The organism is Ruminococcus albus 7 = DSM 20455 (genome assembly GCF_000179635.2).
Classification (GTDB): domain Bacteria; phylum Bacillota; class Clostridia; order Oscillospirales; family Ruminococcaceae; genus Hominimerdicola; species Hominimerdicola alba.
Genome location: NC_014833.1, coordinates 477,672 through 535,342 on the forward strand (window position 1 = coordinate 477,672; position 57,671 = coordinate 535,342).

The 57,671-nt window shown below is 44.8% G+C and carries 46 protein-coding genes (1 of these 46 only partly in view); 37 read left to right on the top strand and 9 right to left on the bottom strand.

All coding sequences use genetic code 11. The features are described 5' to 3' along the window. The 4 genes from RUMAL_RS02235 to RUMAL_RS02250 form a co-directional block, all read left to right on the top strand. On the top strand, nucleotides 1-28 hold the final stretch of the coding sequence (locus RUMAL_RS02235; protein ID WP_013497181.1) for an EamA family transporter. The gene continues 317 nt to the left of window position 1, outside the view; the window shows 28 of its 345 coding nt (coding positions 318-345); its start codon lies beyond the left edge, outside the window; it ends in the stop codon at nucleotides 26-28. Nucleotides 29-60: 32 nt separating this feature from the next. Then, a complete protein-coding gene (locus RUMAL_RS02240) occupies nucleotides 61-1,023 on the top strand; it encodes a glycosyltransferase family 2 protein (RefSeq protein WP_013497182.1) in 963 nt (320 codons plus the stop codon). Further along, nucleotides 1,008-2,270, top strand: coding sequence for an ATP-grasp domain-containing protein (locus RUMAL_RS02245; RefSeq protein WP_013497183.1), 1,263 nt, complete (start codon nucleotides 1,008-1,010; stop codon nucleotides 2,268-2,270). The genes RUMAL_RS02240 and RUMAL_RS02245 overlap by 16 nt, the downstream gene beginning before the upstream one ends. A 133-nt stretch (nucleotides 2,271-2,403) precedes the next feature. Next, complete coding sequence (locus RUMAL_RS02250; RefSeq protein WP_013497184.1) at nucleotides 2,404-3,630, top strand: NAD/NADP octopine/nopaline dehydrogenase family protein; 1,227 nt, start codon at nucleotides 2,404-2,406, stop codon at nucleotides 3,628-3,630. Between the two features lie 145 nt (nucleotides 3,631-3,775). Here the strand turns inward: RUMAL_RS02250 and RUMAL_RS02255 are convergent, their stop codons facing one another. From RUMAL_RS02255 to RUMAL_RS02280, 6 genes are all read right to left on the bottom strand, one after another. Beyond that, nucleotides 3,776-4,846, bottom strand: coding sequence for an aminopeptidase P family protein (locus tag RUMAL_RS02255; protein ID WP_013497185.1), 1,071 nt, complete (start codon nucleotides 4,844-4,846; stop codon nucleotides 3,776-3,778). Between the two features lie 20 nt (nucleotides 4,847-4,866). Continuing rightward, nucleotides 4,867-5,418 (bottom strand): PoNe immunity protein domain-containing protein, encoded by a 552-nt coding sequence (locus RUMAL_RS02260; protein ID WP_336470108.1) that lies wholly within the window; start codon nucleotides 5,416-5,418, stop codon nucleotides 4,867-4,869. Then, nucleotides 5,366-5,782: a YrhA family protein gene (locus RUMAL_RS02265; protein ID WP_013497186.1), complete on the bottom strand. Its 417-nt coding sequence runs from the start codon at nucleotides 5,780-5,782 to the stop codon at nucleotides 5,366-5,368. Before RUMAL_RS02265 ends, RUMAL_RS02260 begins: the two co-directional genes overlap by 53 nt. Then, nucleotides 5,745-6,191, bottom strand: a complete 447-nt coding sequence (aroQ, locus tag RUMAL_RS02270) for a type II 3-dehydroquinate dehydratase (RefSeq protein WP_013497187.1) — start codon at nucleotides 6,189-6,191, stop codon at nucleotides 5,745-5,747. The genes RUMAL_RS02265 and aroQ overlap by 38 nt, the downstream gene beginning before the upstream one ends. A 24-nt stretch (nucleotides 6,192-6,215) precedes the next feature. Beyond that, nucleotides 6,216-6,839: a hypothetical protein gene (locus tag RUMAL_RS02275; protein ID WP_013497188.1), complete on the bottom strand. Its 624-nt coding sequence runs from the start codon at nucleotides 6,837-6,839 to the stop codon at nucleotides 6,216-6,218. 71 nt (nucleotides 6,840-6,910) lie between these two features. Next, entirely contained in the window at nucleotides 6,911-8,692 is a 1,782-nt protein-coding gene (locus RUMAL_RS02280; RefSeq protein ID WP_013497189.1) for a L,D-transpeptidase family protein, read from the bottom strand. Nucleotides 8,693-9,079: 387 nt separating this feature from the next. Between RUMAL_RS02280 and RUMAL_RS02285 the strand changes: the two genes are divergently transcribed. From RUMAL_RS02285 to RUMAL_RS02320, 9 genes are all read left to right on the top strand, one after another. Further along, the gene (locus RUMAL_RS02285; protein ID WP_013497190.1) at nucleotides 9,080-10,873 is read left to right on the top strand and encodes a Na/Pi cotransporter family protein; all 1,794 of its coding nucleotides are present in this window, start codon (nucleotides 9,080-9,082) and stop codon (nucleotides 10,871-10,873) included. Nucleotides 10,874-11,156: 283 nt separating this feature from the next. Next, nucleotides 11,157-13,127 carry an excinuclease ABC subunit UvrB gene (gene uvrB, locus RUMAL_RS02290; RefSeq protein WP_013497191.1) on the top strand — a complete coding sequence of 657 codons (1,971 nt, stop codon included), beginning with the start codon at nucleotides 11,157-11,159 and terminating at the stop codon, nucleotides 13,125-13,127. Nucleotides 13,128-13,154: 27 nt separating this feature from the next. After that, the gene (locus tag RUMAL_RS21630) at nucleotides 13,155-13,304 is read left to right on the top strand and encodes a hypothetical protein (protein WP_013497192.1); all 150 of its coding nucleotides are present in this window, start codon (nucleotides 13,155-13,157) and stop codon (nucleotides 13,302-13,304) included. A gap of 20 nt (nucleotides 13,305-13,324) precedes the next feature. Then, nucleotides 13,325-16,159: an excinuclease ABC subunit UvrA gene (gene uvrA, locus RUMAL_RS02295; protein WP_013497193.1), complete on the top strand. Its 2,835-nt coding sequence runs from the start codon at nucleotides 13,325-13,327 to the stop codon at nucleotides 16,157-16,159. 571 nt (nucleotides 16,160-16,730) lie between these two features. Then, nucleotides 16,731-17,603, top strand: a complete 873-nt coding sequence (locus tag RUMAL_RS02300; RefSeq protein ID WP_013497194.1) for a hypothetical protein — start codon at nucleotides 16,731-16,733, stop codon at nucleotides 17,601-17,603. Nucleotides 17,604-17,619: 16 nt separating this feature from the next. Continuing rightward, the gene (locus RUMAL_RS02305; RefSeq protein ID WP_013497195.1) at nucleotides 17,620-18,075 is read left to right on the top strand and encodes a helix-turn-helix transcriptional regulator; all 456 of its coding nucleotides are present in this window, start codon (nucleotides 17,620-17,622) and stop codon (nucleotides 18,073-18,075) included. A 9-nt stretch (nucleotides 18,076-18,084) separates the two neighbouring features. Then, nucleotides 18,085-18,384: a hypothetical protein gene (locus tag RUMAL_RS02310; RefSeq protein ID WP_013497196.1), complete on the top strand. Its 300-nt coding sequence runs from the start codon at nucleotides 18,085-18,087 to the stop codon at nucleotides 18,382-18,384. A 210-nt stretch (nucleotides 18,385-18,594) separates the two neighbouring features. Beyond that, nucleotides 18,595-23,121 (top strand): hypothetical protein, encoded by a 4,527-nt coding sequence (locus RUMAL_RS02315; protein WP_013497197.1) that lies wholly within the window; start codon nucleotides 18,595-18,597, stop codon nucleotides 23,119-23,121. Between the two features lie 236 nt (nucleotides 23,122-23,357). After that, entirely contained in the window at nucleotides 23,358-24,281 is a 924-nt protein-coding gene (locus tag RUMAL_RS02320) for a PHP domain-containing protein (protein ID WP_013497198.1), read from the top strand. Between the two features lie 40 nt (nucleotides 24,282-24,321). Here the strand turns inward: RUMAL_RS02320 and RUMAL_RS02325 are convergent, their stop codons facing one another. Beyond that, on the bottom strand, nucleotides 24,322-25,011 hold the full coding sequence (locus tag RUMAL_RS02325) for a DUF4352 domain-containing protein (protein WP_013497199.1): 690 nt from the start codon (nucleotides 25,009-25,011) through the stop codon (nucleotides 24,322-24,324). A gap of 164 nt (nucleotides 25,012-25,175) precedes the next feature. Here RUMAL_RS02325 and RUMAL_RS02330 point away from each other — a divergent pair, with 164 nt between their 5' ends. From RUMAL_RS02330 to RUMAL_RS02385, 12 genes are all read left to right on the top strand, one after another. Then, complete coding sequence (locus RUMAL_RS02330) at nucleotides 25,176-25,508, top strand: helix-turn-helix domain-containing protein (RefSeq protein WP_013497200.1); 333 nt, start codon at nucleotides 25,176-25,178, stop codon at nucleotides 25,506-25,508. A 193-nt stretch (nucleotides 25,509-25,701) separates the two neighbouring features. After that, nucleotides 25,702-26,874, top strand: coding sequence for an NAD(P)-dependent malic enzyme (locus RUMAL_RS02335; RefSeq protein WP_013497201.1), 1,173 nt, complete (start codon nucleotides 25,702-25,704; stop codon nucleotides 26,872-26,874). Nucleotides 26,875-26,877: 3 nt separating this feature from the next. Further along, a complete protein-coding gene (locus RUMAL_RS02340; RefSeq protein WP_013497202.1) occupies nucleotides 26,878-27,669 on the top strand; it encodes an endonuclease/exonuclease/phosphatase family protein in 792 nt (263 codons plus the stop codon). Further along, entirely contained in the window at nucleotides 27,666-28,598 is a 933-nt protein-coding gene (gene nadA, locus RUMAL_RS02345; protein WP_013497203.1) for a quinolinate synthase NadA, read from the top strand. Before RUMAL_RS02340 ends, nadA begins: the two co-directional genes overlap by 4 nt. A gap of 199 nt (nucleotides 28,599-28,797) precedes the next feature. Then, nucleotides 28,798-32,538 (top strand): EAL domain-containing protein, encoded by a 3,741-nt coding sequence (locus RUMAL_RS02350; protein ID WP_013497204.1) that lies wholly within the window; start codon nucleotides 28,798-28,800, stop codon nucleotides 32,536-32,538. Nucleotides 32,539-33,239: 701 nt separating this feature from the next. Beyond that, a complete protein-coding gene (locus RUMAL_RS02355; RefSeq protein WP_043550597.1) occupies nucleotides 33,240-34,250 on the top strand; it encodes a LacI family DNA-binding transcriptional regulator in 1,011 nt (336 codons plus the stop codon). 67 nt (nucleotides 34,251-34,317) lie between these two features. Next, entirely contained in the window at nucleotides 34,318-35,700 is a 1,383-nt protein-coding gene (locus tag RUMAL_RS02360) for an ABC transporter substrate-binding protein (protein WP_013497206.1), read from the top strand. Between the two features lie 130 nt (nucleotides 35,701-35,830). Then, nucleotides 35,831-36,754 (top strand): carbohydrate ABC transporter permease, encoded by a 924-nt coding sequence (locus tag RUMAL_RS02365; RefSeq protein WP_013497207.1) that lies wholly within the window; start codon nucleotides 35,831-35,833, stop codon nucleotides 36,752-36,754. A 2-nt stretch (nucleotides 36,755-36,756) separates the two neighbouring features. Beyond that, the gene (locus RUMAL_RS02370; RefSeq protein ID WP_013497208.1) at nucleotides 36,757-37,632 is read left to right on the top strand and encodes a carbohydrate ABC transporter permease; all 876 of its coding nucleotides are present in this window, start codon (nucleotides 36,757-36,759) and stop codon (nucleotides 37,630-37,632) included. 322 nt (nucleotides 37,633-37,954) lie between these two features. Next, entirely contained in the window at nucleotides 37,955-39,535 is a 1,581-nt protein-coding gene (locus RUMAL_RS02375; protein WP_013497209.1) for an MBL fold metallo-hydrolase RNA specificity domain-containing protein, read from the top strand. Nucleotides 39,536-39,559: 24 nt separating this feature from the next. Continuing rightward, on the top strand, nucleotides 39,560-39,847 hold the full coding sequence (locus tag RUMAL_RS02380) for a hypothetical protein (protein ID WP_013497210.1): 288 nt from the start codon (nucleotides 39,560-39,562) through the stop codon (nucleotides 39,845-39,847). Nucleotides 39,848-40,055: 208 nt separating this feature from the next. Then, a complete protein-coding gene (locus RUMAL_RS02385; protein ID WP_013497211.1) occupies nucleotides 40,056-42,461 on the top strand; it encodes a glycogen/starch/alpha-glucan phosphorylase in 2,406 nt (801 codons plus the stop codon). Nucleotides 42,462-42,707: 246 nt separating this feature from the next. On the opposite strand, the gene RUMAL_RS02390 is transcribed toward RUMAL_RS02385, so the two are convergent. Then, a complete protein-coding gene (locus RUMAL_RS02390; protein WP_013497212.1) occupies nucleotides 42,708-43,169 on the bottom strand; it encodes a DUF4830 domain-containing protein in 462 nt (153 codons plus the stop codon). A gap of 501 nt (nucleotides 43,170-43,670) precedes the next feature. Here RUMAL_RS02390 and RUMAL_RS02395 point away from each other — a divergent pair. From RUMAL_RS02395 to RUMAL_RS02450, 12 genes are all read left to right on the top strand, one after another. Beyond that, on the top strand, nucleotides 43,671-44,408 hold the full coding sequence (locus RUMAL_RS02395; RefSeq protein WP_013497213.1) for a P-loop NTPase: 738 nt from the start codon (nucleotides 43,671-43,673) through the stop codon (nucleotides 44,406-44,408). A 39-nt stretch (nucleotides 44,409-44,447) separates the two neighbouring features. Continuing rightward, nucleotides 44,448-44,858, top strand: coding sequence for a methylglyoxal synthase (gene mgsA, locus RUMAL_RS02400; RefSeq protein ID WP_013497214.1), 411 nt, complete (start codon nucleotides 44,448-44,450; stop codon nucleotides 44,856-44,858). 65 nt (nucleotides 44,859-44,923) lie between these two features. Further along, entirely contained in the window at nucleotides 44,924-45,520 is a 597-nt protein-coding gene (locus RUMAL_RS02405) for a YdcF family protein (RefSeq protein WP_013497215.1), read from the top strand. Nucleotides 45,521-45,642: 122 nt separating this feature from the next. Continuing rightward, nucleotides 45,643-46,965, top strand: a complete 1,323-nt coding sequence (gene hisS / locus RUMAL_RS02410; RefSeq protein WP_013497216.1) for a histidine--tRNA ligase — start codon at nucleotides 45,643-45,645, stop codon at nucleotides 46,963-46,965. A 3-nt stretch (nucleotides 46,966-46,968) separates the two neighbouring features. Continuing rightward, the gene (locus RUMAL_RS02415) at nucleotides 46,969-47,289 is read left to right on the top strand and encodes a hypothetical protein (RefSeq protein WP_013497217.1); all 321 of its coding nucleotides are present in this window, start codon (nucleotides 46,969-46,971) and stop codon (nucleotides 47,287-47,289) included. A 4-nt stretch (nucleotides 47,290-47,293) separates the two neighbouring features. Next, nucleotides 47,294-47,776 (top strand): hypothetical protein, encoded by a 483-nt coding sequence (locus RUMAL_RS02420; RefSeq protein WP_013497218.1) that lies wholly within the window; start codon nucleotides 47,294-47,296, stop codon nucleotides 47,774-47,776. Between the two features lie 149 nt (nucleotides 47,777-47,925). Beyond that, nucleotides 47,926-48,666, top strand: a complete 741-nt coding sequence (locus RUMAL_RS02425) for a pseudouridine synthase (protein ID WP_013497219.1) — start codon at nucleotides 47,926-47,928, stop codon at nucleotides 48,664-48,666. A gap of 188 nt (nucleotides 48,667-48,854) precedes the next feature. Next, complete coding sequence (locus RUMAL_RS02430; protein ID WP_013497220.1) at nucleotides 48,855-49,997, top strand: ABC transporter ATP-binding protein; 1,143 nt, start codon at nucleotides 48,855-48,857, stop codon at nucleotides 49,995-49,997. 163 nt (nucleotides 49,998-50,160) lie between these two features. Then, nucleotides 50,161-51,024: a hypothetical protein gene (locus RUMAL_RS02435; protein WP_013497221.1), complete on the top strand. Its 864-nt coding sequence runs from the start codon at nucleotides 50,161-50,163 to the stop codon at nucleotides 51,022-51,024. Between the two features lie 331 nt (nucleotides 51,025-51,355). Further along, nucleotides 51,356-53,482, top strand: coding sequence for a dynamin family protein (locus RUMAL_RS02440; RefSeq protein ID WP_013497222.1), 2,127 nt, complete (start codon nucleotides 51,356-51,358; stop codon nucleotides 53,480-53,482). A 45-nt stretch (nucleotides 53,483-53,527) separates the two neighbouring features. Beyond that, a complete protein-coding gene (locus RUMAL_RS02445) occupies nucleotides 53,528-54,508 on the top strand; it encodes a M48 family metalloprotease (protein ID WP_013497223.1) in 981 nt (326 codons plus the stop codon). After that, a complete protein-coding gene (locus RUMAL_RS02450; protein WP_013497224.1) occupies nucleotides 54,505-56,277 on the top strand; it encodes a dynamin family protein in 1,773 nt (590 codons plus the stop codon). Before RUMAL_RS02445 ends, RUMAL_RS02450 begins: the two co-directional genes overlap by 4 nt. A gap of 50 nt (nucleotides 56,278-56,327) precedes the next feature. On the opposite strand, the gene RUMAL_RS02455 is transcribed toward RUMAL_RS02450, so the two are convergent. Continuing rightward, a complete protein-coding gene (locus tag RUMAL_RS02455; RefSeq protein ID WP_013497225.1) occupies nucleotides 56,328-57,353 on the bottom strand; it encodes a CPBP family intramembrane glutamic endopeptidase in 1,026 nt (341 codons plus the stop codon). Nucleotides 57,354-57,671: the final 318 nt, after the last annotated feature.

Genomic DNA, 57,671 nt, shown 5'->3' on the forward strand with positions numbered 1-57,671 from the left:
GATCGGGATCATTGTATATGCGATATAGAGTTTATGAGTATGTAAAGGAATGATTATAGAATGGATATATCGGTAGTGGTACCTGTATACGGCTGCCGCTCCGCACTGCCTGTGTTGTGTGAACGGCTGAACAACACGCTTTCTTCGATAGTGAATGAGTATGAGATCATACTTGTTGAGGATCACTGTCCGCAGGGTTCCTGGGAAAGCATAAAGGAACTGTGTGAAAATGACAAGCGTATAAAGGGTATACATCTTTCACGTAATTTCGGACAGGCTAATGCGATCACAGCGGGTATTGATATATGTACGGGTGATTGGGTAGTCGTTATGGATTGTGATCTTCAAGATCCGCCGGAAGCGATCGTTGATCTTTATAAGAAAGCGCAGGAAGGGTATGATGTTGTATTTGCAAGGCGTATCCAAAGAAAGGATACTGCTGTCACACTTTTTCTATCAAGATCGTTCTATCGCGTGCTGAGCTATTTTACTGAGGAGGATATAGATCCTTCGATAGGTAATTTCAGTGTATCTCGCAGATCTGTTATTGAAAATTATTGCAGGATGAGAGAACAGAACCGTGCGTATCAGATGTTCATAAAGTGGCTCGGATTCAGACAGACTTCGATAGATATCGAATGTGAAGAACGCTATGAGGGCAGATCGTCTTATAATATGCGGAAAAAGATACGGTTCGCAGTTTCTCTTATAACCACTCATTCCAATAAACCTCTGAAGCTGTCTATTAAGCTGGGTTTCATTCTGTCATCTCTTGCTATGATATACATACTGGTGCTTATAATCCAGAAGATCATGGGACGTGACATACTTGCCGGCTGGACGAGTATTATTGCAGCGGTAGTCATCATGGGTGGACTGATACTGATGATGCTGGGTATAGTAGGCATATATATCGGCAATATTTTCAATGAGGTCAAGAACAGACCTATATATGTGATAAGTGAGGCTATCAATTGTGAAAACAGATATGGTGGGGATAGTAAGAAATGCAGCACAGATTAGTAATTATCGGTTCTTTATACGAAAATGTTCAATTGGTCATAGAGGCAAAAAAGCGCGGTTATTATACGATAGTATGTGACGGTTATAAGAACGGACACGCGAAGAATATAGCAGATAAGTATTATGATATTGATATACGTGATACGGAAAAAGTTGCTGAGATGTGTATCAGAGAAAAGGCTGATGGCATATTGGGATCATTTTCTGATCTTGTGTTTGAAAAAATAACTGAGATAGCACATAAAGCAGGTATTGAATGGTATGCTTCGGCAGATATGCTCAAATACTATAGGGATAAGAAACAGGCAAAGGATCTGCTGCGCTCTCTGGGTGTGAGCGTTCCGGAAAACAGGATCATAAACAAGGATTTTTCCGATGAGGATATCAAAGGACTGAGTTTTCCTCTTGTGGTAAAGCCCTCGAATGCATGGGGCTCAAAGGGGATATATGTGGTAAACAACAGCGAAGAACTTCGGCTGTATGCAGAAAAGTCGGCAGAGATCTCACATTCAGAAAAGGTGTTGGTCGAGGAATACAGCAAGGGAGGAGAATACAATATCACCTCGTTTGTAGCGGAAGGAAAGGTCTATGTTATCAGCTGCGGAGACCGTGAGAAGACCAGATGTGAAGATAAGTCCATACCAAGACTGAGCCGTATTTTTTACAATACCTCACGGCATGATGACATAATTGAAGCAGCAAGGGTGACGCTCCAGAAATTTGCAGATGCTGTCGGTCAGAAGTACGGCGTGCTGTCAATGCAGTGCTTTTTCTACAAAGGTACTCTTACAGTATGTGAGATAGCAGGAAGGATACTTGCATTTGAAAATGATATCATAGGCGCTCATTCTGGGCTGAGTATAAATCAGCTGCTGCTGGATTGTGTTTATGATAAAGCTGCTTTGAAAGAGAAACTGATACAAAGCAGGGGATACGTTCCTTCAAAATTATATGCAAGACTATATTTTTTTGCGTATGACGGACATATCATAGAAAATATGGATAATGTGTACGAGCTATGTAAATATGATAAGCTCACTGATGATATCGTTTTTTATAATGAGGGAGAAAAAATAGATAACAGAAGTACCAGATCATATTTTGCGACTTTCTCATTCACAGCAGATTCCATCGCAGATATGGATCGTACTACGGATCATTTTGCAGAAAAAATGAAAGTGTTTTCAACGGACGGCAAGAACATTATCTGTCCGATCAATCTGGATAATGACCGTGATTATAAATAAAAATTGGTTATCTCTTTGGCACACCGATCTGAAAGCAGATGTGATATTGAGTATTTATTGAGATCACTGTAAAAGGGCTGTATTGCTTGGTGCGTCAGGGTGATAAAATATAATATTGAAAAGAGGAAAGATAATGAGCAGAGATATGTCATATTTAAAAGGGATGCCTGTAGCGGTCCTTGGAAGTGGTGCAGTAGGTAAAACGATAGCTGCAGATTGTAAGCTGGCAGGTTCGGAAGTCAGACTATGGGGCAGTGAGGAGTATTACGAGAGTTCAATGAAGATACTTCATAAATCGGGGATACTTCTTGACGGCATTCAACGCAACAGGGACGGGTTTGAGCGCTCCGGCAAAGCTTATCTTGATGTAATCTCTACTGATATGGCAGAGGTTGTAAAGGGTGCTGGAATAATATGCGTTGCTACTACTTCCTGGAGACATGAAGCTATGTTCAGGCAGCTGATACCTTGTCTTGAAGACGGACAGGTCGTAATGGTATTTACAGATAACTGGGCAAGTCTTCTGCTAAGAAAGATGATGAGAGAAGCAGGCTGCACTAAAGACGTTATAGTTGGCGGATGGTCTTCTGCTCCTTATGGTACAAGAATTGAAAAGATCAATGATTACTGGCTGCCTCATGTTGGCGTAAAGTACAGAGCTATCAGCCTCAGAGGTGCTGCTATGCCTGCAAAGGACAGCGATGATTTTATTGAAGCATCCAGATATCTTCCGGCTATGGACAGTGTTACACAAGGTGATGGTCCTGTTAAGGGTGATACGATCCTGGATATTGATTTTGCTAATGTAAATCCGGTTATCCATGTCCCGGCATCTGTTCTTGGTGTATCAAGTATGGAGAACTGGGTACTTGTCTACGGAAATGCACCGGAGACATATTCAATGTATTCTCACGGACTATGCCCTTCTATTTGTGAGGTACAGTATCAATTCTTCAATGAAGAGATAGCACTTGCAAAGAAACTTGGTGTCGGATGTCCGAGGTACAAGAAGCAGATGTTCTTCTCCAGAAGAAGTGTTCTGACGCAGGAGTATATGGGTCTTGATAAAGACGGAAACGATAATGTCGTTTTTCCGCTTGATCAGCCTTCCGATGAGGGAAATGTCGGTCCGAACAACATAAATCACAGATACCTGACAGAGGATATCCCGGTAAGCTGTAAGCTGTATCATGACCTTGGCGTTGCATACGGAGTTCCGACACCTGTCATTGACGCTATGATCATTCTGGGCGGTGCATTCCATCAGACTAACTATTTTGTTGATGACAGATATACGCTCGATTATATCGGTATAGGCGGAATGAGCATTGAGGAGCTTAATGATTATCTGAGAAACTGATGATCCTGCGTTCGATTTGAACGACAGTGTGCTGATAGTATAAAGTACGACAAAAACTGAAAGGCTGCGTGCTCGTAAGGAACACGCAGCCTTATAATTATGTTTGATTCTGTTTGGATCCGTTTAAATATGTCAGACCCGATCGTTATAAGCAGATAAGCTCTTTTCTTGCGAGAGTCATATTCTCGCAGCCGTTATTTTTTACAACCGCGAAGTCCTCTATCCTCACACCGAACTCACCTTCAAGGTATATGCCCGGTTCAATGGTGATAACGGAATTTTCGGGTATAAGTGCCTGAGAAACAGGTGACCCGTAGGGTTCTTCGTGTATCTCAATACCTACACCGTGACCCAGTGAATGTCCGAAATTATCGCCGTAGCCTGCAGCGGATATGATATCTCTTGCGGCAGCATCAAAGTCCTTGCCGGAGATATCCGCTTTAAGTGAGTCTATGCCTGCCTGCTGGGCTTTCAGGACTATGTCGTAAACCTTGCGCATCTTGTCGGCAGGTTCGCCCACGCATACTGTCCTTGTCATATCGCTGTGATAGCCGTCAACAACTGCGCCGAAGTCCATAAGTACGAACTCGCCCTTCTGCACTTTTCTGTCCGAGGGCACACCATGAGGAAGAGATGTATTTGGACCGCTCAGCACTATCGTATCAAAGCTGAGAGCTTCCGCACCGTGGGAAAGCATGAAATAGTCCAGCTTCAGCTGCATTTCGCGCTCTGTCAGACCTTCTTTTATATAGCCCAGCATGAACTCGAAGCCCTGTTCGGCTATGCGCTGTGCGGCTATCATTTTTTCTATTTCGTCAGCAGACTTGACCATGCGCAGTTTGCGTATGGTACGTCCGAAACGTCCGTCGCCCGGTATCTCAGCATTCAGCTGTTTGCGGTAAGATGCCAGTTCGCTGACGGTACAGGTTTGGCTGTCTATGGCAACTGTCTTGGTACCATGCTTTTCAAGAAGCTCGTTTATCTGGACATATTTTTCACTGCCTCTGGCTTCAAGCAGTACTTCACAGTCCTTTACTGTCGCGCTGGCTTTTTCGATGTACCTGAAATCTATTATCAGATAGCTTTTTTCAGGGAATACCAGCAGTGTTCCTGCACTGGATCTCATTCCCGTAAAGTAACGTCTGTTTATATCGTCAGTGATGATGCCGCAGGTACCTTCGTCGAGTTTTTCCTGCAGGCGTTCAAGCCTTGTCATAATTTACACCCTCGTTCTATTTAATAAGAATACAGCTCATAAGGAAAGTACTCAATACCATTCAGGCTGTCCGCATTTATGTTGAGTGCTTTCATCAATGCAGCGATCTCAAATGTCCAATATCCGAAATAGAGCTTTTCCTTGGCTTTATGTGCATCATACCAGTAAGCGTGGGAATGGCTTTTATACCATTTTTTCTGCAGGTATCCTATGATGCCGCCGGTATCATTTTTGCAGATCATTTCCCACATATCACCGTAAATATCGGGATATTTCAGAGTATTACAGTCAGGCAGCGCATTTGCTTCCAGGCACTCGATGATACTGTCATACCCGACATTTTCCTTTATCAGCTTTGTGACTTGATATATGGTATCATTGTCCGCTTTAAAAAGCACACACAGGGACAAAAAGCGCAGACCGTCATCATACGAATCAGTATCCAAACTGTCACTGACAGATCGGATCAGATCCGTGAATTCGCTTTTCAGCTTATCGATCGCATACCCTCTCGAATATTTAGCGATCAGCAGACCTGTCCTGATAGAAAACAGCTTTCTTTTCGCTGGTATTGTAAACGATGTGGTCTATACTTGATTTTCCCAGCAGGATATAGTCGGTTATATCCGTCATATCCCTGAAAGATGAGTTGAACCGTATTATATCCATGCTCTTTTTTCTCGGATATTCGGTTAGGAACTCTTCATCATACACCCCGCAGATACTGCGTCCATCATATGACAAACCATTTGTGTGGTGCAGAAATTCTATATAATCATTGGGTAAACCAACTTCAAATAAAGAATAGAATTCTTTATCTGCGTCGTTTATCTTTTCCTGTGTCGGCTTTTTGTATGCAGCCGTATCGGGCAGTTTTGAAAGAAATTCTGTATACGTATTATTCAGCCTGTTCGCTCCACTTATAATTGAGTGCATCAACTGCCATGAGATAAGAATACTTGCCGAAACCGCTTATCTGTCCCACGCATACGGGGGCTATCACGGACTTTTCACGGAATTCGTCCCTAGCGTGGATATTGCTGAGGTGTACTTCTACCACGGGTATCTTTATAGCGGCTATGGCATCGCGGATAGCGTAGCTGTAATGGGTATACGCGCCTGCGTTCAGCACCACACCGTCGAATTTCTTTCTTGCAAGATGCAGTTCGTCTATTATCTCACCCTCATGGTTGGACTGGAATACCTCACAGTGGATGCTGTATCCGAGCGCGTGCGCAACTATCTCATCGTTTATGCTCTCGAATGTATCAGTGCCGTATACTCCGGGCTCTCTTTCGCCCAGAAGATTGAGGTTCGGTCCGTGTATCACAAGTATCTTTTTCATTATGTTCCTCTTTTCTGCCGTCCGTTATTCTGCGTTGGACGGCTTTGTTATTTCAAGCTCGATATAGCTGTCTATCTCACCGCCGCGGACGAAGAACATATCGTATATGCCCTCGGTGGCTTCATCGGAAGCCACGCACATTCCGCCAAGATCTCCGTGTTTTTCTTTGTCGGGCTTGTTGCCGTAGTCGTTGGCGAATCCGCCTTTTTCACTGAGTTCTTTCAGCTTTTCCTCGGTGAGTGATGACATATCGCCTACACTGTCCTGACGGCATATATAGATGTTCCAGCCGTCATCGAGATCGGTGTCGATGTACATCTCAAATACTTCGTCAAGTTCAAAATCGGATATAGCGACTTCCTTTGTGTAGCCTTCCTCTGCCATCTCCTCTATATCGGGTGAATTGCGCCAGGTGGATTTTGATTCGAGTATCAGCCCTTTTATCGCCGAGGGCTTATCCTCATACATATCCTTCAATACACCCAAGGTATCCTCTTCGCCTTCTGCAGCAGATTCATCATCCTTAGCTGCGGAAGTTTCCTTGTCAGCTTTGCTGGCTGTCTGCTTTGGTTTTTCCTTATTGCTGCAGGCAGCAAGACAAAGTGCAGCTGCAAGCAGCGATATCACTAATACTATTTTTCTGTTCATATCCTGTCACCATCCATATATTGTTTCAAGAAAAAAGCCGACGGATATTGACTCCGTCGGCTGTCTGCTTTTTACCAGTACATAAATACAGGCGTGTCTAACGGAACGTTGTTGTATATGTACTCTGCTGCATCGTATGGCAGATTTATACAGCCGTGGCTGCCCCATGTTGGAGATTTATACTTATCTCCTCCGAAGACTCCTCCCTGCCAGGAAGCATCGTGGAAACCTATGCCTATGGTGCTGAAATAGTTCCAGAACTCAACATAAGAAGCGTAGGACTGTCCGTCCGAACTGCCGACCAGTGTCTTGCCGCGCTCCTTCAGCCAAAGCTTATATACTCCCGCAGGAGAATTTCTGGATTCGCTTGGATAGCCTGATACGAAATCGCTTTCCATTTTCATCTCGCCGTTTTCATAGTACCATAGATGCTGCTTCGCGAGATCCACATCGAAATAGGTATCGCTGAAATCCGATTCGGCAGTGAGCCAGTCGGGGTTGCAGGTATAGCTGTAAGTCGAGTCGGGGTTGACATAATATATAGCTTCTGTCCTGCTTGATTCGCAGTTCTTTATGCTTTCTATGATATAGTCCGTCATAGCGTCTTTGTTAAGCCACCATCCATAGCAGCCTGCGCCCTGGGGTACTGTTATCGCGCCCCTGCTGGTAGATACGAATTCTCTGTCTTTGCCGAAGGTATCATATTTGCTTGCTAAACGATTTACATACTGCTCGACCTGATCGCGGTCTACCTCCAGGGAATTTACAGGATCGTCTTCATCAAAGCCTATCCATTTCGTAATGGTAAGACCGTCAATCTTCTCAGTGCCCTGGTGAAAATCGAATACAATTTCGATACTATCCAGATTGTTGAGCTTCTGGCATTGTTCATAAAGGTCATCTGCATGGATCTTTGCTTTTTTGTAGCAGTCAACCGAGCCGATAGCAATATCAAAATTCATATTATCAAGTTCGCTTTCGACGTAATCGAAAAGCAGCTGTATCTTGTTTGTATCTATGGTATCGCCGTCTTCTTCGTTTACAACAACGAAACTGCCGCTGTCGCTGCGGGTTATATAAGCGTCCTTTGGCGGCTTGGCTTTCTGATTCTTTATAAGCTTGTGCGCCAGCAGATTTTCCAGTTTTTTCTTGTCGTAGTGGAATGAATTCTTTATGGAGTATTCATCCTTTTCAAACTTGGCATTGAGCCACTTGCCGTGATCCTGACCGTTATAGTACTTGTTTATAAGTTCCTCTGTATTATCGACGTAGCCTATATCTTTCAGCGCGATATTCATCCCTGAGCCGTCCCTTTTGGTAATATAAACAGTTTCCGGGATGACGGACTTCTTTTTTAACTCTGCCAGAGCCTGTTTCTTGTCCATTCCGCCCACATCAACACCGCTTATGTAAGTGTTGTCGAGAAAGGTGTCCTCATAAGCTTTTCTGCCTATGATAAATACGCCGCCTGCCGTTACAAGACCTGTCAGCAGTATGCACGTGCAGATCAGGGCTGCCTTGGTCGCGGTCATCTTTTTCTTTTTCTTCTTTTTGACCTTTGCGGCCTGCTTTCTGACAGCGGATGTATTTGTGCTGCTTTTGCTGCCTGCGGACTTTGCAGTGCGACTGCCGCTGCGCTGTCTTTGTGCGGTACTGTTTCTGCTGCCTGATGAACTGCCTGTGCGCTTTTTACGCGGATATCTTTCTCTCGCGGCAGAGGCATAAACAGTATCGAAAGCATCCTCGCCGAAATCCGTCACGCCCCTTACAGGCTCGGGATCATCACCGAAATTTTCTGTCATGGACATATTCCTGGCGATCATTCTGGCAAGATCTTCTTTTCTCGTCTCCATAAAAAAGAAACTAACCTCCTAAATCTTAGAAACTCATTTACACTCTCCTCTGTACTTACGCGTACAGAAATCCATTTTTATTATACAACATTTTTTTATCTTTTTCAAGAACTTTTTGAAAGTTTTTTCAATAGTGATCCGGGTGATGCTGAGAAAACCAATGATTGTTGTATCGGGGAATTTAGTAACAAAACGCTATGTCGGATGATATCGTTACCAATTGTGCAAAATCTCTAATAATCGACATTGTTAGCCGATAGGCATTCTAATCGGCAAGTGATTGACAAGAGCAGTTTTTTAAGTTATAATTTATGATGCAGGAGTATGATAGAGTTAACGAAACGAGGGCGGCCGGGGGGCTGTCGAGGAAAGTAAAGGAGTAAAAATATGTCTATCTTCTTCAACATACTGGTCGCGATAGGCGGACTGGCGATGTTCATGTACGGTATGAAGACCCTTAGTTCGGGTCTTGAAAAATCTGCCGGCGGACTTATGGAAAAGATACTTGCAAAAGTATCGGGCAATATCTTCACAAGTATATTCTTCGGCGCTGTTGTGACTGCGGCGGTGCAGTCCTCGACTGCGACTACGGTAATAGTTATCGGTCTTGTTAATGCGGGACTTCTGAAACTCCGCGGCGCGGTGGGAATAATCATGGGTGCGAATATCGGCACGACCATGACAGCTCATATACTCAGACTTGCAAGTGTTGGTGAATCTGACAGTTTTCTGATAAACCTTGTAAACCCTGTAAATCTTTCAGCAATTCTGGCGATAGCGGGCATGGGTATAATAATGTTCTCGAAGAAGAACAAGAAAAAGACGGTCGGCGAGATACTGCTGGGTGTTGCGATACTGTTCACAGGTATAACCACCATGAAGAACTCTATCGGACCTCTTTTCAAGGATCCCGATACGGTTCAGAAGATATTCAGTCTGCTGAAGAACCCTGCGCTTGGTATACTGGTCGGTATAGTCGTAACTATCTGCACACAGTCCAGTGCGGCTGCGGTAGGTATACTACAGATAATCGCAAGCGGATCGGGCGGCGCAGTACTGTTTGCATCGGCATTTCCGATAATCATGGGTACAAACATAGGTACCTGCGCGACACCTCTGCTGTCGTCACTGAAATCTTCCAAAAACGCAAAAAGAGCGGCACTGCTGCACTTTTACTTCAATTCCATCGGTACTATACTGTTCCTGATAGTGATATACGCAGTTCAGTTCACTGTGGGCTGGTCATTCTGGAATGAAGGATTCGATGACGGTGACATAGCAAACTTCCATACACTGTTCAACGTTATCGTGACTGCGATATTCATACCCTTTGCAGGTGTACTTGAAAAGCTTGCCTGTATCACAGTTCGCGATAAGCCAGGCGAGGAAGAAGACGTATTCTCCAAGGAAGATCTGCTGGACGAAAGATTCCTTGTTACCCCGAATGTTGCTATCGCACAGACAAGGGAAGCGGTCGTTCAGATGGGTATATATGCCCGCAAGAACTTTGAATCTGCCTGCATGATGTTCGATAAGTATGACATGAGGGAGATAGAGAAGATCAACGAGCGTGAGGAACTGCTGGACAGGCTTGAAGACCGTGTGGGTCAGTACCTTATCAAGCTGAATGACTGTAAGCTCAACGAGGACGAGGGACGAATGGTAACTACCCTATTCCACCTGATAAGCGAGTTTGAACGTATCGGTGACTACTCGGTGAACCTCTGTGAAACAGCAAATGTGCTTTATGAGGAAGAAGCACACTTCTCTGAAAGGGCTAACTGGGAGCTCAGTGTAGTTCACGGCGCTATTTCCGAGATAATCGGTCTTGCAATCGAAGCAACAAAGACTATGGATATGAATGTACTGACTGAGATAGAACCTCTTGAAGAGGTGGTAGACCGCCTGGTGGAAGAACTCAAGGCGGTACATATCGACCGCTCAAAGAACGGTCAGTGTCCTATCGAAGTCGGAATACATTTCCTGGATATACTTACCAATGTGGAGAGGATATCCGATCACTGCTCAAATATAGCAATATATCTTATCTCGACAAAACAGCAGTATGAGACCCTTAAAAAGCACGAATATCTGGACGAACTGCACAAGCACGGTCCCGAGACCTACGAGAAAAAGCTCAAAGAGTACAGTGCAAAGTACTCACTTGAAACACTGGCTTAGGCTGAATAATAAAAACCGAATAAGTATCAAAGCAGGTATGCGGAATTCTGTGGCTGTACAGAGTGAGTGTGCCTGCTTTTTTGCGGATGAATGGCAGTCAGTATCAGAGAATAAATGCTCTGCTCAGACGTTTGTTTGTGATCAGCAGAGTAGTTGACGGCAAAGGTCGGAATGCCTGTAATTAACGAAAAATCTCTTGACATAACGCTCCTTACGATGTATAATAGTAAACGATTGTTCGCATATTATTTCTGTGTTTTTTCAGCAGGGAGGTTTGGTGTTCGTGGATAGATTCCAACTGGTTTCGGATTATAAGCTTTCCGGCGATCAGCCTGAAGCAGTGGATGCTCTGGTAAAGGGCGTAGAATCGGGTATGAAGGAGCAGACGCTTCTGGGCGTTACGGGCTCGGGCAAGACTTTTACTATGGCTAATGTTATCGAGCGGTTAAACCGTCCGACCCTTGTACTTGCTCATAACAAGATACTTGCGGCACAGCTTTGTTCGGAGTTCAAGGAGTTTTTCCCGAACAATGCGGTGGAGTATTTTGTAAGCTACTACGATTACTACCAGCCCGAAGCCTATGTTCCCAGTACAGATGTGTACATAGAAAAGGACAGTTCTATTAACGATGAGATAGATAAGCTGCGTCATTCTGCTACTACGGCTATAACCGAAAGGCGGGATGTTATAATAGTAGCCAGTGTTTCATGCATATACTCCCTTGGTGATCCGTCAGAGTATAAGTCCATGGTGGTAAGTATACGCAAGGGAGCTGAAAAATCACGTGATGAGCTTATTGCGGAGCTTGTGAAGATACAGTACGAGCGAAACGACATCAATTTTGTAAGAAATAAGTTCCGTGTAAGGGGCGACGTGGTTGAGATATTCCCTGCGGATTCCACGGATAAGGCGCTGAGAGTCGAGTTCTTCGGAGATGAGATCGACCGTATATGCGAGGTGAACGTGCTGACTGGGGAAGTGCTCTCAACGCTGAATCACGCTGCTGTTTTTCCTGCATCTCATTATATCGTCGGCCGCGAGAAAATGCTGGATGCTATCGACGAGATAAAGGAAGAACTTGCTGAACGTGTGAAATGCTTCGAGGACAGAGGTATGCTGATAGAAGCACAGCGTATACAGCAGAGGACGAATTACGATATGGAGATGCTGGAGGAGATAGGCTTCTGCAGCGGAATAGAAAACTATTCCCGCGTACTGGCAAGACGTTCAAAGGGTGCTGTACCTTTCACGCTGTTTGACTTCATGCCGGATGATTTTCTGCTTATGGTGGACGAATCTCACGTTTCACTGCCGCAGGTAAGGGGAATGTTCGCAGGGGACAGGGCGCGTAAGCAGACTCTGGTGGATTACGGTTTTCGTCTGCCCTCGGCACTGGATAACCGCCCTTTGCAGTTCGATGAATTTTACGAGCGCATAAATCAGGCTATATTTGTATCAGCTACCCCGGGACCCATAGAAAAAGAAAAGTCGCAGCAGATAGTGGAACAGGTGATAAGACCTACAGGACTTCTCGATCCGCTGATATCCGTAAGACCTACCGATGGTCAGATAGAGGATCTGCTTGGCGAGATAAACAAAAGGGTAGAGAAAGGTCAGCGTGTGCTTGTGACTACGCTCACAAAAAAGATGGCTGAAGATCTTACTGCCTATCTGAAGGGCTTTGATGTTAAGGTGCGGTATATGCACCATGATATTGATACCATTGAGCGTATGGAGATAATACGCGATCTTCGTCTGGGCGAGTTTGATGTGCTTGTTGGTATCAACCTTCTGAGAGAGGGTCTTGATCTGCCCGAGGTTTCACTTGTTGCGATACTCGATGCTGACAAGGAGGGCTTCCTGCGTTCGGAAAGTTCGCTTATCCAGACCATAGGCAGAGCGGCAAGAAACTCGGAAGGTATGGTAATAATGTATGCCGACAGCGTGACACGCTCGATGGAGAGTGCCATACGTGAGACTGAAAGACGACGTGCTATACAGGAAAAATATAATGAGGAACACGGCATAGTTCCCAAGACCATAGTCAAGGATATAAGAGATGTCATTGAGATATCCACAAAGGAAGAAGCGGAGTATTCCGCAAGACAGGCTGTGAAGCTTTCGAAGGCAGAACAGCAGAAGCTTATAGATAAGCTGACCCGCGAGATGAAAGAAGCTGCGAAGCTTCTTGAATTTGAGCACGCAGCATTCCTGCGTGACAGGATAGCTGAACTCAAAGGGGAGAAAAAGTGACCTGTGGATGGTTAGGAATGGATAAATATGAAAAGGGTTTTCTTTAAAGCACAAGGCGTATATAGTGACTATATTGATAGTTTCATTGATGACCTGAATGATAACGGCAACGCAGAAGTCTCATTCTGTGCTAGTATACAAGGTCTTTATTATGCTTTTATTGAGATGGATAACTGATATTAAACGGAGTTGATAAAATGCCCATTAACGAAATAATCATAAAGGGTGCGAGGGAGCATAACCTTAAAAATGTGGATCTTACGATCCCACGTGACAAGCTGATAGTTATGACGGGGCTTTCGGGATCGGGTAAGAGTTCGCTGGCTTTTGATACTATATATGCGGACGGTCAGAGAAGATATGTGGAATCACTGTCCTCTTATGCAAGAATGTTCCTGGGGCAGATGGACAAGCCCGATGTTGACAGTATTGAAGGGCTTTCCCCTGCGATATCCATAGATCAGAAGACTACATCGAAGAATCCGCGTTCAACTGTGGGCACTGTTACGGAGATATATGACTACCTGCGTCTTTTGTATGCGAGGATAGGTGTGCCACACTGCCCTGTTTGCGGACGAGAGATAAAACAGCAGACAGTCGATCAGATAGTCGATCAGCTGATGGCGCTGGAAGAGGGTACCAAGATACAGCTTCTCGCTCCCATAGTGCGTGGAAGAAAGGGTACTCACCAGAAGGAGTTCGAGCAGGCTAAGAAGTCCGGCTATGTACGCGTGAGGGTGGACGGCATAACCTATGATCTTTCGGAGAATATAGAGCTTGAAAAGAACAAGAAGCATACTATCGAGATAGTGGTTGACAGGCTTGTTATCAAGGAGAGCGTAAAATCGAGACTGACGGATAGTATCGAAACTGTGTCCGCGCTGACGGGCGGACTTGTGACGGCTGATGTTATCGGCGGCGAGGAAATGACGTTCTCGCAGAGCTATGCCTGCCCTGAACACGGAGTGTCCATAGGGGAGCTTGCACCCAGAATGTTCTCGTTCAACAATCCCTACGGTGCCTGTGAGAAGTGTACGGGTCTGGGAGTTTTCAAAAAGATAGATCCCGACCTGATAGTGCCGAACAAGAATCTATCCATATCCGAGGGCGCTATCAAGGCGAGCGGCTGGAACGTTTCTGACGATAGCTCAATAGCCAATATGTATTTCAGGGCGATATCCGATGAATACGGCGTGCCGCTGGATAAGCCCGTCAGCGAACTGACAGAGGAACAGCTCGACCTGTTCCTGTATGGTACAGGCGACCACAAACTTCATCTTTCACGCGGCAGCAAGTTCTACAAGGCGGAGTATGATTCAGCTTTTGAGGGAATAATCCCCAATCTGGAAAGACGTTATAAGGAATCGAACAGCGATTGGTCAAAGGCTGATATCGAATCGAATATGAGCGAGGAAGCCTGCCCTGCCTGCAAGGGCAGAAGACTTCGTTCCGAGAGCCTTAGCGTGACTGTGGGCGGACTGAATATTGCGGAGCTTTGCGATAAGTCTGTTGTGGCAGTTCTGGGATTTCTTGAAAGTGTTGATCTGACAGAACGCGAAAAACTCATAGGCGAGAGGATAATCAAGGAGATAAAGGACAGACTGGGATTCCTTGCCAGCGTGGGTCTTGAATACCTGACACTGTCCCGTTCTGCGGGTACGCTTTCTGGCGGCGAGAGCCAGAGAATAAGGCTTGCTACGCAGATAGGTTCGTCATTGGTGGGCGTGCTTTATATCCTTGATGAGCCGTCTATCGGTCTGCACCAGAGGGACAATGATAAGCTGATAGCTACGCTGAAACGTCTGCGCGACCTTGGCAACACGCTGATAGTGGTCGAGCATGACGAGGATACCATGTATGCCGCTGACCATATAGTCGATATAGGTCCGGGAGCAGGCATACACGGCGGTGAAGTCGTGGCGCAGGGTACGGTGGAAGATATCAAAGCCTGCGAACGCTCGATAACAGGGCAGTACCTCAGCGGAAGAAGAAAGATACCCGTACCGACAGAAAGGCGCAAGGGCAACGGTAAATTCCTGACAGTAAAGGGTGCTAGGCAGAACAATCTGAAAAATATAGACGTTAAGATACCGCTGGGAACTTTCACCTGTGTTACAGGTGTATCGGGCAGCGGAAAGAGTTCATTGGTGAACGAGATCATCAACAAATACCTTTCTGCAAAACTTAACCGCGCGAAAGTAAGGGCGGGAGAGTTCGATAAAATGGAGGGTGTATCCCATCTCGATAAAGTAATAAATATCAACCAATCCCCCATAGGCAGAACACCGAGATCGAACCCTGCGACCTATACAGGCGTTTTCACCGATATCCGTGAGCTTTTCGCCCAGACACAGGACGCGAAGATGAAAGGCTACAATTCGGGAAGATTTTCTTTCAACGTAAAGGGCGGACGATGCGAAGCCTGCGAGGGCGACGGCATAATCAAGATTGAGATGCACTTCCTGCCTGATGTGTACGTGCCCTGTGAGGTCTGCGGAGGAAAGCGGTATAACCGCGAAACTTTGGAAGTAAAATACAAGGGTAAGAGTATATACGATGTACTGGAAATGACAGTTGAGGAAGGTGTGCAGTTCTTCACGAATATGCCGAAAATACAGCGCAAATTGCAGACCCTTTACGAAGTAGGTCTGGGATATGTGAAGATAGGTCAGCCTGCGACAACGCTTTCGGGCGGTGAAGCACAGCGCGTGAAGCTTGCGACTGAGCTTGCAAAGCGTGCGACGGGACGCACCATATATATCCTTGATGAGCCGACAACAGGTCTGCATACGGCGGACGTTCACAAGCTGATAGAAGTTCTGCAAAGGCTTGCCGATGCGGGAAATACTGTGCTTGTGATAGAGCATAATCTCGATGTTATAAAGACAGCTGACCACATAATCGACCTGGGACCCGAGGGCGGTGACAAGGGCGGTACAGTGGTATGTACAGGCACACCCGAGGAGATAGCGGCTTGTGAGGAGAGCTATACTGGTCAATATCTTTCTAAATTCATAATTCACAATTCGTAATTCATAATTGTTGGCAGGGCAACGACGAAGTTGGATAAGAATGCCAAGGAGAAGAGCTTTTCGCTAAAGTTCCGATTTCGCGACAGCAAATCTGTGTCCCAAACAAACTACGCCGCGAATCAAAGCGCGCGGTCAAGCCTCGCGCTAGCAGGCTTGCGGGGAGCCACAGTCAGCAAGGCTGACTGTTAGGGGCAGAGCCCTCAATCACCAAGGAACAAAACTAAAATGCACAGCGAACTATAAAAGCAAAACAAACTACCGACCAAATAAAGGCGCGGGCAATACCAAAAAGTACGAGCGTATACGACCGTATGCACTCGTATTTTTTTGTGCGTGATTATTGTCCGCGCCCGAAATCGGACAGCGAAGCGAATCCGATTTCTCGCACCGTCAGGGGCGACCCGATACCGCAGGACTGTCGTTACCATTAGCTTGGTACGGCTATTTTTATATGACAAAAAGGGAGTTATGTGAAAATTTGGAGAAAATTTTATATAAGTATTGACAAAATGAGTGAAATGGTGTAAAATTACACCATAGAAGCAAAAAGATACTATTTGGGGGAGTTTTAATGATACTCAAAAAACTGCTTGCAATAATGACCGCGGCGGTGCTGGCTGTTTGTGCGGCGGGGTGCGGGAAAAATACTGAAAAAGCGCCAAAGCACTACATGGCGGCAGATTATGAACTCGATGACCCTGCACAGCTTGATGACTGGCAGATAAACGTGCTGAAATCAAAAGGTCTGCCGACGGATTACAATGAGCTTAAAATCGGTCAGCGGGATTCGATTTACCGCATGGGAATGATGCACCGCTATCTGGTGGATAAGTACGGCATTGAGTTTGAGTATGCGGGCTATTATCAAAGTGGGTTCGGGCAGAAAGAAGAACTCATTGTAATGCCCGAAGGTGCTTATGAGAACGACAGCAGAAGCATAGTTTCTGTACGGGAGAAAGACGGGGAGTTTTCTGATAATTACGGAGATTATGAAGTGTTGATGTATATTGAAAATATGTACGAAGAACACGCAAAAGAGTTTTTCAAATCTGACAAGATCAAAGCGATAGCAGTTTCAGTTAATGATAATCAACTTGGTTACAGCCATTTTGATGAAGAAGAAAATTTTCACAATGACTTGGGAATCAGCGCAGTTGTTATAATTTCCGATGAGATATGTGACAGAGAAAAATGTGAAGAATACGCTGATGACTTAAGAAAATATCTCGGAGAGAGAGAACTAGTTGGGATAACAAGGATTTCTGTATTAAAAAATGTAGATGTAAGTAAAATAAATAATAATAATTTAAAAGATTATCGTAACGACAACTATATAATAGACTTAGATCTTGGACGAGATTCTGATGGAAAGACGGATATTTTGTATTTACATGAAGATAAGCATATCTATTATGATGAAAAAGGTAATATAATCGATAAATAGACAGAGGGGTGATAAAATGAACCGTGATGAATTCATCAGTATGATGAGCCGGAATCTTAAACTGGTGAGGACGGAGTTTGAACTCAATCAGGATAAAATGGCGCATTGTCTGGGGATATCGAAGAAAACTCTGGTGGAGATAGAAAAAGGAAGAACTCTGCTGGGGTGGACGGGTTCGGCGGCGCTGGCTGTCATATTCTCGGACAGCAGTGTTTTGCAGAATGCTTTCGGCGGCGAAATGAGTGACCTTGTAAAGGCGCTGGCTTTCGATGATACAACTGTCAACTTTCGTCAGACACATGGCGGCAAGGTATGGTGGAGGCAGATAGAGACCACCGATAAATGGAAGATACAGCAGAACTATATATCACAGCATTACCGCCTGCTGACAGCGGGCGACAGGTGCGTGTATTCCTCATTCCATCTGGAAAAGGTGAAGAAAGCGGCTGAGGAATATGAGCGGGGATTGTGACAGGCGAAGATGATCTCGGGAAAAAGGAACATCATTATAAGACTATCCCTCGGATTGCCTGTATGTGCGGCAATGACGATATTCTGGGCGAAAGTTATGGTAAGTGCCGAATACGGCGGTATAGCTTTTTTCAACTCAGGCGGAGATTATATCGCAGCCGCGATTATACTGCCGATAGTGTACATTATCTTTTGCAGGGTTATGGCAAAAAAGCTTCCTGTTGAAAACGGAAAGTGGGACGCTGGTTGCTGGGCGATGATGTTGATAGTTTATCCTGTTGCGACGCTGATTTGTAATTTCGTATCGTAAAAGCGGACAAAAATAAAGCAGAGAATTTGTGCAGAACGACACCATAAAAAGAGAGCAGACAAAACGTATATTAAAAGTAAGGGCTTTTAATAGCAGAAAAGTTCAGGAAAAAGCCCTGTCATCTTGAATATTTGTTAACGATATGTTATAATACAAATAACAAATGATTTTGAAATACTTTCCCCGTAACAGGGGCAAAGGGGTGAAACTATGGGAACAGTATTATTTATCATATTATGGGTGCTCTCGCCTATCATATTGCTGCCTATGTGTATCAGTTATTCATTGAAACGCAAAAAAATTGAGCGCTTCATAGATCAGCTGTACAGAGAAAGCAGGATATCCTCGAAAGAGAAGTTTGAACTTAAAACAGAGAGGGAGACTAACAGCAGGACGCTTTATAATATGACTCCCGTGCAGAGAAATGAAGGTTACTTCTTCAAAGACGAGGCACGTAATACTTACGGGCAGAAAGGGCTTCAGGACAGTGCGGGAAATGTCGGGTATGTTCCGCAGCCACAGCAGATTTCTGCTGAAAAGAATACTGCGGCGGCACAGAACGTTTCTGCGGTACAGGAGAATACACCTGCACAGACGGCTGTTCAGGCTGAAATACAGCCTCAGCACCATCACGACGGTGTTGACCTTGTAAAGCATACTGAAACAGTACAGGAAAAGCCCACAGAGGCAAGACCTGTTCAGCCTGAGCAGAAAAAAGCTGCGGAGATACATCAGCCTGCAGCGGTGCATACTGTTCCTGTTCAGCGTACACCCGCTCCTATGACGGCGGAGGAGTACAACAACAGACAGCCTCTTCCAGAATGGGCTAGACCTCAGGTCGTTCAGAGACCTCTGCACGCGCCGAGACCGAAACGAGAGAAGAAGCAGTACAGCTCTGCGGCGGTGCTTACCGGTATAGGCATAACATTCGTAGTGCTGGCAGGAATAATATTCTCAACTGCTTTCTGGGTACAGATGAGCGACTGGACCAGAGTTGGTGTACTTGCTGCACAGGCGGCGCTGTTCTTTGGGATGTTCGGCTTTACACATAAAAAACTGAAAATAGAGGGCACTGCGTCAGCGGTATACATACTGGGCTCGGTGTTCACAACGATAGCTTATTTAACTACGGGATACTTCGGTCTTTTCGGAGCGTGGTTCGGAATAGAGGGCGGCGGTATGCTGCTGTTCCTTGCAATGGGCGGACTATTGATAACGTTCTTTGCAGCGGGTGCTATGAAGGTATTCGCTAAGCCGGTATATGAATATGTTTCCTGTGCGACAATAGCGATATCGGGCACACTGATCCTTGGACAGTTTGCTGATTATTTTGAAAACAAATACGCAGTATTCTCGCTGCTGGTATCGGCTGCAGGTCTGCTGGTTTCAGTATTATTGTCTCTCAGAAAAAAAGATGGCAAAGAGATATCCAAGCCTGCGTATCTGATATACAAATTCGTTAAGGCAGTCTATGCGGTAATGGCTGTGCCGTGTCTGGTAGCTGATATCGGAAAAGGTGAGGTAGGATTTGGCTGGTCGCTGGCAGGCTGGGGCGTATGGATGATCTATACAGGTGAGACTCTCTGGCGTGCGATCCGCGATAAGAGCCGGAAATGGCTGGCTTACCATGCGGTGCTCATACTTGCAGGTTCAGTTGGCCTGATCATGACACTTGATAATTATCCTTTGTTTGCACTGCTGATAACCATATTCTCAGCTGTTGGCAGCTGGTCATATATCTATCTTGAAAAGAAAGATATGCTGCTTTTCAAGGCGGATAAGGTACACTTCTTTATGCGTGCCGTTTTCATTATGGCTGCGATACCCTTGCTGTTCAGACATCCTTATGAAAGCGGTGCACAGTTTGCTGTGATACTTATATGGCTGGTGGATCATGCTGCGATGGCAGTGCATTACAAACGTCAGGCGCTGATGATACCTCAGTGTGCAGCGGTGCTGAGTCTGGCACTTGAACTGATATCCAGGCTGGATCATATCGTCGATTTGTACAATACTGAAACGCTTGCCTCGCTGATACTTATCGTTGCAGGTATTATAGGTACTATGGTGTACAGATATCTGGAGCACAAGGGCAAGGTAAAGCTGAAAGCTAATGCTGTCAATGTACTTATGAGGATCTTGCTGAGCTTACCTGCATTTGCGTGCATGATTTTCGGAGCGGATGACAAAAACCTTATTATTTCCATGAGCCTGCTGCTGATCACAGAACTGAGCGTTTACGCTGTACTGTTCCGCAGACAGAATGAGCTGTTCTTCAGATTTGTATTTATATGTATAACTGTCGGGATGCTCATACCGCATGACTTTGACAAGTTCGGGCTTGATGATGATAAGCTGTTCGCACTGATAATGTTCGGTATGAGTCTGGTATGTACTGCGGTCTATGAGATACTGCTGCGCCATGACAAGGTGCTGTTCCGCGCTAAGCAGTTCATATTTTGCTCAAAGGCGTTTATCAGTCTGTTCGGACTTGCTATAGTGCTAGGAGATTTCTTCAGTGACAGTACATTCGGCTGGTTCGATTGGGTGATGCTTGGCAGTGTGGCAGCAGAAACACTTGCGTATGCTGTCATCAAGAAGAGCCCTTACCTGCTTTTGGTACACAATATCTGTCTTGCATTCATGCTTGCAGAGTGTGGTATACTGATCGATGACGCACCTTTATTTGCACTGATGGTGACAGGACTTCTCTCGGCACTTTCGATGATATACTTCCGTCTGCACGATACCGGCAAGCTGAGATTCAGCGCTAAGACTTCGATAATACTCATGCGTGGAATATTCGGGTATTTTGCTCTTGCTATACTCATACAGGACTTCGGAACATGGCGCTGGGAGTGTTTTGGCATAGCTGTGATAATTGCAATTGAGATGCTCTATTACGCTATTGCCAAGAGAAATCAGGGTATACTTCTGGCACATATAACAGCACTGACCTATTCGTTCCTGATGATAGGTATATATGCAAAGGACTTCACTGTATTTGCTTTGATATGCTGTCTGGTGGCTGCTGTCGGAAAACTGGTACATCATATACTCAAAGTGAAAAACAAACTTCGCTTTGATGTCGAATACCTTGTCTTCAGGGTGAATTTAGTTTATATACTGCTCTATGTGGTGATGCTGTTTATTGAATACCCGGATTACAGTCCTATATCAGCGGTAATATGGGCGATAGTCACAGCAGAACTGATATTCTACGGTATAGCCGAAAAGGACAAAGCCTATATCTATGCTCACAGTCTGACACTGCCTGTTTTGTTCCATGTGATAAGCTATATGATAGGCTCGCATTTTGGCGGCGGATATACAAACACATTTATATTCACAATGCTGATAGCTGCAGCACTGGCGCTTTACTATATCATACCTGCGATATTCTCGGATCTGGCTGATGTGCTTTACACAGCAGCACTGTTCGGACTGGGTGTAAAGCTGCTTTACGGTGCGGCACTTCCTTATGGCGTTATAGCTATGGCGGTGGCAGCGATATTCATGGCAATACAGGCATTCAGCAAGGATCATTTACAATCAAAGCTCATGCGGCTTCTTCTGCCGCTGCCTGAGATTGTAACAGCCATGATGCTTTCTGATCATATCTACAGAGAATACGGTATGCACTGCAGATCGCTTTCCATGGGAATATGTGCGGCGGTGCTCTGTGCAGGTGCATTTGCACTTCAGTTCGGTGATGAGAAAGAAAACAATTACAGGCTGATGAAGACCGTTACGGAGATCGGCTCGGGTGTATCACTTCTGATGGCATACGATCACGGGCGAGATCTTACGGCGGCACTGATAATGACTCTGGTGAGTGTAGTGCTTTTCGCAGTTATGCAGACTTCAAAGAGCAATATACATTCTGCACTGCCGGTGTTCACAATGTTCGCAGGTGCAGGTATGGCGGCACGTTCTATATGGTTCGATCCGATGCGTGAGGGTAATGCGATAGTATTGTTCTCAATTGCAATGACAGCAGTGCTGGCTGTTACATCAAAGCTTATGTTCCCTGACAGGCTGTATAAAAAAGATAATGACGGTCTGAAGCTTGACGTTGCTCATTTCGGTATAGTGTTGTGTGCGATCAGCTGTATCAAGGAGAGTATGATGTTCTCTCCGAGGGCGAGAATGTTCATAGCCCTTCTGGAACTGACAGTGTTCACAGCGAACTTTATACGCAGTGAGAGCACAGCTTCCTGCAAAAATGCGGCAATGACGACAGCGGCAGGGCTGGCGGGACTGGCACTGATCGGAAGACCTTTCATGCAGTTTGAAAACAGCACTGTGACAACCAAGATAATACTGGTTATAATCGTCCTCTTCGGTCTGGCAGTGAAGAAGATATGGGCTGATGACAAGAAGGTATCATCTGAATTCAGCCAGACAGTATTTATGGCAGCGTTCCTGCTGCTAATAGCTGACGGACTTATGAATCAGTCACTGCTGAACTCATTAGTGGTTCTCAGTGTATCTCTGGTGCTGCTGATATATTCCTTTGTCAGAAAGACAAGACGCTGGTTCCTGGTATCAGCTGTCGCACTGCTCGGACTCACCCTTTACATAACAGGCGATTTCCTTGCGGCTGTGGCATGGTGGGCTTACCTGCTGCTGGCGGGCATAGTGCTGATAGTAGTAGCGGCGGTCACGGAGTATCTTCGTCAGCGTGCGGCAAAGAACCCGCAGGAAGAAAGATTCTTCGTAGATTGGAAATGGTAGACATGATATATCGGAGGGCGGTCGAGCCGTTCTCCGATATTTTTTGCGATTATTGCTGTGCAGTGCTCACAAAAAGTATGTTTCAAATTTGTGCATAACGGCATTGTGTGAAGGCTTTTTGTGTAAACATCTCAAAAATACTTGCAAGATGTTCGGAAATATGGTATAATTATTTAGTCAGTATGTATATACTGTGTTTATATAACTTATAGGATTACGATTTGGAGGTTCATAAAATGGTAGGCGATCTGCATTGTCATACGACCCTTTCGGACGGTTCACTGGGCATAGAAGAAGTTATTGCGCAGGCAAAGCGCATGGGGCTGGATTTTCTTGCCATAACCGACCATGATACGCTGTCATCCACGAGCCGTGCGCAGATACTTGGTGAACGCTACGGAGTAAATATAATACAGGCAGTAGAGCTTTCTGCATGGGACAAGAAGCGCAACGAGAAAGTGCATATCCTTTGCTATGCGCCGCAGAAACCCAACAGGCTTGAAGGTCTTTGCCTTAAATCATGTCAGATAAGGACAGAGTGTGCGAAGGACATGATAAACAAGATCATGGAAAGGTATCCCATTCCCCGCGATGCTGTGATGAAGTATACCAAGGGCTCAAAGAGCATATATAAATCACATATAATGCGTGCGCTGATAAGCTACGGTTATGCCACTGAGTTTTACGGCTCAGTGAATGACAGGCTGTTCTCGTATCCCCGCGGTGAGTGCCTGGTGACAAGAGAATATCCCGATGTCAATTTCGTGCTTGATCTGATACATTCTTCAAAGGGAGTGGCTGTATTGGCACATCCCCATATGTTCGGCAATATCCAGCTGATGAAGGAACTTACAGAAGCAGGTAAGCTTGACGGCATAGAGTGTTTCCATTTTTCGGCAACGGAAACACAGCAGAATGCGCTTAAAAAGTATGCTGAAAAGCATGATCTGATAGTTACGGGCGGCTCGGATTTCCACGGCCTTTACAACAGCACCATGACCCATATCGGCAAGTTTACAACCGATGAGGAGAATCTGGAAAAGCTGTTCAGGCTGATACACCAGAATGCGAAGAAAGCCAAAAAAGCAGGCGAAGCCTCTGATATACAGGCTAAGGAGGATACCGCTCCTGCCGAGGAAACATCGACTGAGGAAGAATAATATAAAACTAAAAGGACAGCTTCGGCTGTCCTTTTTATGTTCACTGAACCTTTATTTTCACTTTTTCATCTGTCCAGAAGTCTGCGCTGTATTCCAATTCGATGTCCTTACTGTCAGCAGGTACTTCATAGTAGGTCGTAAAAGATACTTTTCTTCCTGATGAAAGATTTGTATTTAAAAAATCATTATCGTCCGGAAGGTATTTTTGCTCACAGCTGTTATTATCCGCATAACAATCAAAATCATATATGCTCACATATTTGTCTGAATCATCAACGTTTTCAAATGTAAATGATACAGCAATGTACTTGTTGCCTTCGCCGGCTTTGTATAGACCGAATTCATCTTTTGCTACTTTGTAGTCATTGTTTACTGATTCAGCTGTTATACTGAGTCCTTTACATTCAAAGGTATCACCCACTTCTATTGTTTCTGCATCAGCGCCGTCTTCTGTATTTTGCGTATTGCCTGAGCCTTTTTTTACAACAGTTGCCCCATTCTTCTTATTAGATTTTCCGTTCGAGCCTGCGATTGCCGGAATTATTATAATACCAACTATTACCAGAGAAATAATACATCCTAAAGGAGCTGATTGTTTGCGATTACATATAGGACAAACTTTTGCCTTTGCTGGGATATCACTTTGGCAGTGTTTACATTTTTTCGTTGGTATATTGGGTTGCATCATACCTGTGTCATTGGGCATAGTGTTGAAATCTTGATTTTTCATGATTAATCCTCCTTTATCAGCGTAAGCTGTGTTGTTTTTTCGGCATAATTACAAAAAATTCGTTTGCCGTTAACTATATTATACCCTAAAAGTTATAATATGTCAACCCTGAAAGTTACTTTATTTGAGAACTCTCAGGGTATAGTATTATAAAGGGTGATAAAATGGATGAGCTTAACTACATGGAAATTGGTGCAAGGATACGTAAAAGCCGTGAAAGTCAAATGTTTACGCAGGAAAAACTCGCTGAGATGTTGGATGTGTCTGTGAAATTTATAAGTGATATCGAACTGGGCGCAAAAGGAATGTCTTTAAAGACCTTGAATAAGCTGTCTCAAAGTCTTTTGATAACAACAGATTATATTTTGTATGGTAATGACAGTGAAGCCGAGATAGGTGAGATAATGATGCTTTTGCAGAAATGTCCCACTGAAAAACGTAAATACGCAGTTGATCTTTTGAAGGTCTATGTAAGATCGATAGATAGTAAGTGTTAATTGTATATTATACACTTATTTTGATCCCCGAGCGTGGCAAAATTATGACATCATCTATGTGTTGGGCGAGGGAGATGCGTGCCCGCGCGAGGGCTTTACTTTTGCGTGATAATGTGGTATAATATTTTCAAAGCATAATTGTTTCAGCGGCAAGGTGCCGTTATATTGAAAGTATCGAAAGGAAGTAAGTAAAATGAACGTTATGGAAGAATCTTTAAAGCTTCACGAACAGTGGAAGGGCAAGATAGAGGTCATCTCAAGGGCTAAGATAAACAATGCCCGCGACCTTACACTGGCATACACCCCCGGTGTTGCTCAGCCTTGCCTTGAAATAGAGAAGGATCCCGATCTCAGCTATGTGTATACACGCCGCGCTAATCTTGTAGCTGTTATAACAGACGGTTCTGCAGTACTGGGCCTTGGCAATATTGGTCCTGAGGCAGGTATGCCTGTTATGGAAGGCAAGTGCGCTCTGTTTAAGGAATTCGCTGATGTTGATGCTTTCCCTCTCTGTGTAAGATCTAACGATGTTGATGAGATCGTCAATACCGTTGCTATGATAGCAGGAAGCTTCGGCGGTATAAACCTTGAGGATATCGCTGCACCAAGATGCTTCGAGATAGAGGCTAAGCTGAAAGAGCGCGTTGATATCCCTGTATTCCACGATGACCAGCATGGTACTGCTATAGTTGTAGGCGCTGCTATGCTCAATGCCTGCAAGCTGACAGGCAGAGATATCGGCAGCCTGAAAGTCGTAATGAGCGGTGCGGGCGCTGCGGGCTGTGCTATAGCTAAGTTCCTGATGAGCCTGGGCGTAAAGGATATAATCATGCTGAACTCCAAGGGTATCATCTGCGAGGGTGACGATATCAAGAACCCTGCACAGGCTGAGATGGCAAAGATAACCAACCGTGAGCATATCCGCGGCGGACTGGCTGATGCTATGAAGGGCGCTGACGTATTCGTAGGCGTATCCAAGCCTGATCTGGTAACTCCTGATATGGTAAAGAGCATGAACGATAAGCCTTTCATCTTTGCTATGTCCAACCCTGTACCCGAGATAATGCCCGATGTTGCAAAGGCAGCAGGCGCATACATCGTAGGTACCGGACGTTCTGATTTCCCGAACCAGATAAACAACGTTGTTGCATTCCCCGGAATATTCAAGGGTGCACTGGCAGTACGCGCAAGCGATATAAACGAGGAGATGAAGCTGGCAGCGGCTTACGCAATAGCTTCCTGTGTTCCCGATGACAAGCTGTGTCCCGAATTTATCCTTCCCGATGCTTTTGACAGAGCAGTTCCCGTTGCAGTAGCAGAAGCTGTAGGCAAGGCTGCAAGAGAAAGCGGAGTTGCGAGGATTTAATTTGTGATAACATCGTGGAATGTGAATGAGTTCTGTGGGGGAGAAGAAGCTGCGATAAATATATCGTATAAAGAAAAGTGCAACATATGGAAAGTCAATGGCAGCCGGTATATTGAAAAGATAATCTCATATCTGAATAATAAAGACGATATCGTTTTTATCAATGAGTTCAAAGGTGTCAAGAGTATAGTGAATACGTTGGAGAACAGATATGAGATAGCTTCTTATCCTATCGGTAACAACAAATTTGTCACTGCTGCTATTTTTTCTAAAGGGGCTTATAAACTATACGGAGAAAAAATACTTGATGAAGAATTTGGTTCATTCCGTAATCGTGTAATTGCTGTTCAGAGAAAAGACGACCCAACGCAGATCATATTCGGTATACACATACCTACATATGATCCGACAGATAAACACACTTCCATAGAGTTATGGAACAGTATTATAAGAGTACACCGCAGGCTGCATGAAGATAACAGAAGTGTTATTTACATAGGTGACATAAATACTTACATACCCGGTACTGTAAATAAAAGCAAGCTGTATGAGTTTATGTCAGAAGGGCTTGTAGACTTCTGGATTGAAACCGGGCATGATCACAATGAGCATACATCAAATTTCAATACCCGAATTGACTATGCCCTGGTAACAGGCAAGGACTTCGATAAGCTTAATAAGAAGTATGATATGACAGTGGACCATACAGTACGCGTAAACGGGCTCTCCGACCATTCCGCGATAATACTTAAAGAACGTACACCCGAAACGAAAAAGACAGGTGAATTGAAATGATAAGAGATATCCAGGACAAAATACTTGAACTGAAAAAGGAACACGATATCTGTATACTTGCTCACAGCTATCAGGCTGCCGAGATAGTGGAGATCGCAGATATCACAGGCGACAGCTATAAGCTGAGTGTAGAGGCTGCTAAGGTGCAGAACAGGAATATCCTGATGTGCGGAGTGCATTTCATGGCGGAAACAGCCAAGATGCTCTCGCCTGAAAAGAATGTGTATCTTGCAAACGGCGGTGCAGGCTGTCCTATGGCTGAACAGATGGAACCTGCTATGATACGCGGGATAAAGATGGACGAGCCCGACCGTAAGGTGGTATGCTATATCAATACCACTGCCGCACTTAAAGCGGAGTGCGATGTATGTGTTACATCGTCTTCGGCTGTGAAGATAGTCAAGAATATGGATGCTGACAAGATACTGTTCATACCGGACTGCAATCTTGGCACCTTTGTAGCTAATGAATGTCCCGATAAGGATATCATGCTGTTGAAGGGCGGCTGTCCTGTACACGCATCTATTACCGTTGATGAGGTGGAGGAAGCTCGTGCAGCTCACCCGAATGCAAAGCTCCTCGTTCACCCCGAGTGTGTTCCTGCTGTTACAAAACTGGCTGACTTTGCAGGTTCTACAGCTGATATAATGAGATACGCCGCAGAAAGCAGCGAACGTGAATTCATTATAGGTACAGAAATATCCATCACTGAGCATCTGCAGTACAAATTCCCCGAGAAGAGGTTCTATAACCTTTCAAAACGCCTTATCTGTCCCAACATGAAGCTTACTACACTCATGGACGTATATGGCAGCTGCAAGGCTATCGGCGGCGATAGCAGTTTTGATGTGACTGAGATAGTTATGAGCGATGAGCTTATAGCCAAGGCTAAAGGCTGTATCGACGAGATGATAAGACTTTCTGTATGATATGCAGTCCGGTCGCCCACACCTTCACGGTGTGGGCGATTTTTTTACGAAAACGTTATACTTTGTAAAATTTTAATTTTTCTGGGAAAATACTTGTAAAAATTCTATTTATATGGTATAATGCAAAGTAAGGAAATGACTGCGTAAATAATTTTGTTGACTATACACAAATATTATGCCAAAGCAACGGGGGATAACTATGGAAAGGAATCCTAAACAAAGACCTTTGATAGGTGTTGTTATAAATGAGCCTGATCAGGATTTTTATAATAAAGCGCTGTATCATGTCCAGAAGGAGATTTTTGCACATGATGCTGACGCTGCAATCTTCAATACCCTGCTGACTCAGATCGATCAGGTGGGCGTAGAAAACTCTGTCTTCTCGCTGATAGAGCCGGGTCTGCTTGATGGTATGATCGTGTTCGGATATACAATAAAGAATGAGGATGCTAAAGCGAGTATACTCCGTATCATAGACCACAGTGATCTTCCTGCGGTATGTATCGGTTTGGAAACTGAGAATATGACCAGCATCATGTTCGATAACGATGAGTGTACGGATAAGATAGTCAGACATCTGACAGAGTGGCATCATGTAAATGATGTATGTTTCGTCAGTGGTCCTGAGGACAGCATTTTCCATAACAGAGTACTGAAAAGCTTTAGAAAGGCATTTTCGGAACAGGGGATAGATCTGACTGATGACAGGATAATCTACGGTCCTGACTGGATAGGTGAATATACCTCGGTGGCTGATGATATACTTGATCACGGCTTGCCGCAGGCTATTGTATGCATAAGTGATTTTACAGCTGCGGGAGTTATCGGTGCTCTTACTGAGAAAGGTGTACATATACCCGAGGATGTTATTGTTACGGGCTACAGCATGAATGAACCCTTTGCATCTGATTATATTAACATAACCTCCATCGAGCGCCGTCCTGAAACTATGGCGGTAGAGGCTGTGAGAAAACTTTTTGCCAAGATAAAATGGGAGGAGTATGTTCCTGCGGAGAGAAAGCCATGCTGTGTACTTCGCAAGGGTGTTACCTGCGGATGTGAAAGGATCAATCTTGCAGAGCTTTCTCGCTCGGCAATGGATAATATGGTATCTACAAGGCGTTCGGGATTTGATTCATACTATAACGATATGTCTGAAACGCTGGTAAACGCTGAAAGCTTTGACGAATTTTTATGGAGACTTGATTGGTATACCCGTTACCTTGGGGATTTTGAGAGTTTCTGGCTATGCATTAATGATGGCATAATGCACGTGCTCGGTGACAAGCTGGAGGATTATTCCGAAACGCTGTCCATAGCCTACAGCCGACAGAACGGCAAGGGTGCTGTCCCGGGCGGAGCGGGATTCAGCAGGCGCGAACTTCTTCCTGCTATATTCGGTGAAAGGGACAAGCCGAGTGCTTTTATATTCAACTGTCTGCATTTCAGACACGTGAATTATGGGTATACTGTGCTTTCGTACGGCGATTCAGGTGCTTTTTTTGATAAGCACTACGTTATGTGGCTGCGGTATGCGGCTATTGCTTTGGAAAAGCAGAGAAGGCATGTACTTTATAATGACAGCGTTTCCGATGACCAGATCAGAGATTCGCTGACGGGTCTGCTGAATGTTAAAGGATATAAAAAGGTCATGACACAGCGCTGCGGCAGCTTTGACCGTCCTGATATGATCATGAGGATAATCTCTGTAGATGTTGAGAACCTGAGAGGTATAAACTCTGCCTACGGATACAGTGAGGGCGACAGGGTACTTCAAAGGCTGGCTATGATACTCAACAACAGCGCAGGCGAGGACGATATCTGCGTAAGGGTCAGCGGCGATGAGTTCTTTATTTGCGGACTTATGGAGGCAGCTGTGCCTGTGGACGATGTTCCTGTTAATCTTGAAAGGAACCTTGATGCGTTCAATTCTGATTCGACAATAGATTTCGGTGTGCATTTCTATACTTCAAGAGTGGTTGCACCCCTTACTTCTGCGGAAATACTTGATACTCTGCCGTACGAAGCAAATTATCAGCGTACGCTGGCCAAGGATAATCATAAAAAGAAGCGTACAGGTATCGCTGACGGACGGGAAAACAAGAGTGCGGAGCACTATGATGAGGATGAGAGAAAGCTGGTCGCAAAGATACTCAACGATGACCTGCTGACCTACCACTTCCAGCCTATAGTAAGTGCCAGGACCGGTGATATAGTTGCATATGAGGCACTTATGAGATATGAGGGAGAGGTGAAGATATCTCCTATAACGATACTGAGCCATGCGTCTGCTATGGGCAGGCTTGATGATGTTGAAAGACATACCATGTACAACCTGTTCAAATTCGTTCATGAGCATCAGGATGATCTGGGTGAGAGACAGCTGTTCATAAACAGTATACCTTCATGTACCCTGCCTGACAAGGACTTTGAAGAACTATGCAGTACCTACAGCGATATCGTCAAGAAAATAGTTATAGAGTTTACGGAGCAGACCGAAGCCAGCACACAGCAGCTTGAAAAGGTGCTGGAGAGGCGCAGCCGCTACGGCATAGGCATAGCTATAGACGATTATGGAACGGGCTATTCCAATATAAGCAATCTGCTGACATTCATGCCGAACTGCGTGAAAATAGACAGAAGCCTTATCATGAATATCCATGAGGATAAGCGCAGACAGCATTTTGTTAAGAATATAATCGACTATGCGCGCGATAATCATTTCAAGGTACTGGCAGAAGGCGTTGAGAAAACAGAGGAGCTCAGAACTGTCACAGGCATGGGCATAGACCTCATACAGGGATATCTGACAGCACGTCCTGCACCCGAACCGATAAAAGTAATACGTGCTGATATCAGGGATAAAATAAGAGAATGCAACCGTGTGAATGAGAATATAAAGGTCAAAAAGACTTTCTTTGCAGGAGGTGAACGCGAGCTTTCGCTGATGGCATTGGATTTTGATGACTATACAGAGGTATTTGTCACTGACGGCAACTGTGCATTGAAAGGTACAGAGGGATACACTTCATCACTTTGTATAAAGAACAAAGATGGTCTTGATTGCAGGCTGAGACTGGATAGTGTAAGTCTGTCGGGCGAAAACAATGAGGCATCTATAATCGTCGGAAAGGGCAGCAGACTGACGCTGGAGATAGAAGGTAATGTACTGCTGGGCGGTTCTATAAGTGTTCCGACGGGAGCATGGCTGGATATAGTCGGCAAAGGTGACCTTATGATGCGGTCGTATATGACACAGAGCTATGGCATAGGTTCGGATCCTCTCAGCGGTTATGGCATGATAAATGTTCATCTGAACGGCAGACTGGATATCAGCATAGATGGAGAACATTGTATAGGCATAGGAGGAGGCTTCGCTTCGCCTAACAGCAAGATCGAGATATGCTCTGAAGATGTGGATATCGAGCTGGCGGGCAAGCACCTTATATGTGTCGGAGCGATAGATTCCGACACTTCGGTAACGATCAGGGATACCAGGCTGCTAATGTCGACACACTGCGTTGAGGGTATGGGTATAGGCAGCAGCAAGGGCGAACTGGATCTGTTGGTCGAAAACAGTGAGCTGAAATATGATGCATCAGGTGATAATATCTCCTGTATATGTGTTTCCGATAAAAAGAGCGGCAAGGCTGTACTGCGTGGGACTGAGATCTCAGCAACTATGCGCGGAAAGAATCTGATGGCTATAGGTTCGTCGAATGGTAATGCCTCGGTAAATGCCGAAAACTGTATATTCGATATACTGGGTGAAGGTGCAAGGGCTATGGGCTTAGGCGGTGCCGATCCTGAAACGGAAGTGAACCTGAAAAATTGCAGCGGCCATATCAAATTCAGCTCCAGCCATTGTGAGGTGTTTGAGGTTGCGGAGGATAAGCTGAAGCAGGAGGATTGTGATATCAAGATCAGTCTGAATGAGTGATAATAAAAACATTATCGGCGGCGGAACGAAAGTTCTGCCGCCGATTTTTGTCCTATAAAACGTTTGATTTCAGGAAACGTTTGCGTAACTGTACAAGTCAGTGTACAGCGAAAATCTTAGCGGGAAGATGATAGAAGAATTATTGCGGAGGAACAAAGGTTTTAATGAAAAAAATGATGCCGATCGGGATGACGGGTGTGAAATTTGCCTATAAAAAATCAAAATACTATATGTAGTATGAACAAAGATGTGTATCGGCAAAATAATGGTGGGTAAGTGAACCGGTAATTTGCACAAAGAAAAATAATCAATACAAAAAAACACCCGAAAACGTTTAAAAATATGAACAGCCGGCATTTGATGTACGAAAAAATGTACGTTAGAGGGAATATCTATAAAAGTCGGTAACATTTTATGTAAATTTTGTACACTCATTATTGCGCCTGTTGCTGTTCTGGTAAAAAAATACAGCCCAAAAATTACAAATCAGTTACAGAGCTAACACTTGAATTTACAAAGTGCACAAAAGCGCAAAGGCGTGTTTGTCTATTGCTACATAATTTATTACATCGGGCAGAAAAATTCCAAAAAACACTTGAAATTTGCACGAAAATATAGTATATTTCTTATTGGCGGAAACGTTTGAGATAATAATGGTACGAACGCGTAAACGTTTAACCAACAGAAAGGCGGAAACATCATTGGTTTCATTAAAAGATATTTCCGTGCGCTGCGGCGTTTCGGTCGCTACTGTCAGCAAGGCGCTGAACGGACATAAGGACGTCAGTGAGGCGACAAGAGAAAGGCTGCTTAAAGCTGCTAAGGAAATGGGATATTTCCCGAACTCCCAGGCAAGGGCACTGAAAACCAACAGAACACTGAACCTCGGTGTGATGTTCTCGGATGATGCGGGAAGAGGTCTTACTCACGAATTTTTTGCAAAGGTGCTCAACAGCTTCAAGACAGAGGCTGAATCGGCAGGATATGACATCACATTCATAAATAAAAATGTGGGTCGTCAGAAAATGTCCACCTATGAGCATTGCAAGTACCGTAACGTTGACGGCGTGGTGATCGCCTGTACCGATTTCACGACTCAGGATGTGTACGAGGTCATAAACGGTGATATACCTGTAGTGACTATCGACCACATATTTGACTGCCGCACAGCGATAATGTCAAATAATGAGAAAGGGATCGAGGAGCTTGTAAACTATGTGGCCGATATGGGTCACAAGCGTATAGCTTACATACAGGGCAACAGATCAGCCGTTGCGGACAGAAGACTTGCAGGCTTCTGCAAGGCTTGTATGAACAGAGGGATAGAAGTTGATTCTTCGCTGCTGCTTGCGGGGGATTACCACAATCCTGAAAAGACATACGAGATGACGAAGGAGCTTATTGCGATGAGCAACAGACCTACCTGTATATTTATGCCTGATGATTATTCATCAATGGGCGGGTTCAATGCCATCAATGATTCGGGGCTGTCGGTGCCTGAGGATATATCAGTAGTCGGATATGACGGGATCGCATATTCACAGCTGTTATCACCAAAGCTGACAACGTATCTTCAGGATACGGCTGCGATCGGCACAGAGGCTGCAAAGCAGCTGATATCGCTGATCGAGAATCCACAGACGACCTTTACAGAGGTCATTACAGTAGACGGACGGCTCATTGAAGGTGCGTCGGTCAAAAAATTAAAATAGGCATTAATCGCGGCACAATGCTGCGAAAACAATAATATGATAATGCAAAATAAGGAGGAAATTTATCATGGCAAATCTTAAGAAATTACTTGCTGGCGCTATGGCTCTGTGCATGACAGGCGCAATGTTCGCATCATGCAGCCCCGCTAAGGACGGCGAAAAGGAGCAGAAGAAGGGTTCTGACGCTTCCGCTAAGACAATCAGGATCTATACTTGGAACGACGAGTTCAAGAGCAGACTGAGAAATTACTATCCTGAGTATGACAAGGAAAAGTCCGGCTTCTCCGTAGATGCTGACGGCACCGAGAAGGTTGGCGAGCACGAGTACCTGAAGGATGGCAAGGAGATCGTTTGGGTTACAACTCCTTCTGCTGATAACGCATATCAGAACAAGCTGGATACTGATCTTGAAGCTCAGAGCAAGAACGAAGATAAGATCGATATGTTCCTGGTAGAGGCTGACTACGCTCTGAAGTATGTTAACGGACAATATGCAATGCCTATCAGCGATCTGGGTATCACTGATGCAGATCTGGCTGACCAGTATCAGTACACCAAGGATATCGTTACAAGCTCTGACGGCGTTCTGAAGGGTGTTTCCTGGCAGGCAACTCCCGGTCTGTTCGCATACAGAAGAGATATAGCTAAGGCAGTTCTTGGTACAGATGATCCTGCTGAAGTTCAGGCAGCTATTTCTGACTGGGATAAGTTCAACGCAGTAGCAGCTCAGATGAAGGAAAAAGGTTACTTCATGCTGTCCGGTTATGATGATTCTTACAGAACCTTCTCTAACAACGTTAGCCAGCCTTGGGTTGACGGCGACAAGAATATCGTTATAGATGACAACCTCATGAAGTGGGTTGACCAGACTAAGGAATACACCGACAAGGGTTACAACAATGGTACATCTCTGTGGGCAGATCAGTGGAGTGCTGACCAGTCTGCTGACGGTAAGGTATTCGGCTTCTTCTACTCCACATGGGGCATCAACTTCACACTGGCAGGCAATGCTAAGAGCAATGATCTGTACTACGTTTGCCCAGGTCCTCAGGCTTACTACTGGGGTGGTACTTGGATCTGTGCAGCTGAAGGCACCGACAACAAGGAAACTGTTGCTGACATCATGAAGAGCCTGACCTGCAATAAGGATATCATGCTCCAGATCACAAAGGATACTCAGGACTACACAAACAACAAGGCAGGCATGGAAGAACTCGCTGCTGACTTCAGCTCTGAATTCCTCGGTGGTCAGAACCACATCGCTATGTTCGTTGAGGCAGCTCCCAAGATAGATGCTTCTAAGATCGGTCCTTACGATCAGGGTCTGAACGAGGCATTCCAGGCTGCATTCAAGGATTACTTCACCGGCACTGTATCTAAGGATGAAGCTCTTGCTAACTTCTATACAAAGGCTAAGGAGAAGTATCCTGATCTTAACACTCCTGCATAATCAGGAAGAGTTAAGGACTAAATAGTCAAAAATCAAACAGCTGAAACGGGGACGGTAAAACCCGCCCCCGTTTTTCGGCTTAAATAAAGATATCAGCAAAAATAAAAAGCAGTTTTAGAGGGTGCATTTAATGAAACATAAGTCAATCAGCTATGCAAAATGGGGCTACATCTTTGTTATCCCTTTTTTTGCTGTGTTTATTGTTTTTAACCTTTTCCCCCTGCTGTCGACATTCAATAATTCTTTGTATGAGTACTATAAATCCAACGGTGTAACTTTTGGACCGAAATGGATTGGACTCCAGAATTATACAAAACTGTTTTCGGCAGAGGTAAACGTTGGAAAGTATTTCATGAATACTTTCATTATCTGGCTCATGGGCTTTATCCCCCAGATATTCTTCTCTCTCCTGTTCGCTTCATGGTTCACTGACCTTAGAATGAAGCTCAAGACAGGTGCATACAAGATCATATTCTATTTGCCTAACGTTATCATGGCAGCTGCAATGGGTATGCTTTTCTTCACAATGTTTGACCAGAGCGGTCCTATGACAATGCTGCTCAAGCCTTTCACAGGCGGCGTAGCTTATAAGTTCTTTGAGAATGTTTGGTCACAGAGAACTATCATCGCACTTATCAACTTCATGATGTGGTATGGTAATACTACTATCATGCTGATGGCTGCGATCAACGGTGTGGATCCTTCGCTGTATGAGTCTGCACAGATCGACGGTGCTAATCCGTCTCAGACTTTCTGGAATATCACTATTCCTCTTATCAGACCTATCCTTGTTTATGTGCTTATCACATCTCTCATCGGTGGTCTCCAGATGTACGACGTTCCTCAGATCATCACCAAAAACGGTGACGCTGTAAACAGAACATCTATGACTATGATCATGTATCTCCAGTATCAGATGAACATAGGTAAAAACTACGGCTATGCCGGTGCAATATCTGTTGTACTGTTTGTTGTTGCAGCAGCTCTCTCTATGTTGGTATTCTATATCAATTCTGATAAGGATGAGAAAAAACGTAAGAAGGGAGTGAAGTAACAATGGCAGCACCTATCGATGCAGTAGGACAGATGAGTAACTCTAGGGCATTGCTCATCAGAAGAGTAATTTCATACGTTGTATTGACAATATTTGCTATAATTTCACTGTTCCCGTTCTTCATTCTTCTTATCAACATGACTCGTGAATCAGCAGATATTCAGCAGGGATTTTCTCCTCTGCCAGGTAAATATTTAATAAAGAACTTCAGGGCTGTAATGAACAAGCCTGACTGGGCTATGCTCGCAGCTCTGAGAAACTCGTTTATCATATCCGCAAGCTGTGCATTCTTATCTTCATATTTTTCAGCACTCACAGCTTATGCGATCCATGTATATGATTTCAAGCTCAAGAAGTTCCTGTTTACATTTATCCTTATGATAATGATGGTACCTACACAGGTATCTGCACTTGGTTTTGTTCAGATGATGAACGACTGGGGTCTTACCAATAATTTCATACCTCTGATCATTCCTTCGATCGCTGCTCCTGCTACATTCTTCTTTATGAAGCAATACATGGACAGTGCACTGCCTCTTGAAATAGTTGAGGCAGCTCGAATAGACGGTTGTGGTGAGTTCAGAACATTCAACTCTCTGGTAACTCCTATTCTGAAGCCTGCATTCGCAGTACAGGGTATATTCATATTCGTATCCAGCTGGAACAACTTCTTTATTCCTGCTCTGATACTCGATAAGCCCGAGCTGAGAACTCTGCCTCTGGTTATCAATCTCATCAGATCGGCTGACTATACCAAGTTTGATATGGGTGCGGTTTATATGGCAGTTGGTATTTCTATCATACCTGTTGCTATCGTATATCTCGTACTTTCCAAGTTCATTATCCGTGGTATCGCCCTCGGCGCTGTTAAGGGTTAATAAGATCGTAAGCTTATTAGTTGCTTATCATATTAATTTCGGGAGACCGCTGTACTGCTTATTGGCAGTACGGCGGTTTTTCGTTGCATTGTTACGGTATTATACTATTATCGTAGGCTGTAATAGTGCAGCCGCTATGATGGTATCGCACCATATTATTTAACCGAAGTTCTTTTTTTGAGGATCATATTTGGATGCATAAACAGGTATTTGAAGGTATTTTTGGGTAATACTTCGGCAAATTTCACTTGATTATTATGTGGAAGTGTGATATAATATAAGCAGTTTAAACAAATTTTAACATAGAAATGAGGCTTGTATTATGAAAATAACATTCATTGGTGCAAACCATGAGGTAACGGGAAGCTGTACCTACGTTGAAGTCGGTGACAAGAGATTTCTTGTGGACTTTGGAATGGAACAGGGTACAGACCTTTATGAAAATGCAAAGATACCATGTTCGCCTTCTGCAATTGATTTTGTTCTGCTGACCCATGCACATATCGACCATTCGGGACTTCTGCCGCTGTTATATGCAGGCGGATTCTCGGGGAATATACACGCTACAAAGGCTACCTGCAATCTATGTTCCATAATGCTGAGAGATTCGGCGCATATACAGGAATTTGAATCTGAGTGGCGAAGCCGTAAGGGCAGACGTAAGGGGCAGGAAGATGTTGAACCTCTGTATACTCTTGCAGATGCTGAGGGTGCAATATCAAAGCTGACACCTCATCCTTACGGTGAGATGATAGAGTTATGTGAAGGTGTCAAGGTGAGGTTCACTGATGCGGGACATCTTCTTGGTTCGGCAAGCATCGAGCTTTGGCTTACTGAGGGCAGTGAAACCAGAAAGATAGTATTCTCCGGAGATATAGGAAATCTTGACCAGCCGCTGATACGTGATCCTCAGTACATAGATGGTGCTGATTACGCAGTGATGGAATCGACCTACGGTAATCGCAAACATGAAAAGGTCACGAATTATGTTGAACATCTGGCTGAACTGATACAGCGAACATTTGACCGCGGAGGAAATGTTGTGATACCCTCTTTTGCAGTTGGCAGAACACAGGAACTTCTTTATTTCATCAGGCAGATAAAGGAAAGGGAAATGGTGAAAAATCATGCAAATTTCCCTGTGTATGTGGATTCTCCCCTTGCAATAGAAGCAACAAGGGTATTCATGGAGAACAAGGAGAACTGCTTTGATGCTGAGGCACTTGAGTATGTTGAAAAGGGTATAAATCCTATTACTTTCCCCGATCTTCATATTGCTGTTACAAGTGACGAATCAAAGATGATAAACTTCGATAAAACCCCTAAGATAATTATATCCGCCAGCGGTATGTGCGAGGCGGGACGAATCAAGCATCATCTGAAACACAACTTGTGGCATAAGGAGAGTCTGGTGCTTTTTGTGGGATATCAGGCTAACAATACTCTGGGCAGAAGCCTTGTTGAGGGTGCAAAGACTGTCAAGCTGTTCGGTGAAGAAATAAGTGTGGCAGCTGAGATCAGGGTGCTTCCCGGTATCAGCGGTCATGCGGATATCGACGGACTTGACAAGTGGATAGATTCAATGGAGCGCCCGAAAACCGTGTTTATAAACCACGGCGAGGATGCTGTTATGGAGGAATACAAGCGTCATCTGGAGGAAAAGGGCTATAATGCCCAGACACCTTACAGCGGTGCGGAGTGCGACCTTATCACAGGCGTATTCACTCAGGCTGAACCAATAAAGGTGGTAAGAAAAACTGCACCCAGTACCGGATATCAGCGGCTTTGTGCATCGCTGGACAGACTTTCCGCACTGGTGGCTGCAAGCAAGGGTCTCAACAACAAGGATCTTGCAAAGCTTACGGATTGCATAAACAATCTGTGTGCGAAGTGGGAAGACTAAAGTATAAACAGGGAGGAACATATCATGGATTTCAGACTTACAGTTAAGCAGAAGATAAGTAATGTTGAATTCGGTGAGGCGGATATCGTCAAGGCTGCAGGTGCTGACGGAAAATTCGAGGCGCAGGCGCTGCCTTTCGCAAAAACAGCTTCCAACGGATTTATCCGCAGCTGGGCTGAGGGCGTTGGCGTTACCCTTGCTACTCAGAAAGACTGGGTAAAGAACATAAAGACAGGCGCTATGGAAAAGGTCGTTACCGTCCGTGACGGCGGCAAGCCACTGACTTACGTATTTGTACTGGAAACTTTGTGATATCCGACGATCGTAATACAATAAAACAATGAACCAAAGCCTTATTAGTTTTCGTACAATTCACCAAATTTTAATAAATTAAACGTTTGCGTTGTTGCAATTATTGCAAAAGTATGTTATAATTAACAAGACGATTATTATATAGAGCATTACGGCGGGGTAGATTCATTGGTGTCGTGTGTTCCTATCATTTCAGGAGGAATGTAAAATGGCTAAAAAAACCGAGAAGACCATATCAAAGGAGGAACTGAAAAAGCAGTTCATCGAGGTACTGCACAACGATTTTCAGACCATACCCGATGAGGCGACCGATAAGCAGGTATACGAGGCACTGTCAAAGATAGTTGTCGGCATACTGAAGACCAAGAGAAGACACTTCACAATGGCTACACAGTCTGCGGGCAAGAAGAAGGTGTACTACCTTTCTATGGAATTCCTGATGGGACGTTCTCTCAAGACCTCCCTCTACAATCTGGAAATGAACAATCAGGCAAAAGAGATGCTCAAAGATCTGGGTATCTCCATAAATGGTATATACGAGCAGGAACCCGATGCAGGTCTGGGCAACGGTGGTCTTGGCAGACTTGCTGCCTGCTATTTGGATGCACTGGCTGCTGACGGCTACCACGCAACAGGTTATTCCATATGCTATGAGTACGGTATCTTTAAGCAGAAGCTGGAAGACGGCTGGCAGACCGAGCTGCCCGATAACTGGCTCCCCGGTGGTTCAGTATGGCTTGTGCCTTCACCTACTAAGGCTATCGAGGTACGCTTTGACGGCGAGTTGAAGGAGTATTGGGATAATCAGTACCACTGTGTAACTCATGAGAACTATACTTCCGTTATGGCTGTGCCTTACGACCTGTATGTATCAGGCTACGGCAGCAAAGCTGTATCCAAGCTGAGATTGTGGAAGGCTGAAATGGCTTCTTTTGATATGCCTTTCTTCAACAAGGGCGACTACGCTAAGGCACTTAGCAAGAACATAATGTCACAGGCTATCACCAAGGTACTTTACCCAAATGATAACCACGCTGAGGGCAAGAGCCTCAGACTTCGTCAGCAGTACTTCCTTTGTGCAGCTTCCGTGGGCGATATAGTCCACCAGCATATGTCTGTATACGGTACGCTGGATAATCTGCACGAAAAAGTTGCTATACATATCAACGATACTCATCCTACACTTGCTATCCCCGAACTGATGAGGATACTTCTTGATGACTGCGGTTACAGCTGGGATAAAGCATGGCATATCGTTACAAATACATTCGCATACACCAACCATACGGTTATGCCCGAGGCACTGGAGAAGTGGGACTGCAATCTGCTGAAGAGCGTTTGCCCCAGAATATTCTCTATAATCATCGAGATAAATGAGAGATACTGTCGTGATCTGTGGGAGAGATACCGCGACGAGGCGAAGTGCGGCCATATGTCCATAGTTGAGAACAACAAGGTAAAGATGGCTACTCTCTGTGTACACGCATCACACAGCGTAAACGGTGTTGCAAAGATACACTCCGAGATAATCAAGAAGGAGACTTTCAAGGACGAATATCTTGATACTCCTACCAAGTTCAAGAACGTTACAAACGGTATCGCATACAGAAGATGGCTGTATCAGTCTAACGAGGGACTGACCGAACTTCTGAGAGAGAAGATCGGTGACGGTTTCCTTAAAAATGCGTCCGAACTCAGCAAGCTGGCTGTATTCAAAAACGATGAAAATGTCCTGAACAGGCTGGCAGAAATAAAGAAAGAAAACAAGGAAAAATTTGCAAAGTACGTCAAAAACCAGTACGGCGCAGTTCTGAATACTGATTCCATATTCGATGTGCAGGTAAAGAGACTCCACGAATACAAGCGCCAGCAGCTGAATGCGCTGAACATCATCGCTCAGTACAACTATCTGAAAGCTAATCCCAATGCTGATTTCGTGCCCAAGACCTACATCTTTGCGGCTAAGGCAGCACCAGGATACTACATGGCTAAGCAGATAATCAAGCTGATATGGAACATCTCTCAGGAACTGAAAAAGAACGATAAGCTGAGAGAAAAGCTGAATGTTATATTCCTGGAAGACTACAACGTATCCCTTTCAGAGATACTGATGCCTGCAGCTGATATCTCCGAGCAGATATCCCTTGCAGGTACTGAGGCAAGCGGTACGGGTAACATGAAGCTGATGATAAACGGTGCTATCACTCTGGGTACCATGGACGGCGCAAATGTTGAGATACACGAGCAGGTAGGCGATGACAACATCATAATCTTCGGTATGAACGTTGACGAGGTAAATTCCTGCAAGGCAGGTTACAGACCTATCGAGATCTATAACAAGAATCAGATAGTAAAGCAGGCTATTGACACTATACAGTACGGTGTGAACGGAGTACAGTTCCCCGAGATAGCCGATGCACTGAAGAATACAGATACCTACATGGCACTGAAGGATTTCGACAGCTATCAGCAGGCACAGAAGTACGCAAGCGAGTGCTACGCTGACAAGATGAAGTGGCAGAGAATGAGCCTTGCAAATATCGCAGGCGCAGGCATATTCTCCGCTGACCGTTCTGTTGAAGAGTACGCAAAGGACATCTGGGGACTGACATAATAAAATTCATAATTGCCCTCGGGCGGGCAGCTCAATTCCGCCTATTATAAGTTTGCAGTGAACATGAGTTTTGTGTGACGGCGGGTCAGAGTATTGCTATAAAAATGAAAATATAAAACGTGCGCTTATCGCAGTTCTGCGGTAAGCGCACGTTCTTATGTTCTCAAATTGTAAGGGCAGGAAACTTATGCGTTATGCAATCTTTCAATAGTAAAACTTACCCGTGTCCCTGACACAAATTATGAATTATGAATTGATACGAAGCCCCTGCATGAAACCGTCGGAGGCTGTGGAACTTACATCACCGCCGATGAGTTTACCGTCACTGACCATAAGGTGACAAAGTATGCAGTCATCTTTTTCATGTTCGGGGTAGTTGAGGACTTTGTAGGTATACACCTGAACCTGCATACCTTTATATGGTGTAAGGTCAAAGCCCTGCTGTTTCTGGAGCTCGTTGTAGTTTATGTATACCTCGCTCCAATCCTCGGGGATAAGTATAGTCTTGACTTCGTCGAACTTTTCGGGGACTTCCCAGCCCATCTCGTGCAGGAAAGTCCTTCGTTTGCTCTCGCTGTCAAGTATATGGATATTGCTCCTGCCTTTCAGACCGAGTACCAGAAGTACAGCAAGTGCCGCGGCGATAACTGATATAAGTACCCCTGCCCAGACTTTTGGTCTTCTGACCTTGATAGTGTGTATGAACATCTTATTTTACCTCCATGAGATCATTTTTATCAATAATATGCCAGGTCAATATAAAATAGAACTGCGAAAAAAGTTCAGATTTGGATATGATTTTCTGAACTTTTATTTGAGAGACTGAATATGTATATTAAATTTATAATACTATTACTACGCGATTCAATTCACGATTAGTATATAAGGTCGGAATTTTAATATGAAAGACCAGCACGATGTTGTGCAAGATTACTAAAAATTTATAGGACAATTAAGGTGAAATCACGATTTTAAGGTTTTTTATGCGAATTGTTTTGACAATTACAAAATATGTGGTAAAATATATATTAGGTAACACCTACTTTGGTTACGTTTTTCTCAACTACTGTTTTGCAGGTCATGTGAATGCCGTAAACAAGAGTTTGATCAAATAATTTGACTAAAAGGTAAGTGTGGAGGATATGCGCGGACGGGACAGAGATCATTGATACCGTCGTGAGTGCGCATTTGTGAAAGGAGTAGTAGACTATGTCTAAAATCATTGCAGTTACATCAGGTAAGGGTGGAACGGGTAAGTCATCCATCAGTGCCTGCCTTGGTTATGCACTGGCGAAGCAGGGCAACAGGACTCTGATAATAGAGCTCGACTTCGGACTTAGGTGTATGGACATCATGCTGGGTATGCAGGGAAACATAACCTACGATCTCGGAGATGTGCTTGAGGGTACCTGCGACGTTTACAAGGCTACGACAACTGTAAAGCTGGCATCGAACCTCAGCGTGCTGTGTGCACCTTCCGATCCTTTTGTACAGCTCAAGGCAGAGGATATAGAGAAGATAACTCAGGAAATGAGAAAGTATTTTGAATACATCATCATAGATACCTCAGCAGGTATAAACGGTTCTGTATTCGATATAGTAACTAATTCAGACCTGATACTGATAGTTACAACACCTGACCCCGTATGTGTAAGAGATGCACAGATGATGTCTGATGAGTTCTACAAGAGGGGCAATCAGAAGCAGAGACTTGTGATAAACAAGGCAAGCAAGAGGATATTCGAGTTTGATGACATGGACGATCTTGATGCGATCATAGACACGGTAGGCGTACAGCTTCTGGGCGTTATACCCGAGGATTCAGCTATACCGCTTGCAACCGGCAAGGGCGCACCGCTTTCATCAAGTTCAATGGGCTTTGTAGCTTTCTCGGCAATATCGAGAAGGATAAAGGGCGAGCATATACCGATACAGATCAAGATGTAGGATCTGGACGAACGACTATTATAACTGGGGGGATTCTTTTTGAATATAGCACTTATCGCACACGATACCAAGAAAGAACTTATGGTACAGTTCTGTATAGCATACTGCGGAATACTCAGCAAACACAGACTTTGTGCTACCGGCACTACCGGCAAGATAGTAGCAGAGGCTACCGGACTTTCGATACAGCGTTACATGGGCGGTTCTCAGGGCGGCGATCAGCAGATAGCAGCAAGGATATCCTGCAACGAGATAGATCTGCTGTTGTTTTTCCGCGATCCTATTTCTGCAAAGCCGCACGAGCCTAATGAGATGAATCTGTTAAGGCTGTGTGATGTACACAATATACCTGTAGCGACCAATATCGCCACAGCTGAGGCGCTGATACACTCGCTGGAGAGGGGCGACCTCGACTGGAGAGATATCGTCAATCCGACTACAGCTAACTGAGGATAGATCACATTATCGGCAAACACTCTGTTTGCCGATTTTTTGTGTGAATATAAGGAGAAATCATGAAACTTTCAGAAATGTTGAATGATAGTCCCTGTGACGAAAATATACACAAGCTGTTGTATGACGGTCTCGACTATGACGGGAGTTCTGCTGACCTTATAATGGTGCTTGGAAGCAGGAAAGCCTGCGATTACCGCGTACCCGAGGCTGTGAGGCTGTATAATGAGGGTAAAGCACCCCTGATACTTCTGAGCGGAGGTCAGGTGCAGGATACTTCTCTTGGAAATATGGCTGAATGGGAGAGCATGAAAAAGGCAGCACTTGCACTGGGTATATCAGAAAGTGATATCCTTGCTGAAAAGCTTTCAAAGAACACTGCCGAAAATTTCATGTATTCAGACGAACTGCTGATCGGATATCTTCCGCTTGGCAGCAAAATAATACTGGTCACCACCGCATATCATATGAGACGGGCACTGTGTATGGCACATAAGTTCATGCCGGGGTATGATTTTATTCCCTGTCCTGTGCAAAAGGGGTCTGCTACAAAAGAAAATTGGTACAAAACTGACAAAGGCAGGCAAACAGCACTTGACGAATGGCGCAAATTAAGTTATTATATAAAGGACGGTATTTTTGAGGATACCAACATCTGACGGAGGTCAAGTATATGAGAGAGGTATTTATCGAGCCGTGGGGAAGTCAGCCGCGACATTGAAGCTGGTTTTATAATACTAACACACCATAACGGCTCATAAAATAATGGAGGTTAAAAATAATGGCAATGATACAAAGACCAAAGGGCACTGCTGATATGCTGCCCTCACAGGCATATAAATGGCACACGATAGAGAAGCTGGCATCTGAAACTGCAGAGCAGTACGGATTCAGGGAGATAAGAGTTCCTGCTTTTGAGGAGACAGGACTTTTCCTGCGTTCTGTCGGTGAAACTACCGATGTGGTACAGAAAGAGATGTACACCGTTACCGCAACGGGTGACAGCGAATTCACACTTCGTCCTGAGGGTACTGCAGGTGTAATGAGAGCGATGATAGAGAACGGTCTGCTGAACGAGGCATTTCCCCAGAAGGTGTTCTATCTCATCAACTGCTTCAGACACGAGAATGTTCAGAAGGGCAGACTGCGTGAGTTCCACCAGTTCGGCTGTGAGATGGTAGGTTCGGCTGATGCAAAGGCTGATGCTGATGTTATATCTATGGCTAAGAGTTTTATGGACAGGATAGGTCTGAGGGATATCGAGCTGAATATCAACTCCATCGGCTGTCCTACCTGCCGCGCTAAGTATCAGCAGGCGCTGAGAGAGTATTTCGGCGCAAGACGTGAAGAATTATGCGATACCTGCAAGGAAAGACTTGAAAAGAACCCAATGCGCCTTCTCGACTGCAAGTCACCTATATGCAAGGAGATAGGCAAGAATGCTCCGCTGATAATAGACTATCTGTGTGAGGATTGTAACGACCACTTTGAAAAGCTGAAGAAGTACCTCGGTCTGATGGGTATAGATTTCGTTGTAAATCCCCGTATCGTAAGAGGTCTTGACTATTACACAAGAACTGTTTTCGAGTTCATATCCAAGGATATCGGTGCACAGGGCACTGTATGCGGCGGCGGACGTTATGACGGTCTAATTGAAGAACTCAGCGGCAAGGCTGTTCCAGCGCTGGGCTTCGCTATGGGTATAGAAAGGCTCATACTTACTATGGAAGCACAGAACTGTGACTTCATGGAGGCAAAGACCTGCGACCTGTATATAGCATCTATGGGTGATGACGCGGCAGACAAGGCTATGGAGCTGGCTATGAAACTGAGAGATGAGGGATACTTTGTTGAGTACGACCTCATGGGCAGGGGCATAAAGCCTCAGATGAAGTATGCGGGTAAGATCGGCGCGAAATTTGTGCTGGTAATAGGTTCCAGTGAACTGGAGACCGGCTGTGCAAAGCTGAAGAATATGGCAAGCGGCGAGCAGGCTGACATAAAGCTGGATGACAGCTTTATTGATGATTTCTCAAATGCTCTTATGGCTGAGATGTTCAAGGACATCGACGGCGAAATGGCAGCGCTGCTGGGAAAGGAGTAGATCATGGCTGGCAACAGATGTGAACAGTGTGAGAATATCATGGTCAGGGAAATTATAAGTCCGCAGGAATATCTTTTCTGTGCGAATTCTCTTGTGGGACTGCTTATAGCGGGCGATGTTGAGATGACATTCTCCAATTGTCCCCTCGGCAGGATAGTTGATGATGATATGAAATTTACCAAGAACAGATATTTCCACCAGTTCAGATGTACGAAGTGCGGTACGATATACGGTATGCTCTTTAATACAAAAACAGGCGGAGAGATAAGGATAAACGATAAGGTCTTCAATCCGGCAGATTATCCCGATAAGAAGGAAGAGTGAGCAGATGGCTGAGAATTACAGCATCACTGTTCAGCTGAATAAAAAGAAGCTGAAAAAGCACCTTAACTGCGACCTGGTAGAGTATAAGCCTTCGATGAACGTGCTGAGCATGGGCAGATTCATGAGAAATCACAAGATGGAGAGCATATACTACGGCAGAGTCAGTGGTGACAATGTGCAGATATTCTACCACAAGGCGAAAAAGAAAGATGGCGGTATGACCGGCTTTTTCGGTAAGATGACCGAAAAGGACGATGTCTGTGAGCTTACGGGAAAATTCCGCAAGCCTCTGTATGCCTATATCTCGGCGGTGATACTTATACTGTTTTGCATCGCCTGTGCGATAGGTACTTTAGCTGCCGGCTCATGGCAGGGGGCTCTGGTGTTTCTTGGGATAGGTGCAGGCGGAGGATTTGTCATGCTTTACGATAACTACAAGAAATATCTGAAAAAATATCTTGACGGACTTGCTGATAAAAAACGATGAGTCCGACTTTGGTATGCAGATGATATGATGTTTAGCCGCAGGGGCTGTTCGGGCTTTTGCGGCTATTTTTAGGGACAGCGATATGAGTTATAAAATGACTGGCAATAGCTGCAGCTCTGATTGAAAAATAATGAAAGGCTGTGTATATAATGGGCGAGATAATGCGACTTGACAAGCTGGTGGCTTCCCAGTTTGCTGATATTTCAAGGGCGGATGTTAAAAAACTCTGCCTTAAAAAGAAGATAATGGTCAACGGCAAGCTTATGGCAAGGTCTGATGCTAAGGTGGATACCGATGATGAGATCATAATAGACGGCAGGAAGCTGACATATAAGAAGCATATCTATATAATGCTGAATAAGCCTGCAGGAGTGGTTTGTTCGACGAAGGAAGGTGCCAGTACGACTGTACTTGACCTGGTGCCCGATGAACTTCGCAGGGACGGATTGTTTCCCGCAGGACGGCTGGATAAGGATACCGAGGGATTCGTACTGATAACCGATGACGGTGAGCTGAGCCACAGGGTGCTGTCACCGAAGACTCATGTTCCGAAAACCTATTTCGTAAGGCTCGAAAAGCCATGGGAAGACAGCTATAAGGATATTATGGCTGCGGGTATGACCATTGACGGTCTGCATGAGGGAGATTCCGAGGAAAAATGTCAGCCGGCGCAATTTTTGGCATCTGACGAAAACGTTTGCGAATGTACCCTCATTATTCATGAAGGAAAGTTCCATCAGGTGAAACGTATGTTTGAAAAGCTTGGCAACAAGGTGGTGTACCTGAAGCGTGTCGCGATAGGTGAAATGCCGTTGGATAGGGGCTTAGAGCTTGGTGAGTGTTTGGAAATAATGCACAAAGATGTTGAAAAGTTATTGGCACGAAAATAGGCTAATTGGAAAATAATTCCAGTGCTTCATGCATTTTCGTTAATATACCTAAAGTAACTCGCTAAAGTTTAGTTAAAAAAACTCTTGCTACTTAGATTAAAATTTGATATGATATATGTGTACTGATTCGGGTATAAGTGTGACCATGTCCGAGTTTGAAGAAATATTCAATAGGGAGGTTCTTTTTAATGGCAAGCGTATCATTAAGAGAAATTTATAAGAAGTATGCCGGCGGCGTTATCGCTGTTTCCGACTTCAACATTGAGATCAAGGATAAGGAATTCATAATCCTGGTAGGCCCTTCCGGCTGCGGTAAGTCTACAACACTGAGAATGATCGCAGGTCTGGAGGAGATCAGTGAAGGTGAGCTGTACATCGGTGACAGACTTGTAAACGATGTAGCACCTAAGGACAGAGATATCGCAATGGTTTTCCAGAACTACGCTCTGTATCCTCACATGACCGTATTTGAGAACATGGCATTCGGTCTGAAGCTGAGAAAAGTCCCCAAGGACGAGATAGCAAGAAAGGTTGAAGAAGCTGGTAGAATCCTCGACATCTCTCACCTGCTGGACAGAAAGCCTAAGGCTCTTTCCGGTGGTCAGAGACAGCGTGTGGCTCTGGGTAGAGCTATCGTTCGTGAGCCTCAGGTATTCCTGCTTGACGAGCCTCTTTCCAACCTGGATGCTAAGCTGAGAGCTCAGATGAGAACCGAGATCTCCAAGCTGCATAAGAAGCTGGGTACAACATTCATCTACGTAACACACGATCAGACCGAGGCTATGACCATGGGTGACAGAATCGTTGTTATGAAGGATGGTTACATCCAGCAGATCGATACACCTACAAACCTCTACAACAATCCTGTTAACCAGTTCGTTGCAGGCTTCATCGGTTCACCTCAGATGAACTTCATCGATGCTAAGCTTCTGAAGCAGAACGGTAAGTATGTTGTTGAGTTCGGTTCTGAGGATACCAAGACCTCCAAGGGCGTTAAGTACCAGGTAGAGGTTCCTGAGTCCAAGGCTGATCCCGAGGCACTTGAGCCCCTGGTAGATCAGGAAGTTGTACTCGGTGTAAGACCTGAGTGCATCCACGATGAGGAGATGTTCATCTCTGCTGCTAAGACAGGTATCATCAATGCTACTGTTGAAGTAACAGAAATGATGGGTGCTGAGACTTATCTGTATCTGACTTGCGAGGGTATCAACCTGACTGCAAGAGTATCGCCCAGATCTACTGCTAGACCTCAGGACGAGATCCAGGTAGCTCTTGATCCTAACAGAATCCACATCTTCGACAAGGAGACTGAGAAGGCTGTTGTAAACTAATAGCTTTTCAATAAGGATATTATCCGCCCTTTCCATATGGAGAGGGCGGTCTTTGTATACTTGCATATATTTTTTGCGCGGATATTGTGCAGTGCTACAAATATTAAATATACCCCATAAAAAGGCGCAGGCTCATTCGTATATGAATACGGAGGGGATAACTATGCGAAAATACAAATTATTGATAGTGGCTTTTGTACTTGTGGTGGTGGGTATGCTTTGCGGATGCAGCTACAACGAATCTATAGATATTGAATGTGATGGACTGGAAGAAGACGAAAGAGTATTTGTGCTGGTAAAACCAACAGATGATGATGAACTGAGAACGCCCGATGATGCTGATATTACCGGTTCGGAGATATATACTGCGGGTAAAGACGGCTTTGTTTTGGCAGAACAGCTGCGTGAGCCTATTTCGGTAAAAATTAGCGATGAACAGCCTCAGCTTAATTGCTCCCTAATTTTCAAAAATTCAGAATCAAGGAGAAATTTCTGCGAAAAACATAAGGTTATACGTCTGGCGGTGTGTGACGACAGGTGGCGTATAAAGAAGATCAGCGATGATATCGATGTTTTCTTTCCCGAAGAATATGAGGTACTTGACGCAGGAAGATACTATGTTGGAACGGGTGCATTTGAAAATACAGATATAGTCAGCGCCATTGATACAAGCCGCGTGAGAGCGTCAGGTGCCGTCCTGTGTTTTGCGGCGTTCTTTTTGCTATGGCCGATCAACGCAGTACAATTTATCGTTATGCTGGTGATGACTTCCAAAAAGCGACAATCAAAACCGAGGAATGTGTTTCTGTGGTTCGGGGTACTGAGTGTTCCAAACCTGTTTTTTTCAAAGCTCTATCTGAGCGCAGTGGACGTGTTCGATCTGATATTACATAATAGCCGTTCATTACCAGATGCTTTGAGCGGGTTATTGTTAATTGATTTTCCTTGGCTTGCGGAATTGCTGCTATTGCTTGTATGGTATATATTCCTCAGGCAGAAAGATGATGTGATGTATAAAGGATGTTGAAACGGAGATAATAAAACCGATATACTGTTTCGCCGCAGAACACTCTGCGGTGATTTTTTTTCGTGAGATACTACCTGTTGGGTCAGACTGATGACACAAAATGCTAAATATGCCGAATCTCAAAGAAAAGGGTTAGTCAATATGCTGTAAAAGAGGGGCGGGCTTTTGTGCAAAAGGGTAATTGTTCGTACACATTTTCATAAAATATTGACTTGATAAGCTCGGGTGTGATATAATTTATAGTGATATAAAATTACTCGCTGCCACGATGTTCCGAACGGCTGCGGCAGTCTGAATGTGTATAATATTTTTTGAAAACGGAGGTCAATCCATGGAAAAGCAGATCAATTATGGAAGCTATGCAGGCTATAAGGAAACCGTAGGAAACCTTACTGCCGATCTGCAGGAGCTTCTGAAGCTCAGCGAAGAGATAGCTTTGGTCAATACCGCCGAATCTATAAAGGAGACGCTTGAAAAGGCTAAGGACGAGCATTTCGAGGTCGCTATCGTCGGTGAGTTCAAGAGAGGTAAAAGTACGCTGATAAACGCACTCCTCGGTCAGGAAGTACTGCCTGCCGATGTTCTGCCTGCGACCGCTACCCTTAACAGAGTTACTTACAGCACAGAGCCTTATGTTCAGGTCGAGTATAAGAATGGTGAATCCGAGCGTGTTGAGATAGACAGGCTTGAGGAGTATGTCACCAAGCTGACAAGTGAGTCTGAACGCAAGGCGGAAACTGTAAAGGAAGCAACGGTATACTACGATACCGAATTCTGCCGTAATAACGTGGATATAATCGACACTCCCGGTCTTAATGATGACGATCAGATGACAAATGTTACCATGTCTATCATACCCAAGATAGATGCGGCTGTTTTCGTTATAAGTGCGAATTCTCCGTTTTCACAGTTTGAGAAGGAGTTCCTCGAAAAGAAGATGCTTACCTCCGATGTGGGACGTATCATATTCGTTGTAAACTGTTTCGGTACCTTCACTCAGGACGATGAGAACAAGATAGTTGAAACTGTACGTACCCGTATCGGTAAGTACGTTATGGAAAAGGCGAAGAAGGTCATGGGCGAGGACAGCCGTGAGTTCGCCGTATATAAGAGAAAGATAGGCACACCGAGAGTTATCGGTGTGTATGCGAAGCGTGCCCTGACAGCTAAAACTTCGGGCGATCAGGCGCTGCTGGAGGAATCTAATTTCCCTGAGTTTGAAAATGCACTTGAAACTCTGCTTACTCAGGAACGCGGTGTTATCACTCTCCAGATACTTGCAAACAAGATCACTAATTCGGGTACCGAGATACTGCGTTCGATAGTAATGCAGGAGAATGCCCTGATGATGGCTAATGATGAATTCATGGAGAAGTACGATGCTGCCATCAAGGAGATCGATGAGATCAGAAATATGAAGCGTTCTGAGTTCGTTAAGATCAATGACGCTGCTAATAAGGTGTTCGAGGATCTGCGTCCTGTACTTGATAATTACTGGAGCAATATCGAGGAGGCAGCTATGGAAGTTATCGACAACTTCCAGATGTCTTCTGACGATTTCAAGAAGGACAGGCTCAAACTCGTAAGCTCCAAGCTCACCGAGAAGATCAAGGAGAGCATGGAAGTAAGAGCGCAGCTGATCTGCGAGCAGATACAGAACAGCATAAATCAGGCTGTAAGCGGTGAGACTGAGAGACTGCAGGAATTCGAGGACGAGTTCTTCGAGAGCGTTGCAGCTATCCAGAGGATGTTTGCAGTATCCGACAGAGTATCTTCAAACGGCGGTACACTGGATAAGGTGATAGGTGCGGCTACCGGTGCTTACGGCGTAGGCGGTGTATATCTGGGATTCAGAGAATCAGGCATAAAGGGCGCACTGCTGGGCGGCGCTACGGGTCTTGCGGGCTTCTATGCTACCTACTACGCAGCTATGTTCTTTTCGGGCTTCTTCGGTCTGACAGGCGGTCTGCCGGTCATGCTGGTAATGATGGCATTTGCAGGTATCGCAGGTACCTTTACGTCTAACTTCGCAGTGGACAAGATACTCGTTCAGGAGAGGATAGATAAGTACAAGACCAACTTCAAGGCTAATGTCAAGAAGCAGTTCCACGAGATGAAGCTGAACAACGACTTCACTGAGACAGTAAGACGTCAGGTATTCTCCTCATTCGACAGCATCAAGAGCAAGATCGAGGAAGAGACCGAGATCATACTGAGGGATACACAGGAAACACTGGATAACCTCAATGATCTAAAGGCAGAGAAGTCCGAAGTATCCCAGAAGGAGATGGAAAGACTTCACGTTATCGCAGAGACTGCCAGCAAGCTGGTTCAGGATGCTTATGCTGTAAGAAAGGTCCTCAACGACGAGATAAGCATAAACAATCCTCAGGCTGAAAAGACCGAGAAGACAGAACAGACCGAGCAGGAAGAAAAGGCAGAAAATACTGAAAAATAATGAAGATGTGGATGCGCAGAACATTCCAATAAGGGAGGACACTCAATGAGTGACATAAATGCGAAAGTCAATCCGCTTCTTCAGATCGACACGGGTTTTCGTTCTTACCTGAAAGCCTACACGAGGTCGTATCAAAGCCATATGGTAGACGGCAGTCTTGACTATGCCTTTGAGTCCGACTTTGCGGTAAGGCAGAAGATAATGAGTCTGGGGGGCAGCGCTAAGCTGTTCAAGGCGGTAAATACACAGGATATATCGGCGGAAGCTAAGCATCTGTTCGTTAAGTGCGATCAGGTCGGACCGCTGAAGTATCCCGAGATATATGATAAGGTCAAAAAATGTGCTGAACGTCTGGAACTTATCGTACCGATAGTATTCATTCGCGAGGACATGAACAGACCGCTGGCATATTCTATCACCAGCGATCTGATAGAGCCGTGTATAGTACTGACGAAGCAGTTGGTAGAGCTATGCAGCGATGATGAGCTCATGCTGCTTATCGGCAGCGAATGCGGCAGGGTACAGAATAACCACTGTACCTTTAATATGGCATATACTTACCTCAAAGTAAATAATGAGGTGTTCAGACCCGTTGAAAGGTTCTATACACAGACTATAGGCAGCCAGCTTTATTCTGCGCTGGTACAGTGGGTCAGATACGCAGATGTTACTGCGAACCGCGCAGGTATAATATGTCTGGATAAGCCCGGACAGTACCTTAAAATAATGTGCGGACTTTACCGTAAGGGATATGTGGATTTCTACGGCCGTTCCGGAGCAGGCATCAAATATGATGAACTGAGCTGGCTGAGTGAACAGATACACGGAAGTACTTCAAGAAATCTCAGCATCAGCAAGGATCTTACGGATATAGAGAGGAGCCTGCTGGCAAGTAATGAATTCTTATACTGCAAAACGCTTTATTCGTGGCGCGAGGACGTTGTGGATATGGAGGGTCACGCTGAGAGCGGGCAGATATGTGACGTGCGCACAAGCGTTATCGTCGGGAACGGAGGTCAGCTATGAAAGATAATGAGAATGTAATGGCTGCCGACGAAAATATCAGTACTGTCAGAGAACAGCTCAGTGAGATAATCGAAGATGACAAGATAGCTGAGATACTTGGCAGGGAGTGCGTAGAGCAGCTGAAGGAGTTCAGGGCGCTGGTGGATAAAAGGCGCGAGGAGCCCTTCACGCTTGTAATACTGGGTGATTTCAAACGCGGCAAAAGCACGATAATCAATGCTCTGCTGGGCAAGAAGATCGCACCTATAAACGTTACACCCGAAACTTATACGATAAATGAGATCTCCTTTGGTCATACACAGACAGTTGAAGCTATACTTGAAAACGGTCAGAGAGTACCGCTGGTGCTTGAGGACATAACAAGAGAGAATCTTGAGAAGCGTATGAAGCTGTTCCCTGCGAAGATAAGCTGTGTACAGATCAAGGATAATGCACCTATACTGAAAAATATAAGGATAGTTGATACTCCCGGTCTATCAGACCTGGAGAGCCTTGACAAGCAGGTGCAGGACTATATCGTGAATGCGGATGCAATAATGTATGCTGCAAGCTGTCTGCTGCCTTTTTCGGAATCTGAGCAGGTCTTTCTGGCAACACACGTATCGCCTCAGAGATTCGGTATGCTGTATGTGCTGGTCAATATGATCGATGCGCTGAATACTATGGCAGACGTTAATAAAATAATGCGAAGATTCAGGGGCATCTCAGAGAGAATAGTGCCTAACGCTTTTGTGTACGGTATAAGCGGCGGTGATGAGCTGAAGCGTAAGCTTGGTGAAGAAAGACCCGCAGATAAAGGAACGAGAGAGTTCTATGAAACGCAGTTTTTCCAGTTTGAGCTTTCGCTGAACAGAGATATCATAATGCAGAAGGATGTTATACGCTCAAAGCGTGTACTGACTATGCTGGATCGTATGCACGCTGAGATAAGCTCGCGTCTAAGAATGATAAGTGATATGGCTGAGATGGACAAGCAGCTGCTTGAGGATAAGGCAAAGGAGTTCGAGCAGCAGTGCGATGAACTTGCGGCTGAGCTTGAAAAGAGAAAGCCTGTGCTTCATCTTTCTATACTGGAGATGCAGCAGGAAGCGGAAACATGGATGTATGAGTTCTTTGCGAAGCTGAGGACGAGTATACTGGAATGCAGGGCTAAGGACGATATGGGCGAAGATATCTATTCGCCTGAGGATATAGAGAAGTATTTCTACTCATTCCTTATGGAAAAGGTAGGAGAAGCTTACCGTACCTGCATAGAGTGTCACAGAGATGCTATAACTGAGCTTACGGATAAGATGAGCCGTGAAATGGCAAGTGCACTTGGGATAACGAATGTAGCGGAAGTCAGCAAAGCACCGTCGGTAGACAGACTGATGATGTCAGCCAACAAGAACGTTACAAGAAGTGTTATGGGTGTCAAGCTTTTCGGTACAAGTGAGAATTTCTCACCTGCAGCGATGAGTACCTTCTCACTTATAATGAAGAAGAAAAAGCAGACGGATATCATAGATATCGCACTTGAGAACTATGATGAGATAAGAATAAATATCGTCAAGGATATCAAGACCGTTTATCAGGATCTGGAAGTAAAGGCTATCTCCAGACTGGAAAGTCTTTACAAATATCAGGTCGAGCTTAGCAGGAATGCTATAGATCAGGCTAAGGAAATGGTGGATAACGAGGACAAGAGCGAGCTTCTTGAAACCCTCGCAGATGCTTTGAAGCGTCTTGAAGCACCGAAGAAGATACTTGATGCTAACCTGCCTGCGTAATAAAATAAGCCCGCGGAAGAGATCCGTGGGCTTTCTTTTATGTTATAGTATTATGAGTTGCTAGTGATGATGTCAATGATTATCCTGCTTATTAGCACCAAAAGATATATTATGATAGCAGGTCTGGTAAAGACGGCTTTTGTCACGGCCTTTTTCTCGACGGATGACTGACCGTCATACGTCCCGAAATAGCTTGCTCTTGTCATTAGTACGTAGAATCCTATCATAGCAACAGCTATCTGCGCTGTGCTGTTTATGGTGTCGATATGAGGGATCTTCATTGCATTACCGATGGTATATATACTTACAACGGTATTGTTAAGTGCGTGTATTATCAGCGATGGCAGTATCGAGCCGCTGCCGACTGCGACACAGGCATACATAAGCCCTGTGCCAAATGCAGACACCGCCTGAGGGATATTGCCGTGCATCAGTCCGAAACACAGCGATGACAGCAGTATAGCAGTAAATTCGCCGTATTTTGTAAGAGTTCCGAGTATCATTCCGCGGTATACGGTTTCCTCTATGAACGGTGCGATTATGCAGAGATACAAAAATTCAAACAATATCGCTGCTGTCGATGGCGTTTTTATTGAGAAATCAGCTTCGGGGATGGTAACTCCTGCCGAATCCATGATATGGACAAAAGCGTTTATTGCCACTGACAGGAAAACATTTGCTACAAAGCAGGCAGGGAAGTAGTGAAGTCCTTTTTTTGCTCCGTCTGCCGATGGTTTCAGATATCCGTTAAAGCTGAAACCCAGGACGATGCAGCCGAAAAGCAGGGTGATGATAAGCGAAGTGATAGTTACGGACGAATTGAACACCATAGCGTATGTTGTGGATTGTATTACATCCTTGTAATCGCTTTGCAGCAGCTCTGCCGCACTTGTGTACGAGAGCATCTTACCCGAAAGAAAACGGCAGCTAAGGATAATGAAGATCATGTTAACGAAATAAGATGTCAGCAACCTGTATGTTATCAGCATGGCGCCAAGCTTCAGGCAATCGTTCTTCAATGCTGTCATATCAGTATTTTCTATGTTATGCTGAACATATGCTGTTCTGTTGAACAAAAAGCAATCAGCTCCTTTATTTATATAATATAACAGTATATCACATTTCACTTCAAAAGTAAAGCCCTCGCGCGGGTACGCAGTACGTCATACGCATGGTAAGTTCGGGTAGTATGTTTCTCGGTGCCCATTGTAAGCTATAAAGAAGACCCGGTGACCCTCGCGCGGGTACGCAGTACGTCACGCCCATGGCAAGTTCGGGTAGTATGTTTCTCGGTGCCCATTTTAAGCTGTAAAGAAGACCCAGTGACCCTTGCGCGGGTACGCAGTACGTCATGCCCATGGCAAGTTTGGAGAGTATGTTTCTCGGTGCTGACA

What these genes read in the sequence shown, in the direction of transcription:
- RUMAL_RS02240 (WP_013497182.1), top strand. Translation starts at nt 61, where the DNA reads ATGGATATATCGGTAGTGGTACCTGTATACGGCTGCCGCTCCGCACTG.
- RUMAL_RS02245 (WP_013497183.1), top strand. Translation starts at nt 1,008, where the DNA reads ATGCAGCACAGATTAGTAATTATCGGTTCTTTATACGAAAATGTTCAA.
- RUMAL_RS02250 (WP_013497184.1), top strand. Translation starts at nt 2,404, where the DNA reads ATGAGCAGAGATATGTCATATTTAAAAGGGATGCCTGTAGCGGTCCTT.
- RUMAL_RS02255 (WP_013497185.1), bottom strand. Translation starts at nt 4,846, where the DNA reads ATGACAAGGCTTGAACGCCTGCAGGAAAAACTCGACGAAGGTACCTGC.
- RUMAL_RS02265 (WP_013497186.1), bottom strand. Translation starts at nt 5,782, where the DNA reads ATGCACTCAATTATAAGTGGAGCGAACAGGCTGAATAATACGTATACA.
- aroQ (WP_013497187.1), bottom strand. Translation starts at nt 6,191, where the DNA reads ATGAAAAAGATACTTGTGATACACGGACCGAACCTCAATCTTCTGGGC.
- RUMAL_RS02275 (WP_013497188.1), bottom strand. Translation starts at nt 6,839, where the DNA reads ATGAACAGAAAAATAGTATTAGTGATATCGCTGCTTGCAGCTGCACTT.
- RUMAL_RS02280 (WP_013497189.1), bottom strand. Translation starts at nt 8,692, where the DNA reads ATGGAGACGAGAAAAGAAGATCTTGCCAGAATGATCGCCAGGAATATG.
- RUMAL_RS02285 (WP_013497190.1), top strand. Translation starts at nt 9,080, where the DNA reads ATGTCTATCTTCTTCAACATACTGGTCGCGATAGGCGGACTGGCGATG.
- RUMAL_RS21630 (WP_013497192.1), top strand. Translation starts at nt 13,155, where the DNA reads ATGAAAAGGGTTTTCTTTAAAGCACAAGGCGTATATAGTGACTATATT.
- uvrA (WP_013497193.1), top strand. Translation starts at nt 13,325, where the DNA reads ATGCCCATTAACGAAATAATCATAAAGGGTGCGAGGGAGCATAACCTT.
- RUMAL_RS02300 (WP_013497194.1), top strand. Translation starts at nt 16,731, where the DNA reads ATGATACTCAAAAAACTGCTTGCAATAATGACCGCGGCGGTGCTGGCT.
- RUMAL_RS02305 (WP_013497195.1), top strand. Translation starts at nt 17,620, where the DNA reads ATGAACCGTGATGAATTCATCAGTATGATGAGCCGGAATCTTAAACTG.
- RUMAL_RS02310 (WP_013497196.1), top strand. Translation starts at nt 18,085, where the DNA reads ATGATCTCGGGAAAAAGGAACATCATTATAAGACTATCCCTCGGATTG.
- RUMAL_RS02315 (WP_013497197.1), top strand. Translation starts at nt 18,595, where the DNA reads ATGGGAACAGTATTATTTATCATATTATGGGTGCTCTCGCCTATCATA.
- RUMAL_RS02320 (WP_013497198.1), top strand. Translation starts at nt 23,358, where the DNA reads ATGGTAGGCGATCTGCATTGTCATACGACCCTTTCGGACGGTTCACTG.
- RUMAL_RS02325 (WP_013497199.1), bottom strand. Translation starts at nt 25,011, where the DNA reads ATGAAAAATCAAGATTTCAACACTATGCCCAATGACACAGGTATGATG.
- RUMAL_RS02330 (WP_013497200.1), top strand. Translation starts at nt 25,176, where the DNA reads ATGGATGAGCTTAACTACATGGAAATTGGTGCAAGGATACGTAAAAGC.
- RUMAL_RS02335 (WP_013497201.1), top strand. Translation starts at nt 25,702, where the DNA reads ATGAACGTTATGGAAGAATCTTTAAAGCTTCACGAACAGTGGAAGGGC.
- nadA (WP_013497203.1), top strand. Translation starts at nt 27,666, where the DNA reads ATGATAAGAGATATCCAGGACAAAATACTTGAACTGAAAAAGGAACAC.
- RUMAL_RS02350 (WP_013497204.1), top strand. Translation starts at nt 28,798, where the DNA reads ATGGAAAGGAATCCTAAACAAAGACCTTTGATAGGTGTTGTTATAAAT.
- RUMAL_RS02360 (WP_013497206.1), top strand. Translation starts at nt 34,318, where the DNA reads ATGGCAAATCTTAAGAAATTACTTGCTGGCGCTATGGCTCTGTGCATG.
- RUMAL_RS02365 (WP_013497207.1), top strand. Translation starts at nt 35,831, where the DNA reads ATGAAACATAAGTCAATCAGCTATGCAAAATGGGGCTACATCTTTGTT.
- RUMAL_RS02370 (WP_013497208.1), top strand. Translation starts at nt 36,757, where the DNA reads ATGGCAGCACCTATCGATGCAGTAGGACAGATGAGTAACTCTAGGGCA.
- RUMAL_RS02375 (WP_013497209.1), top strand. Translation starts at nt 37,955, where the DNA reads ATGAAAATAACATTCATTGGTGCAAACCATGAGGTAACGGGAAGCTGT.
- RUMAL_RS02380 (WP_013497210.1), top strand. Translation starts at nt 39,560, where the DNA reads ATGGATTTCAGACTTACAGTTAAGCAGAAGATAAGTAATGTTGAATTC.
- RUMAL_RS02385 (WP_013497211.1), top strand. Translation starts at nt 40,056, where the DNA reads ATGGCTAAAAAAACCGAGAAGACCATATCAAAGGAGGAACTGAAAAAG.
- RUMAL_RS02390 (WP_013497212.1), bottom strand. Translation starts at nt 43,169, where the DNA reads ATGTTCATACACACTATCAAGGTCAGAAGACCAAAAGTCTGGGCAGGG.
- RUMAL_RS02395 (WP_013497213.1), top strand. Translation starts at nt 43,671, where the DNA reads ATGTCTAAAATCATTGCAGTTACATCAGGTAAGGGTGGAACGGGTAAG.
- RUMAL_RS02405 (WP_013497215.1), top strand. Translation starts at nt 44,924, where the DNA reads ATGAAACTTTCAGAAATGTTGAATGATAGTCCCTGTGACGAAAATATA.
- hisS (WP_013497216.1), top strand. Translation starts at nt 45,643, where the DNA reads ATGGCAATGATACAAAGACCAAAGGGCACTGCTGATATGCTGCCCTCA.
- RUMAL_RS02415 (WP_013497217.1), top strand. Translation starts at nt 46,969, where the DNA reads ATGGCTGGCAACAGATGTGAACAGTGTGAGAATATCATGGTCAGGGAA.
- RUMAL_RS02420 (WP_013497218.1), top strand. Translation starts at nt 47,294, where the DNA reads ATGGCTGAGAATTACAGCATCACTGTTCAGCTGAATAAAAAGAAGCTG.
- RUMAL_RS02425 (WP_013497219.1), top strand. Translation starts at nt 47,926, where the DNA reads ATGGGCGAGATAATGCGACTTGACAAGCTGGTGGCTTCCCAGTTTGCT.
- RUMAL_RS02430 (WP_013497220.1), top strand. Translation starts at nt 48,855, where the DNA reads ATGGCAAGCGTATCATTAAGAGAAATTTATAAGAAGTATGCCGGCGGC.
- RUMAL_RS02435 (WP_013497221.1), top strand. Translation starts at nt 50,161, where the DNA reads ATGCGAAAATACAAATTATTGATAGTGGCTTTTGTACTTGTGGTGGTG.
- RUMAL_RS02440 (WP_013497222.1), top strand. Translation starts at nt 51,356, where the DNA reads ATGGAAAAGCAGATCAATTATGGAAGCTATGCAGGCTATAAGGAAACC.
- RUMAL_RS02445 (WP_013497223.1), top strand. Translation starts at nt 53,528, where the DNA reads ATGAGTGACATAAATGCGAAAGTCAATCCGCTTCTTCAGATCGACACG.
- RUMAL_RS02450 (WP_013497224.1), top strand. Translation starts at nt 54,505, where the DNA reads ATGAAAGATAATGAGAATGTAATGGCTGCCGACGAAAATATCAGTACT.